Raw genomic sequence first — 57276 nt, 5'->3', positions numbered from 1 at the left:
GGCCCACAGTGTCAGCGTAATCAACCACACAACAACCGTCTCTCGTGCCGCCAGGGGGGCGGCGGCGGCCGCGACTGCCGACACGACACCCCAGACCACGAAGCCTGCAAGCATCCACTCCTCAGCGGCCAGCCGGCCGCGAACAAGAGTGCACGCTGCTCCCAGGGCCACCGCCAACATTGCGCCGATCACCATCCGTGGTGCCGGGAAGAAAGCTCCGCCGAGGATCGCCGCCACCGCCACCACCGCCGTGGCGATCAACGTCGGGAGCTCACGGGGCGACATCGTGCCTCTCTCCGTCGAGCTGCCTGACAAGAGTTTCGAAGTTCTCGGCATAGGTGCGACTTCTGGGCCTATCCGAGGAGGCAGTCCACGCTTCAGCGGCCGCCGTCGGCGCATCCTCGAGAGCAATCGCCAATCGGGAACAAAGAGCCGCGAGGGCGGCTGATCGGGGCCTCAACCAGCGATGTTCTTCGAGCTCTGACAGCGCTTCGTCGACGACAGCGGCTTCTCCCGTGTCCAGGGCCGCGTCGGCGATGAGCCCGATGGGATCGACTCTCCAGGGAGCGAGACGCAGAGCCTGACAAGCCGTTTCGTAACGCTCGCGCGGGGACTTCCGAATCGCAGCGAAATCTTGCACTGTGATTGATGTCACGTGGAAGACCACAACTGCAAGCATTGCGGCCACAACAGCTACGAAGACGGTCCTCCCCGCCGCCGGTGGGTTGTCCGAGTCCGCATTTCCACGGACGTAGGCAAGTCCCCAGCCCAAGAGGACAGCCCAGGCGAGTGCCACCCCCGACCCGTAGAGCGAGAAATCGATCAGATTGTGGGCAGGAATCACCGCCAGCGAAGCCGCCAACTCCGGTCGCTCTGCCCAAAGCTTTCGAAGCAGCCCGAACAGCGCAATTGCTAAAAACACTCCCGCCAGAAGGCCAGCCGGGCCAAGCTCGGCGAACCACTCAAGTAGTAAGGAGTGGGCGTGTCGGGGGCTGTTACCGACCTCGAAGGGCACCGCCTGTGCCGCCTGCGCAAACCCTCCGAGACCGACGCCGGCTGCCGGTGATCCGGACCATACCCAGGTCGCGGTTCGCCAGTTGTCGACCCGAAGCCGTACGGGCTCGAGCTCGAGGACATCACCCCGCGCGCCAATCACAATCGCCAGAACGACCGTTAACACGATCAAAAGCCAAATCAGCGCTCCCCGCTTCTTGCGGACAGCCAAGGCTGCACAGGCGAGGAGCGCGAGAGCGATTCCCACCGGAGACCGGGCCAACGCGAGCCCGACGACGCAGAGCAGAGAGCCGATCGCCCAGGGAATCGAAGATCGCCCTGGTTTCACCCTGTAGACGAGGATCGGCAAGGCGGTGGCAAGCAGTACCGCCAGGTGCGAGGGCAGGAGCTGCGAGGCAAACGCACGCCCGCTGGCAATCCTTTCGGCCGCTGCCACCTGAAGATTTCCAGGAAGGTATGCGAGATCCGACGTCGCCTGATCCATCCCCCAGGCCACCTGCCACGCGCCCCACAGTGACAGGGCCGAGATGGCCAGTGCGAGCAGCGCCGGCAACCGCTCAGGCGGGGGAATCCGCGAAGCCATCCAGGCGAGCGCAACAATTGCTGCGATGAGGGCAAGTTCGATCACCGCCGCCGCAGGATCCCAACCCAGCAACCCGGAACCGCCCAGAACGGCACCGGCAGCTGCGAAAATGACCCATGGGTTCGAGCTCTCAGGAGTCCGTCGCCACGCCCACACTGCCAGTCCAAGCGCGACAGCCGCGACCACGATCGCAGTCGATGAAAATGTCTCCGCTGGCCGCCAGACACACCATGCCGCGAGGCCCAGGAGTACGGCTTGAGCTAATGTGTCTGAATTCGAGGGCAGATCGGAGTTCATCCGATGGTGAATCCCTGGCCGAGAGGTGTATTTCGGCGACTGATCCGGATTTCAGGGCACATCGATATCGTCACCAGATAATCTTACCGCGCAAAACGAAGGGGGCACCGAAGTGCCCCCAGCTGAACTTGAAAGGCGGATCAAGATCAGTCGGTCTGGATACCCTCGGGATACTGGACGAAGCTGCCGTTCGAGTAAATGATGTCGCAGTCCATGTCCTGGGTGATGCCGGCGTTGTACGAGTCCAAGGCAGCGATCTGCTTGTCGCGGGCGGCCGATCCAAGGGTGTAGAAGCGCGACTCGGATGCGGCGTAGAAGACCGTCCTCCATCCGTCTTCCCTCGGAACCGTCTTGACGTAGGTCGGCTCGAGAAAGCCCTGGAATGTCGCATCGATGGCGGAGCCCCCTCCTGCGTTGTAGGTCGGGTAGAACGCCATATCCACAGCGTAGGCCTCGACCGCCGTCCCGATTGTACGGATGTCGGCCATCGACCTCTTTTGGCGGCCACGGTTGATGGCGTTCAAAAGGTTGGGGATCGCAATCGCAGCGATGATGCCGATGATTGCGACCACGATCAGAAGTTCGATCAGGGTGAAACCACGATTCTTGCGCATGATGCTATCTCCTTTCACGGGTGGACAATGCTGCAAGGGGTGTGCCAGGTTTTCGGGCTGTATTTCCAGGGCCATAGTGACGTTTTACGTCACTCGGTGCTCCGGAGGGTCCCGCGAGACGTCACTGATTGTCAATTTTTTCGACAACAGGCGTCGTTTCCCACTCCGGACCCGCCGAGTGCCAGCTGTGCTTCGGCGACCAGACACCCGGCCAGTCCTTTTCAGCGGTTACCCTCACCTCGAGCGCATCGCACCAGTAATCGTACGCCAGACCGCCCCGCGCGTGGACGGCCACGTCCACGAGGTAATCACCGGGTGCGAGCTGTAGCGATTCATAGGCGCAGCAAATCTCGCCATCACCTTCAAGCCGTCGCGGTTTGAATCCGGCGAGATCGGTGTTGTGTCCGCTGACCTGAGTTCCGTCCTTGCGGTGCCAGGCGATACCAAAGACGAAATCTCCCACCGGGTTCCGAACCGAGTATCGAATGCGCAGGCGGCACGGGCTGCCACCCGGCACAATTTTCGATACAGCCTCGCCCACCAGCAGCTCGACTCCAACCAGCTCGACGTCCCTGTTGCCCCAGCGCTTCTGGTCTTCGGCATTTTGCCTCGGTGACGCGTCAACCTGTATTTCGGCACCTCCCGCCGCATCGCTCCGATAGCGTGCAACGACGGCGTCAGCTGCACCGTGCGCAGCGACCTGCCCCCTTTTCAGATACACCGCTCGATCTGCAAAGCGGGTCACCAGGTCGAGATCGTGCGACACCAGCACCATCGTGATGCCCCGCTGTCGCATCCGAGCCAGGCGATCGAGGCAACGGCGGGTGAAGGCTTCGTCTCCGACCGCCAAGACCTCGTCGATCAGAAGCACGTCCGGATCCGCGGCGACCGCAACCGCAAAACCCAGCCTCACGTACATCCCGGACGAATAGATCTTCACCGGCTGATCGATGAATGGCCCGATGTCGGCGAAGTCGATGATTTCCTGCATTCGGTCTTCGATCTCGCGTCGTTCGAGGCCCAGCAACATACCGTTGATGACCACGTTCTCGCGGCCGGTGATCTCGGGATGAAAGCCGGCTCCGAGTTCGATCAACGCCGTCACTCGACCGTCAACCTCGACCGTCCCGGAGGTCGGTTTGAGGATGCCTCCGGTGAGCTTGAGCATGGTTGATTTCCCGGAACCATTTGGCCCGATCAAGGCAACCGTTTCGCCTGGTGCAATTTCGAGATTCACGTTGTCGAGTGCCACGTGCTCCTTGGCGTGCACGCTCCGCCCGGAACCACGGCGGAAGAGAAACCCCTTGATCGTTTCGTGTCTTGTACGAGGACCCTGCCATTTGAAAACCTTGCAGACCTCGGAAAAGCGGATCGCACCCCTCACACCGCCTCCACCACTGTTTCCCTGAATGCGCCGAAAATCCGTGTCCCGAGCCACCAGGAGACAATGCCAACAGAGTATGCGCTGAGCCAGACCTGCGGTGCGGACACCTCGCCAGAAAATACGGCGTCACGATATACGATCACCAGGCTGGCGATTGGGTTGAAACTCAGGATGCGATGGAGAGCAACCGGCACCTGGAGCCCATCGAGGCTGTAGATGATGGGTGACGAGAAGAACAGGAGGTTCAGTAGGTGACCCACCAGGTCACGCATGTCCCGAAAGTGGACCGACAAAACCGAGACCGCAAAAACCGCCCCACCGGTTGTCAGGATCCACGGAACGAGGGCCGCGACCACCAGCGGAAACGTCCACGGGAAGGGATGGAGGCCGAAAGCGGCGCTTGCAGCCATCGCCAGCAGGAGAATCGGCACCGCCAGCAGGTGGTGAACGAGATGCGCCAGCACCGTGACAGCCGGGAAAATTTCTGGCGGACACATCACTTTGGCCAGCAGCGGACCATTGTCGACCAGGGTCACCGAACCATCGAGGACGGCGCCCGAAAAGAACAACCACGGCAACAGGCCGCTGAAGAGGAAGAGTGGATAGGGGTCACCGCCAGGAAAGCGCGGACTGAAAATATAGGTGAAGACCACCGCATACACAGCCAGCAGGAGCAGCGGATTGAGCAATGACCAGAAGAACCCGAGCACCGAAGCACGGTAGCGTGCATCGAGTTCCCGCCGTACCAGCACTGCGATCAGCGCACGGTTGCGCCACAGCTGACGAATCACTGCCATCTCGGCCTTTGTGCGCCGCGACTAACCACCAGTCGACAGGAGATCCTGCACCTGGTTGACGATGCGGCGCCGTTCCGCTTCGAGGAAACGCTGATAGCTGAGCACCTGTCCGCCGTGGACAATGAACATCATAGGGTAATGTTTCACATCTCCGTAATCGTCGAAGAGGATCGGGCCCGTCACGCCCATGAACTCGGTCACGCCGAAGTTGAGCGCTTTCAAAATCTCCATCGTTTCCGGCGGGTTGGCGAGATTCATGACCTGGATCGTCAGACCCATCGCATCGTAACCGTGCGCCGCGAACACATCGGGAGCGCGTTGATACGAGTCCATGTATTTGTTGACGAAGCTCAGGACCGGCTCCTTCTCTGAGGTCCGATCGAACGGCGGCAGCGGAAACATCACGTTTTCTGCCGCGGTACCCGCCTCGCGGATTACCTGACCGCTGTAGAAGGCCGATGTGGTCACAATCCTGCCGTCAAAACCGAGAGCGTCGAGGAACTGAATCACCTCGAGGATTTCTTCCGCGTAGCCAACCACGTATGCCGCTTTCACGCCGCTCGTGTTGAGAATTTCTGTCGCGTTCTGTTTCCACCCCTCCTGGCCAAGTTCGATGTCGGCCACGACATTTCCCCCGAGCGCCTCCTGATACTGCTTGAGGAACTCCGGCTTGATGCCACGCACGTATTCGGTGTCACCCGTGAAGAGAACGACATCGTGCTTGCCCAGCCGTTCGTGCAGGAAATTCGCCGCCGTGTGCCCTTCAAGCTCGTCCGAAGGGTAGATCCTGAAGAAATACCGGGATTGCCGGGCAAGGCCCGGAGCCGATGCGGATGGCGACAGGCACACAACCTCGAGTCGGTCGGCTTCCGGAATCATCGCAGCGGCCTCGGCACTGGTTGCTCCGCCGATCACCATCTTCGCATCCTGCTCTTCGACCAACCTGCGAAATTCTGCGACCGCGCGGTCGGGATCGGACCCGGTGTCCGCCCACAGTACCTCGAACCCGGAGGGGAGCTCATTTCGCTCTCGCGAGCCTGCAAGTGCCAGCCGAATGCCACTTTCAATGGATTCGCCGTAAGAAGCCGCCGCGCCGGTGGTCGGCAACACCACACCCACGACAGGCGTGCCGCTGCAGCCGCTCAGTAGGCCGGCAAGACCGAAGACCACACCAAATACGGAGCCAAGGCGCCGGAGCATGAGCCACCTCCTATGATCCCGATCAGGTTAGCACAGTGGCAGCAACACCTTTTCGCACCGGCGAGTCATCCATCCGGCGAATATTCGTCATCCTCCTGATTGGAGGCCAGCGTGTCGAAGACGTGCCGGCGATGGATTCCCAGCCGCGATGCCACGGCCCGGATAGCGTCCCTTCTTTCCATCCCCTCAGCAACGGCCAGCTGATACTCGGATCTGACAACGTGGGGATCAACCTCGCCCATCACCGGTTCTTGCTCTTTGGGTGCCACGACGAGGACGTACTCGCCGCGCGGGTTCCGCGATTCGTTCCCTGCGGCAAGCTCGGAAAGTGTTCCCGATACGGCTCGCTCATGAATCTTGCTGAGCTCCGCCATCAAGGTCGCGGGCCGGTCACTGCCCAGCCCATGCGCAAGATCGGCGAGCTCTTTCCCGAGCCGGTGGGGCGAGAGGAGGATCACGATAGTCCAGGGCGTTTCGGCGAGCTCTGCAATGCGGCGACGTCGTGAACCGGCACGCGGAGGCAGGAAACCGCACAGGGTCGCCGGAAGCGGCGGCTGCCCCGCAGCTGCAAGCGCAGCGGTAAACACTGACGCGCCGGGCACACTGCACACCGGTAGGTCGTCGCCACGCGCTCCCCGGACGAGCAAAAAGCCAGGATCAGACAGCACAGGGGTTCCTGCGTCACTGATCAGCGCCATCGAAACGCCTGCTCGCAATTCCTCGAGAAGTGAGGGCACCTTCTGCTTTTCGTTGTGTTCGTGAAGACTGCGGAGGCGGCCACGCGCGTTGAGACCGAGGTGCGAAAGTAGACGTCGTGTCCGTCGTGTGTCTTCAGAGAGGATCAGGTCGACTTCTTCAAGCACATCCCTGGCTCGCGGCGAGAGATCACCGAGCGAGCCGATCGGAGTTGCGACGATCCAGAGGGTTCCCGATTCCGCGCACACGCCGCCAGTGTACTGCGTCCGACGCGCCTTTCAGCAGCCTGCAGGTACGCCGCGCGGCAGAACCACTCCGACGGCGAACTCATTGCGAGGCCACTTCGTGGCAATGGTCTCAGGCATTGGCCCAGCGGAACGCAACGAGGTGGTAGGTAATTCGGTCCCGGTGCACTACGATATCCGGGTGCGAAACGCTTTCACCGTTCTCATCCTCTTGGCTGCCAGTCATTTCGCAGCCATTGCTCAACCGGAATGGGAGACCGTGGAAGAGGTCATGGCGGTTGTCGACAGCACACCCATCCTCCTCAGCGACGTCGAGTTGGCTGGCCTGGTCCGTCTTGTCGATCCGGAACCGGGCGAGTCCGAAGGTTCTTTCGAAGCACACCTGCTCGACGCGCGTATCCGTCTCGAGATGCAATTCCGCGATGTTGAGGACGCCGGACTCCTGCTCCGTCTCGAGCTCGATTCGGACCATGCCCGGGAGGTGCTGATCGAGCGTGGCGGCGGCGAGGAGCATCTCCTGAATGAATTCGAAAAACATGGCCTTCAGCCCGCGGATCTCGATGAGTTAGTGCTCAGGGTTGCAGCGGTTGACGCCTATGTCCAGCAAAGGCTTCGGCCTCGAATCTCGGTAAATCTTGATGAAATCGAAGCCGCATACCAGCAGCTCCTCGTGGATGAAATCGCCGCCTTCGACGAAACGGTGCCGCCACTGGTTACAGTCCGCGACCAGCTCTACCAGCTGTTGGTCGAGCGAAAACTCAACGACGAGATCGAGCGGTGGTTGGCGCGAGCCGGCGAGCGCCAAGAGGTGCTTCGTTTCAGTCGGTGACGGCCGAGATTCTCTGGGATGCGGGCCGTTCGTCCATTCCGTACAGCTCGTCATAACTGTCCGCCGCAGCCAAGACACCAGCCGTGTAGGCCCGGGTCGTGGCGAAGGAAATGTTGAGCACGTACAAGGAGCGAGGGCAGTCAGGGCCACATTGATCCAACCATTCTTGAGCCTGTGCTTCTCCCGCATTGTAGGCCGCAATCGCCGGAGCCCAGCGTCCATCGAAGACCTCGATCAACCGGCTGAGCTCGTTGGCGCCAAGCTGAAGGTTGAGTCTTGGATCGAAAAGATCGTCACCAATCGGCGACGGCAATCCTGAAGCGGCAGCAACTCCTTCTGCTGTCGCCGGCATTAATTGAACCAGCCCACGCGCCCCGACTGCAGAGAGCGCTCGGGGATCCCACCGAGACTCCTCTCGCGCTACACCCGCGAGCAACGACCAAGCTACTCCTGCGCCGGCAGCGGTCTCGCGGACCATCCCGGGATCCGGCAGTGGATAGAGTGCGTGCCGAAGGTCCTCCGGAAGCACTCTCGATGGCACCGAGCTTCCCGCCTGCCGCCAAGCACCATCAGCCACTCGCGTCGACCATCTCGGGTACCCATTTGCCAGAAGGGAACTCGCCGTCCACACCGATGCAGCCGGGTTATCCTTGGGCCATCCGCCGGGGTCCCAGCGGGCGGCTTCGCTTTCCAGGCCGATGTTCCACAACTCTGCGGCAAGTCCCGATGGGAATTTCGGAGTCCCGGGCGACGCGGTCGAAGAAAAAACGGCGTCGACAAGCCCTCTGAGCAATCGAAGTTCATCCAGATCAGGCTCGAGCACCGCCCACCGCCCGAGCGCATTCCACATCGAACCCACCTCCGCCGATCGCACTTCCCGCTCGCGATTCTGACGCCAGATATCGATATTTTCTTCTGGCAGACCCGCCATGACGGTTCGCGCCTGCTCAGCCCAGAATTCCTCATATCCTGGAACACTCTCAAGCAGACGGATCGCCGCATCTACATCACCGTTCGATCCAGCCAATTCGGCTGCCAACACCGACGCCGGAGCTGACCACGAGCCGCGTCGAATTTTTTCCAACCGACGGTGAGCAGCGTTTTTGTCACCTCGGCGAAGGTCGTACATCGCGAGCATGAGCTCACCCCGGGCGCGATTGTTTCGAGATCTCAGCCTGGCAATCCCATGCTCTGCGAGATCCGGTTCCCCACGACGCAATCGCAGGCGGGCGAGGAAGAGGCGACGATCGTCGGTAGTCTTCAGCCGCACCGCCCGCACCGCAGACTCGACCGCCATGTCGAGGTCACCGTTCAGCTCATGACACCGTCCCATGTGAACAGCAATCTGAGCCCGTTTTTCGGACGAGCGCTCTAACTTCGACGCCTTGTCATACCACGCCAAGGCGTCCCCCCATAGGCCTTTGCGAAATGCACAGCGGCCGCGGAGAAACGCCGCATCATGACGTGGAACGGAGCCGTCCGTCACCATGCTGAGCTCTTCCAGCATGGGCGCCGCCCGGTCGAACAACGCGTGGCGGTACAGGGTCTGGGCAATGCGCCAACGTTCCTTCGAGCTCGGGTCTTTGACCCCGGAGAGAGCCTCGGCTGCTTCAAGGGCCACCAAATCCCTAGTGGACGCTGCAAGCAATCGTTCGAGTCGGTGCCGCCCCTGCTCGCCGTTCGACAGGGCGAGGGTCAACTCGAGGCGGCGGCGCAGGCTTCGTGGAAGCCGCCTGGCCGCGTTGTCAAGAGATTCTTTTTGGGCGGATTCGACGCCCGCTTCAATCGCCAATCTCGCGACCTCAGTGGCCGACTCGCGGACTTCCCACGGCAGGCCTCGTTCAAAAGCGGGCACCGCCAGAGAAACGGCGCGCTCAGGAGCAACCTCGCGCACGAGATTCGCCAACTGGACCTCTGCAAGCCGGCGGACCTCCTCATCAGCGGCGCCCACAGCGATTTCCAAAAAACGTATCTCGGCGCCCCGATCGTTGACCGACCGGGCCGCGGTCGCAGCGATAAGTGCCTCTGACGGGTTGAGCGGAAGTTGCTCTCCGCGACGTGAGGCGACTTCCAGGACCCGCTGCCAGTCACCTGACCTCGCCAGCTCGCCGAGGCTGGCGAACGCCGCGACTGGACACAGCAACAGAGCAACCAGCAGTCCAGCCACGGCCGCGGCTCGCCACCGATGCTGTCGGCGGCAGACCCCCAGCGCCTGTCCTGACGTTGGCACTCGTGCGCGGCCCATCACGCCTGTCCAACAAGAGCGGGCGAGATTCTCATCCCGCCCACCACCAATTGGCGAAGAGCACCATCAGAAAACTGCCAACGGCACCACCGACGAACGCATAGAACGTCGGCAGACACCTCCGTCCTTTCATCCACGCCATTCCAGCGAGCATGAAGAAAGGAAAGAGGGTCAGCGTCAATCGAGAAAAAGACCACAACGTTGAGCCAAGCGCCAACACCACCGCGCTTGCGGCATAGATCGTGTACGACGGTCTGAGTTTTCGCGCCATGACCGCCAACAATGCCAGGCATGTAAGCGCAACGATCAGCTCGAAGGTGGACCCGTGTGCGCCATGGACGACCGGACCGGCCTCCCACCAGCGAATGAATGCCCGCCACGGTCCGGACAATCCCCCCCGCCATTTCTCCTGACGATGGAGGAGGGCAAGGGGATCCCCAAAGATGGAGCGAGTGAAGAGCATGTATCCCACCATCGCCGCAGGCACGAGCAGTATCCACAGTCCGGATAGCAGGCGAGCGCTTTTCCCGGTGGTCTCGTCAGCTTCACCTCTCGCCTTCCACCACTCCCAAGCGAGCGGCATCACGAGAAGCACTCCGAATGGCCGCGTCAGAGCGGCCAGGCCTCCAAGCACGCCCGCCACACCGAACCGTCCAGTGCGAGCGCCGAGGAAGGCTCCGATCGACAACACCAAAAACAACGATTCTGCGTAAACCGCAGACAAAAAAAGACTCGACGGGTGCAGCAGTAACGCGGTGCATGCAACAAGGGCTGCCGATTCTCCTGCCTCGGTTCCGGTTTCGAGTCGAACGAGCCGGTCCAACAACAAGAGGCTGACGAACAGACACAGGTTGGAAATGATCACTCCCGCCGCGACGCCGTCGAATAGGGGAGACAGCACGCGAATGAGCATGGGATAGAGGGGGAGGAAGCCCGCCGCGGCGTCTTTCGAATAGGGAAGCCCAAGCTCGGCGAGCGTTTCGCCAACCGCGTAACCCTCGCTGGCGATTAGCAGATACCATTCCGAGTCCCACCGTGCCCAGATCTCGAGCGGGGCCGGAGCAGGTCGATGCCACACCAAATTTCCCGGCTGCGAGCCGACCGCGGACGGAAGAATAAATACCGACATCAGCCCAACCGCCAGAAGGGCCAGTCGGCTTACGAGAAAGAGACACACGAGCCGCACGGCGCGGTGGTTAGGGGAGCGAGAGAGATCCACGACAGAACCAGTATAATGACCGACCGCGGAATCACCGTGGTCAGGCAGGAGATCTCCGGCCCGTCGAAAAACACGACCGCAGGTGCCCGTCTTCGCCCGCCAGGCTCTCGGAGGTGAATATGAGCGATACGCACAACAAGGTTCTCATCATAGGCTCCGGACCGGCGGGGCTGACCGCCGCCATCTACGCAGCGCGAGCCGAACTCGAACCGCTGGTCATCGAAGGCATGCAGCCCGGCGGTCAGCTCACGATCACCACCGAGGTAGAGAACTTTCCGGGCTTCCCGGACGGCATCATGGGACCGGAACTCATGCAGGTGACCAAGGCGCAGGCTGAGCGCTTCGGAACGCGGTTCCTCTTCGATGAAGTTACGGCGGTCGAGATCGGAGAACATCCGTTCAGGGTGCAAACCACGAACAGCGGGGAGCTCACAACAGATGCTCTGATTATCGCCACCGGGGCGACGGCAAAGCTCCTCGGCCTCGCGTCGGAGACCGAGCTTATGGGATTCGGAGTGTCCGCCTGCGCGACGTGCGACGGATTCTTTTTCCGAGACAAGGAGTTGGTTGTCGTCGGCGGCGGCGATACTGCGATGGAGGAGGCCATCTATCTGACCAAGTTCGCCTCCAAAGTCACCGTGGTCCACCGCAGAGACGAGCTGCGCGCGTCGAAGATCATGCAACAGAGGGCGTTCGACAACCCCAAGATTCAATTCGAATGGAACTCGATAGTCATTGACATCCTGGGCACCAAAGAGGGCGGCGTCACCGGCGTACGGCTCCAGGACACCAACAATGGAGAAGAGCGTGAGTATCCAGCCGACGGCGTCTTCATCGCCATAGGCCACAAGCCCAACACGGATGTCTTTGCCGGCAAGCTCGACATGGACGACGTGGGTTACATCCAGACGGTGCCCGGCACGGCGCGAACATCGGCCGAAGGTGTGTGGGCCTGTGGCGACGCCCAGGACGCCATTTACCGCCAGGCCGTGACCGCCGCCGGCACCGGCTGCATGGCTGCCATCGAGGCTGAACGATGGCTTGCCGAGCAGGAAGCATATTGATTATCAACGATATTGCTAAATAGTGATGAGTTGCGCTATGATAATGAGCCCGTCGAGATGGCGGGCTCAAGGAGGCACAATGATTTCGTTTTCAGATAAGGCTGTGGAGAAAGTCCAGGAGTTCGCGCAGCAGATGCCCGAGGCCGAAGGCAAAGAGCTTCGGATCTTCATTCAGGGCGTTGGTTGCTCGGGCTTCTCCTACGGCTTCACTTTTGACGAGCAGCGGGACGGCGACTCGGTGATCGAGGACGGCGATCTCAAGGTGCTGATCGATCCGCAGTCCGCCCCGCATCTCACGGGATCCAAGGTCGACTTCATCGAAGATCAGCGTGGATCGGGATTCGTCGTCGATAACCCCAACGCCCCTGCACCGTCCAACGACTGCAGCTCGGGCGGGTGCTCGGGTTGCGGCTGAGCAAATGACAGAACTCGCGCCCCTGCTCGAGGTCGTGAGGCTCGGCCACCCGGTCCTGCGATCCGTTGCTGAGGACGTGCCCGAAGATCTGTTCGGCAGCGGTCGTCTTGCAGGGCTTGGCGAATCGATGATCCGCACGATGCTCGAGGAGGAAGGCGTCGGGCTCGCTGCACCGCAGATTGCTGAAGGTCTCCGGCTCTTCTCCTATTGGGTTCCTGAAGCCGACGATCACCCGATGGTCGAACCGAAGGTTCTCGTCAACCCGGAGATCCGGGCGATCGGCGAAAGCATCGAAGAGGGCTGGGAGGGCTGCCTTTCCATCCCGGGTCTTCGCGGCCTCGTGCCGAGGTTCAGCCGCGTCAAGGTGAAGGCTCGCGATCTTGCCGGCGAACCAGTTTCACTGACGGCCGACGGATTCCACGCCCGAGTCATTCAGCATGAATACGACCATCTCGACGGCGTCGTCTTCCTCGACCGCATGACCTCCACCCACTCACTCGCCTTCGAGGCGGAATGGGAGCGGTTCGTCGTGCAGGACGAGTGAAGATATCATCGTTCCCGAAGGGCCTGGTGCGTTTGGCTCTTCGGAAAGCAAATGACGGACGCCGCCACTGACTATCCGAGAACGCCAGATCTGATCATTCTTGCCGCGGCCCTCGCCGGCGCGGTGATGGGACTGTTCAACATCGCCAACACCAGCATTGGCTGGCACCTCGCCAGCGGCGACTGGATCCTGGCCAATCGGTCCTTCCTGTTCTCCGATCCGTTTTCCTTCACCTCCGGAGGCGCCGCCTGGATCGACCACGAATGGCTCTTCCAGGTCGGCGTATCGGTCGCATATTCGATCGCCGGACCCGCCGCCCTGGTCGGCGTGCGAGCTGCCGCCGTCGCTACGCTCGCCGTACTACTGCTGTTGATCAGCGTGCGAAGTGGCCTCTCACCTGCCGCAGCTCTGGTCCTCGCGATGGTGAGCGTTGCCGGCGCACACGGCCGATTCTTCGTGCGACCGGAGCTCGTGACTCTTCTGGTTGTGCCGGCCGCTGTATGGCTGTTTCTCCGCCGAGATCGGTTTTCTTCTCCCGGCTGGCTGGCCGGCCTTGCGGGGTTGATGGTTGTCGGCGCGAACTCCCATGGCGGAGCGCTCGCGGTGCCGCCGCTGTTCGCCGGCATTCTCGGCGCCGAGATCTTCCAGATGACACTCGCGCGTAAGTGGAATCGAAATGCCATCATCACCGGCATCGCTGGTTTGATCACCGCAGCGGGCGCGTTGCTGATCAATCCCTACGGTTGGCATCTTTTCGAAACGCCTGTCCGCCTGGCACATCTTGTCGATCGCGCGTCGATACCGAACCCGGAGTGGATTTCGCCGAGCCCGACGCAAGCGCCAGCCCTCTATGCGGCCATCGTCGTCGGTGTGGTCTTACTCGCGTTGCGCGAGCGGCGAGTGGCCTATTGGGCCCTTTTCGCGCTGGCCACCGTTCTGGCTCTGCGCCACATTCGGAACACCGGCCTGTTCTTCGCGCTCTTTCCTCTTGCGGTCGCCCCCTCCCTGGCCACCTGGCCCGTCCTCAACGGCGCGCGGCCAGAACATCCACGAGTGTTCCGTCGCGCGAACCTCCTTGCCGTGGCAGCGTCAGCGCTCCTCGCCGTTTCGCTGGCGATTTCGCCCTGGCCGGGCTTCGGATTCAACTGGGCTGACAACTACTACCCGGAGTCGGCATGCGACTTCCTCGACGCACAGCGCCTGCCGACAGAGCAGCTCTACAATGACGTTCGGTTCGGCGGATACCTGATCCATCGTTACGGGCCCGAGCGGCAGGTCTTTCAGGACGACCGCAACGAGATCCACGAACATCTTCTCGAGGAGATTTGGAACATCTTTCAGTCGAGCGACACCACCGCCTGGACTCACCTACTGGGGAGGTATGAGGCCAGCACTGCGCTGGTCCGTTACCACCCCCAGATACGGGTCACCGATCCTTCCGGCAACGACCTCGGCTCGCGCGGATTCTCAACGCTGTGGTTTCCGCAGAAGACCTGGGCCCTCGTGTACTGGGACGACGTGGCAATGGTGTTGGTCCGCCGGGACAGCGCGCCGCCCGACCTGATCGACCGTTTTGAGTACCGGATCTTCCGTCCCGACGATCTCTCGCACCTCGAACATCGCCTCCAGGCAGATCCCTCCCTCATACGTTCCGTGGCCGTGGAACTCGCTCGCGCTAAACAGGTCAGTCCTACGAGTTGGCGCGCGCAGGCAATCGACAAGATCATTCGACGGTGAAGCGATAGAGGTCCACTCCCGACGGCAACTCACCCGATGCGCTCGTGGCGGCAAACAGGACCTCTCGCAAATCGGGCCGCAGGGCGAACCCGCTGTCATTAAAATAGAGAACCGTCAGCTTTTCAGGCAAATGCTCGCCAGTGTTCAACTCTTCTCGGACAAGTCGTTCCTCGAATGGATCGCCGAGAAAGTCCGCCAGCGGCGGCAGGAACACCAGCTGCCACAGAGCATTTCTTCGGACGAAAAAGGTTTTGTCGATGCCCTGCACCCGGTCTGCGACAAACTCGACGCCGCGAAATGTGCTCCGGTCGACCAGCAGAAGCGGTATTTCGCGGGATATTCGATCTTCGGCCTGCAAAAAGCTCTGACAGAGTCGCCGGTGCAGCTCGCCGTACACCCGGTAATCAGTGATCTCGCGCTGCAATGCCACCGCTTCAACCACGACCACAGTGGTCCCCGCCAAGGCCATGGCCGCCGCTGCGAGACGCCAGCGCGATCCTTTTGTCCGCACAAGCACCTGATCGCAGATTGACGCCAACACCATCCAGAATCCGAGGAGCGGTATGTAATTGTGTCTCAGGACAGACACCTGGAAGGGGGCCACAATGGCCAGGGTCGCGCAGAGCCACACCAGCGCCCACAGCCCGAAACCGTCACGGATGCGGAGGAACCACACAGCACAACCGATGGCAAAGAGTATTGCCACCGCCAACAACCAGGGCTGCGCCGGAGCAAATCCGAGGCCGAAGAACGCGAAAACGGTCGAGGCGGTTTTGTAGAACGCCGGCAGAATTCGAAAATCCGCATAGTGGGCCGCCGTCGCGGAACCCGATGCTGCCGGTACTACGATAAAGGCTGCCACATAGACCAACCACGCAATCCACACCACTGCCAGCCGGCGCACGGTGGTGGTGATCGGCACGTGCCATACCAGCGGTGGATAGACGGTCGCGATGAAGGGAAAGACGATCCACGTTTCCTTGGCCCCGATGCCGATCAGCGCTACAACCGCAAACGCCACAAGAAGGTTGGTTGTCCGCCGCTCACACCACGAGTCGAGGAGCAGGATCGCTGCGAGGAAAAAGACCGGCAGAATCGTGTCAGGCCGCCCTGCTGCCCAAAGCACGCCCTCGCTGTGGAGCGGCGAAAGTGCAAAGGCAGCTGTCGCTGCTGCAGCCACGAGGGACTGCCGCAACTTCCTTTTCAACAACCAGAAGAGCAGCAGAGCGTTGAGGAAATGGATTGCGAGGTTGGTGATCATGTACCCGACTGCGTTTTGACCGAAGACCAGGTAGTCGATCAAGTACGACCATTTCACGAGCGGCCTGAAAAAGTGATTTTCGAGCCTGAAGCTTGACAGCGGATCCCGGAGAACGTCGTACGACGATTCGAGCCATTCGAAGTCGTCCCCAGATATGAAGACGTCAAGGGCCGGCGAGAAGGCGGCGCAGACAACCACCACCAGCAAAGCCGTCACCACAAGGCGCCAACGAGAAGATTCCCGAGCCAACTCACCGCCCGCCATCGACGTCAATACCGATCGCGAACGATGTAGTGGGGACGGTTCTTGACCTCTGTGTAGATACGAGCGATGTACTCGCCCAGCAAACCGATGAGAAAAAACTGGATCGACGCGGTGAAGATGACCACAGTCATGATGGACGACCACATGGGTACTGCCAGGTCCGTGAAGAGTTTGATGTAAAAGATCACCGCGATCCCGGCCATCCCGGTCAGCGCCAGGAGAACCGCAGCCGCGAATGCGAGTCGCAGAGGCAGGGCGGAAAAGCCGAAAAAGGCATCAAACGCGAGGCTCGCCAACCCCATCAGGCCCACCCGAGACTTTCCACCGGAACGTTCGCGGCGAGGAGAGTCGACGCCGTCCTGGCGAAATCCGACCCACGCCCTGAGGCCCGGGTAGTAACGGTTGTGTTCGGGCAAGCACCGAATCTCTTCCACAACCCGACGGTCAATCAGGCCGAAGTTTCCTGCGGAGTGAGGGATTTCGATCGGTGTGATGGATGAAAATATCCGGTAGTAGGTGTTGAACAAGAACCGCACGGGTGCAGGTTCCCTGCGGCTGGTCCGCGTCGCGTAAATGACCTCGGCACCGCCTTTCCATTTGTCGATCATCGCAGGAATCGACCTAGGATCGTCCTGCATATCCGTGTCCATGATGAGTACGGCATCCCCCGTCGTGTGCTCGATACCAGCCGTCACTGCCGCCTGGTGGCCGAAGTTTCGCGCGAGGTCAAGGATCAGAACTTCGGCGCGACCGAGGTACTCCTTCTTGATGTCACGCATCACCTCGAGGGAACCGTCGCTGCTGCCATCGTTGATGAAGACCACCTCGATATCGAAACCCAGCGGCTCCACCACCGCGACCAGCTCGCGAAAGAATCCTCGCAGCGTACCCGCCTCGTTGAAGACAGGCAGGACTATCGACATTTTCACGGCTCACCGTCCTTCAACCACACGCCACATAGGGTCGTCCCCAACGGTGCCGGCATGAATCCCTGCGCCAGGCCCTCCAGGCTGCCGATAGCCACTAGCACGCCGTTGACCAGATCCGGGACTTCGATGAAATCGCTGTAGGTTGGCGACCGTCGCCATCGCTGCATGAATCTCCTGAAAGCCCAAACCACAGGGTACATCCAGGAAAAACTATACTCCAACGCCTGCATTCTCCAGCCTTCAGCGAAGATCGACGCCAGGGCGGTTTTCGTGTACCGCCTATAGTGGCCATGCATTTCGTCCCAGTAGCTCCAAAGCCCAGGGCCTGCGGGAGCCATCACCACAGCTGCGCCCCCGTGCACCAGAGTTCTGCCGACCTCGTCGACCAGGGCACCTGGGTCGGCGAGGTGCTCCAGAATGTCGATCATGAGAACCGCGTCAAAGGCATCATCGACGAATGGAAGCGGAGAATGCGCATCGCCCTGAACTGGAAAGAGATCCCGGCAGTAGCTCAGAGCCCGCATTTCCAGATCGAAGCCAACCGCTACCTCGAGGTGCGAGATCTGGTCACGCAGATTCGCGCCGGTGCCGCATCCGATCTCAAGCACCCGTCCACCGGACGCTGTCCACAAACCCGTCAGGCGACGCAGGTTCCTGCGGCGAACTCGGTGCCACCAATAGAATTTCTCCTTGTGGGCAAGGTCGTCGATCAAGTGGGGCTCCATCAGCCCGCTCGCCCTCCGGGGAAAATCACGCTCGGCGTCCATCACAGCCCCGCAAAAAGAGCATCAAGAGACTTCACTGGTCTTTGATTCTCTTGTACGCCACCAAATCGCAGTTCTCGGAACCGATCCCGTACGGGTCTCCGAAGAGGTCAACTGGTGCCTGGCTCAGTGCTCCGGCCCGAATCAGGTCGTCCCACTCGCGAGGGCAAAAACCAAAACGTGATCTGAATTCACGAAGCAGTGGTTCGAGGGTATGTCGGTCCCTCGCCACGATTGCGTCATAGAGTTGGCCCATGCACATCACGCGGTCCCACTCATCCTCCGCATCGTCAAGCGCGCGGCGCCAGTAGTCGATGGAATCTTCCACGGTCCACGCGCTGTCCTCGTCACGCCACACCCCAACCATCCGTTTGATGCGAGCCGGGGCGTCAGGCATTCGCGCCGCGATGGCGGCGTAGTGCGTCGCAATTTTCCGATCCTTGAATCGAATGAAGAAATCCCATGCGGCAGCTTCGGCGAGTTGCCAGTTTTTCGGGAGGTTGCGAATACCCTTGTCGAAGATTCGTGCAACAGCCTTCTTGAGCTCTTCCTGATCACCACTGGTTTGAATCTGCATGATCAGCGCACCAATCCGGTAGGCATCGGCGTACAGGGGATCGAGGTCGGTGATCAGATTGAAGATCGTTTCCAGGTAGAGAAATCGCTCGTGGGGCTCAAAAAAGGAGTAGTACTGGATCGACCACAGGTAGAGAACATCAGCCGCCAGGCCGGGGTTGCCCAAGCTCAAGATTTTCAGTATCTCGGGAGATGGCAGGTACAGTAACTCGCGGCCGAGAGGATCCGGCCTCGGAATCGCTCCGAGCCGGACCTCGGACACGACCGCAACGCCAATCAACGTCGCAACGATGGCCAGCGTGCCGATGGTCCGCTTCACTTCAAATCCCTGGTCCGAAACCTGAGATTCGCCAGCACCAGAACCAGGGCGACGAACGCCATGGCGTAGACTACCGTCCAGCCAACGGCCGCCACGGGTATCTCCAGGTCGTGGACCACTTCGGTCCGAAAATTGAATCTTTCGAGGTTCGGCAGCAGATAGTAAACCACGGAAATCACGGCCTTGGTGAACGCCCCGGGGAGCTGGCGCGTGAGAAGCCAAAGATCGGCCGACAGGTGCCCGACCACGTACACGGCGAGCGTCATGAGCGATCCGAGAATCGGCCGCGTGAGAACCGCGAAGAGGGTTGCGAAGGCCGCCAGCACGAGCATCTCGAGCATCGTCATGATGCCCGCGAAGGCCAACATCAGGTCGAGCTCTCCGGTTACGATAAAAACCGTGATAATCAGCACGAATGTGATCAGCACGAGGTTGGCTCCAATGATCATCGCCAACCCGAGGTACTTACCGAGGAGGAACTGCCACCGCCGAACCGGCTTGGCCAGGATGTTGAACACCGTCCTGTTGTCGATCTCTCGGCTGACGAGGATCATGCTCATCATGACCGCAATCAGCATCGAAAAGAACTGCATTGAGGCAAGCCCGATGTCCTTGACGATCTTGCCCTCGTCGCCAACGGTGAGCATCCCGAAGAGCTTCGAACTCAGCACCATCACCACAGCGAATCCGACAAAGAGGTAGAGGATGCGATCGCGAATGGCTTCACGAAAGGTGTTGGCGGCGATCGCTCGAGTGGCTCTCATGACCCGGTTTCCTCGTAGTGCCGCATCAGCAGATCCTCGAGGCTCGCACGTACGGGGTTGAGGCTGACAACATGCGCCCCCAAACCGGCGAGTTCCCGATTCAGCCGGTCGAGGTTCTCGGTCGACACCCGCACCCATGAGGCACCACTGCCGACGTGCTGGCCTTCGAGAGGAGTCTTCAATTCCGACGGTGCGGCGCCGACGAACGTCGCCTCGTAGGTTGCGGCCACGCCGCTCACCAGTTCAGACACCGCTCCGATCGTGCGCACTACACCATCGACAATAATAGCCACCCGATCGCAGATCATTTCCACGTCGGGGATGATGTGTGATGAGAAAAAGACCGTCGTTCCAGCCGCCGCACGGGTGAGGATGATGTCACGCACGTCTCGACGACCAATCGGGTCGAGGCCGCTCAGGGGTTCGTCGAGAATCAACAGCTCCGGATCACCGAGTAACGCCTGGGCCAATGCCACCCTCTGCAGCATACCCTTCGAAAACGTCCCCATCTTCTGGTCGGCACGCCTCTCCATGCCGACCTCTACGAGCACGCGGGAGATCTTCTCTCCAAGGACAGACGGGTCGACGTAGAGTAACTCACCGCAGAACTGCAGAAACTCGCGACCGGTGAGATGGCGGTAGAAGTAGGGACTTTCAGTCATGAATCCGAGGCGTCGCTTGGCATCGAGAGAGGTGTGGGGCAATCCGCAGATCAAGATCTCTCCGGCGTCCGGATAGATGAGCTCGGTGATTGCTTTGATGGTCGTGGTCTTGCCCGCTCCGTTTGGACCGAGAAAACCGAAGATCTCTCCCTTTTCGACCTCGAAGCTGAGGCCCTTCAGAACCTCGATCGAGGCCTCGAAAAGGCCAGGATGAAATGTCTTCTGGAGGTTGTTGACACTGAGTTGGATTTCCGTCATGCGGACGCCCCCGAGTGTTCTCAGTATACCCGCTGAGTGTCGGACCGCGGCACAGTTCCCCCTCACGGCGTTTATCGGTGATGCCTCGTGTCATAATAGAAGACTGGAAAGGAGAGGGCGGTATGACCGAGTTCGCTCCAATGGACATTCTCGGTAAGAAATTCACCAAAAAATTGCACGGATATGCCGAGCTCGAGGTGCACGAGTACCTGACCGAGCTCGCGCGCGTCGTCGAAGGGCTGTTGCGGGAGCGTGGCGAACTGAAGCAACGGGTGCATCATATGGAACAGGAACTCTCCGCGTTCCGCGAAAGGGAGTCCGCTCTCAAGGAGGCCCTGGTCGCGGCCCAGCGCTCCGCTGAAACCACGATCGAGGTCGCCCGGGCCGAAGGCCAGCGAATCGTCGGTGAGGGCCACGGTCTGGCCGAACGATTGGTCGAAGAGGCCAACCAGCGCGCCCGCAATATCGAGACCATAATCTCGGATCTCCGAAACCGGCGGCGCGAGGTGCGGTCGGAGCTCAATCGAATCGTCGAGCTTCTTCAGGGCATCGTCCAGGACGACCAACGGCGCGAGCGCGAGGAGCCTACCGTTCCCCAGATCGCGACGTTTCAACGGCCGGCGGCGGATCTTACCGAGAACCCCGGATGAGCCTGCTGATCCGAGGCGCCCACCAGGTCGTCACCCCGACTGGAAGCGGCGCGCGACGCGGGCCAGAGCTCGCGATGTTGGATGTCTGGCCCGATGCGGTCATCCGCTGCGACGATCGCCGTATCGTATTCGTTGGTGAGGCATCCGAAGACCAGCGGCGATTTGGCGCTCCCGAGGAAACGCTGGACGTCGATGGCTGTTGCGTCCTTCCGGGTTTCGTTGATCCTCACACGCATCCGGTTTGGGCCGGGTCTCGGGAAGACGAGTTCGACCGCCGCCTCCACGGCGAAAGCTACATGGACATCTCTGCCTCTGGAGGGGGGATCAATTCAACGGTGCGAGCGACTCGAGCGACGAGCCTGGAAAGACTTTTGGCAGGAACGGTGGACCGTCTCGATCGCTTCCTGACGCATGGCACAACCACGATCGAGGCGAAGTCCGGATACGGGCTTGAACTGAACACCGAAGTGCGCATGCTCGAGGTGATCCGCGAAGCCGACCGTTTGCATCCGGTCGATCTCCACCCGACCTGCCTCGCAGCGCACGAGATTCCGCCCGAATATCGACACGATCCGGAAAGCTGGGTACAGCAGCTGATCGAAGATATCCACCCTCGGATCGCGCAGCTCGGCCTGGCCGAGGCGGTGGACGTCTTCTGTGAGACGGGAGTCTTCAGTCTTGACCAGACCCGACGCCTCCTGGCCGATGCCGAGGACTTCGGCTGGGGCATTCACCTCCACGCTGATGAGCTGACGCCGCTTGGCGGGACAGAGCTCGCGGTCGAGCTGAACGCCCTCTCGGCAGATCACCTGATGTGCGTTACCCCGGGGGGCGTGAACGCTCTGTCGAGCTCCGAGACCGTCGCTGTCCTCCTGCCTGGCACCTCCTTCTTTCTCCGCTCGGAATGGGCACCGGCCCGAGAGCTGGTGAACGCTGGCTGTGCGGTGGCGTTGGCAACCGACTGCAACCCCGGCTCCTCACCGACCGAGTCGATGCCGATGATCCTGGCTCTCGCGACTCTCGGCATGGGCCTCGGGGTGGCAGAAGCCGTCACTGCATCGACGCTCAACGCTGCTGCCGCCATCGGTCGGGCACATGAGATCGGCAGCATCGAGGTAGGCAAAAGGGCCGACCTTATCGTCCTTCGAGCACCCACCTATCACCACCTGGTCTACCACTTCGGCGTCAACCCAGTGCGACACGTCGTCAAGAACGGCCGCGTCGTTGTCAGGGATGGGGTACGGACCGCTGCGTCCGCCTGAATCGTTTATAGATCACGCCCAGCAGGAACAACCCGACGATGACGCCGATTCCGGCAGTCGGGTCGGCGTGCCAGCTGACATCGATCTCGCTCCTTCCGGCCGGAGTAGTCGTCGCCACGGCTGCTCCCCATCGCGTCGGCTCGGTTGATCGACCATTGACCGACGCGATCCAATGCCGATCGGCAAGGAGCCTGACGACGAGGGTCGCGGGGACGGGGGTATCGACAACCAGGCGCCTCTCGAGCGGGTTCCATTCCACGATCTCGACAGTGCCCCCAGACGGCACCAGCACCGCGCGGGCCGGGCCGACGAGGGCCATTGTCTCGGCCATGTCCTCCCACCACAACGGGCGGTGCTCCATGACGTCGATCAGGAGGGGATTGCCCGAAATACATTCCGCCACGCGTTCGCCGGCCTCGAGCGGGACGGTTCCGACGTCGAGCGCCGGATCCGGCACAATCTGAAGCGGCGGCATTCCGAAGAGTGGAATCAGCAGTGCCACCAGCGCCGCTATTCGGTTGCTCATTCTCTGGCTGGGAAGAGCCTCGACTATCGCTGGCGTCGCCAGCAACACTGCGGGGAACAACCACCTCCACGGGAACTGAATCCAGTCGAGTGGTGCCACGTATCGCCATACCGGACCTGAAATCCAGGTCGACAGGATGACCGCGATGACCGCCAGAGCTCCCCTTCTCGTCTTCCACGATCCACTCACCAGCAAAGCAGTGAGCAGGCCGACGGCCGCCCATCCCATCGCAATGTTGATGTCGGAAAGGTGGGGACCGGAAACGCCGATAAAATTGCGCAGCGGATTGTGCTCGCCCTCAGTCAGAGCTGACCGGAGCGGGAAATCTGACGCCATCCCAATGAGCGGGAACCAGTGCCAGAGAGTCAGGCCGGCAGCCACCACGAGGGCCGTTCCCAACTGCACGGCGGGTTGTTTCATGATGGCCGTCGGACGATTCCGCTCGCCAGTTTCTAGGCGATCGAGAGCATGGCCAATGACAATCGCGAACACGCTGATCATACCCACCAGCATGGTCGTCGGCGCGTGCATCAACCACAGGACCGAAAACAGAAGTCCCTCGCGCTCCCATCGCCAGCGCCCTTTGGCCGCCGTTTCGAGGACCACCCAGGCAATCGGGACCGCCAGCAGTTGGGCAACCGGAAAGCGGCCGAAGAACTCGGTCAGCATGACCGGCGAGAAGAGCACCAACACGGCCGTCATCAGTCTTGCCCGGCGACGGGACCCCGGTGCGACTGCCACCACCGCCATGGCAGCCAGGACAAGAGCTGCCCGCACACCGCGGCCGCCTGTGCCGAAAATCAAACCCAGTGCACCGCATATTGTCGGGCTCAACGGAGAGTACAGACCGATCCCCGGAGACCCGTACGCCGCGTTGAGATCCGGCAACCACACTGGCAGCGCTCCGGCGTGCAGGCAGCGCATGACCTGCCACGGCCACAACACGTGAACGTAAAGGTCCGTGCCGCGAGGGAAGTAAGGAATCGCGGCCGCAATTGTGACCAACGCCGCTCCGCCGACCAACAACGCTACTTTTTTCACCATGCACCCCCGAGTACAGGTCCTGGATGGGAGCACAGGTTGTGGCCTCGCCAGCGTTTCACCTCAACAACCTATCACGAGGATTGGAACCGGCCGATTCGAGCACATCGAGGGTTACGGACGCGACTTCCTCCACCAGAATCCTGCACGCGCTCCGACAGGACAGGGACGACGGTGTGATCACGTGATGGCCCGGACCTAGCGGAGCGGTACGACTGGGACTGCTGGGGCCGAAAATCGCAACCACCGGGGTCCCAAGACGTGCGGCAAGCTGCATCGGCCCCGAATCGTTGCCGACCAGTAAAGGCAGGCACGTGACTGTGGCCGCGAGGGCTGCGACATCCGCATTCTTTCCGACAATCGGCAGATCGCGACCTAATGAGCGACACAGTTCCTCTGCGATCATGTCCTCACCCGGACCGATCACGACAACCGGCTGGAATCCCTTCGCCAGCAATCGGTCGGCAAGCCGAGCGAAGCAGCGAACCGGCCAACGCTTCGTCTCACCGCGGGCCGACGATGGAGCGAGGCCGACAACGCTGGTCCCATCGCCGGCCGCGCGCAGCGCTTCCCTGCCTTCACCCAACAGATCGAGGGGCAAATCCGGGCACCACGACGGATCCGGGGCCTCGAGCCCGAGCGTGTCGAGAATGGCATCAGCGTCGTGGACCTGGTGCTGACTGCGATCTACCCGACAGGGAGCTGTCAGAAAAACCCGCGCCCCCTCACCCAGACTTCCGGCACACCACGGAGCCATCAGCCGAATGAAGATCTTGGCGCGAGCCGAGTTGCGGAGGGTCACAGCCGACTCGAATCTTCGTCCGTCGCGACGCAGGCGCAGAGCGGAAGAAATCGGCGAAGCCTTTCTCGGGCTCGATACGACACCGACATCCGAAAACACCGCCTTCAGGAAGCGCACCATGTTAGGCCGCGTGTGGAGGGTGGTCATTCCATCTCGATTGCCCTGTACCAGACGGTTGAGCGCGGGCAAGGTCATCATCTGATCGCCGACCCAGTTGGGCAGGTCTACAAGAAGACTCGTCGGCAGACGCCGGGAAGCTGTCATAGGCGAGAGACTAACCCGCGTGATTCATCAAGTCTCGCTGGGACGGCGGCAAGAAGGAGCGCCTCGAAGCGAGCAAACACCGCTGCGTATGATGCATCGCTGGTCGCAAAAGGGACCTCATGAATAATGCGGTTTAGGTGACGTCGACGCGGAGGCGACGGATGGTGCACGCACGACCGGTTTTCTCGTCGGCATCCACCAGCGCACCTCGAAGCTGAATATCTCGCTTTGCCGGCTGAAACGGGCGCGGCGTATTGTAGAGAAATCGTTCGAGTACCTTCTCCGGTCTCATCCCGATGACCGATTCGTAAGGCCCGGTCATGCCGACGTCAGTCTGAAATGCAGTGCCCTGCGGCAGGATGCGTTCGTCAGCCGTCGGCACGTGCGTATGGGTGCCGAGGACCGCGGTCACGCGTCCGTCGAGATACCAGCCCATCCCCTGTTTCTCGGAGGTCGCCTCTGCGTGCATGTCCACCACGATGACCTTGACCTCAGGGTGCTCCCTGGCAATCTCCTCGAGCACTTCGTCAGCACGATGGAACGGATTGTCGATCGGCGCCATCAGTGCCTGCCCCTGGAGATTGATGACCGCAACCGGAATTCCAGTGGCGGTTTCCTCGACGCACCAGCCACATCCCGGGTTGCCCTCCGGGTAGTTGGCCGGCCGCAATAGTGACGGGTGCGCGTCGAGCAGCGGCACGCCCTCCTTCTTGTCCCAGACGTGATTGCCGGTGGTCCAAACCTGAATCGGCAACGCATCGAGCTCCTCGAGCACCGAGGCCGTGATCCCGAATCCGCCTGCCAGGTTCTCGACATTGGCGATTACGAAATCGACGCGCTCCCGGTCGACGACCGATTCCAGCTCGGTGCTGACCGCTCGCCGACCCGCCGAACCCATGACATCACCAATGAAGAGGAGTCGGATCAACGAGCGTACTCCACCGCCCTGGTCTCGCGAATGACCGTGACCTTGATCTGTCCGGGGTAGGTGAGTTCCGCCTCGACCTTCTTCGCGAGATCACGCGCAAGCCAGATCGCGTCTTCGTCCGACACCGATCCCGACTCGACCACGATCCGCAGCTCGCGGCCCGCTTGGATGGCGTAAGCTTTCTCCACCCCCTTGAAGTCCGTTGCCATGCTCTCGAGTTTCTCGAGGCGTTTGATGTAGTTCTCGAGGATCTCACGCCTCGCACCCGGCCGCGCAGCCGACAGCGCATCAGCGGCGGTCACCAGCACGGCCTCGACCGAGTGCGGGTCGTAATCTCCGTGGTGGCACTCCATCGCGTGAATCACCTGTTCCGACTCACCGTGCTTGCGTAACAGCTCGCGGCCCAGCTCGAGGTGGGTTCCGTCCATCTCGCGATCCACCGCCTTGCCGATGTCATGCAGCAGACCGGCTCGCTTTGCGACCTGCGCATCAGCGCCGAGCTCGCCCGCCATGTGATGACTCAGCCAACCCACCTCCATCGAATGTTTGAGCGCGTTCTGACCGTACGAGGAACGGAATTGCAGGCGGCCAAGCAACTTCAAGAGCTCTGGATGGAGGTCGGGAATCCCGGCCTCGAGCGCCGCTGCCTCTCCATCGGCAAGCAGTTTCTCCTCCATCTCGCCCTGCACCTTGGCAACCAACTCTTCGATCCGCCCGGGATGGATCCGACCGTCCTGGATGAGGTTGGCCAATGCCTGTCGGGCAATTTCCCGCCGTACTGGCTCGAAGCACGACAGGATGACCGCACCCGGCGTGTCGTCGACGATCAGGTCGACGCCCGTGGCCTGCTCGAAGGCTCTGATATTGCGACCCTCGCGACCGATGATCCGGCCCTTCATCTCATCCGATGGGAGATCGACGACCGAGACCGTGCTTTCGACCACGTGCTCCGAGGCAATGCGCTGGATCGCCATGGAGATGACCCGTCTGGCCTTTTCCTTGGCTTTTTCCGTGGTCTCGTCTTCGATCCGTTTGACCAGGTTTGCCGCATCGATTCTGGCCTCATTCTCCATCGATCTCAGCAGCTCGGCCTTTGCCTGTTCCACGGTGAGCCCAGCGATTTGTTCGAGCCGGGTTCGTTGCTCGGAGATGGAGCTTTCGAGCTCTTGCTCGCGCTCCACGAGGCGTTCGTTCCTCTCCTGGATGTCGGCTTCCAACGTGACCACTGCTTGGTCGCGTTGAGCGAGATCCGCGTCACGTTCGACGAGCATTTTCTGATTTTCTTCGATTTCTGAAGCGCGCTCGGCAAGTTCGACCCTCAGATCACGGGTCTCGCGCTCGAATTCGGTACGCGCTGCAAGAAGTCGTTCACGCGCCAGTATCTCGGCGTCTTTTTGGATCCGCTGCCCTTCGATCTTGGCCCTGGCTGTTATACGGGTCGCCTCCTTCTCTGCATTGGCGATGAGACGACCCGCCGCGTTGCGCGAACGCCTCCACAACCCCCATTCAACAACTAGTGCGACCAGAGCGAGCAGCAGCAGACCTCCCGCTGCTACCGGAAGTAGTTCCACGATGCACCCCCATGTCAAGGAGCGATCAGTGCAACCAGCGTCAGGTTGGAGCGGACAAAGGTCTCACGAGGATGAAATGGAGGCCCCCGCTTCGGCCGTGTGAGCAACCCTATTTGAACCTGCGAAACCACAGGTGGGTGCCTGTCCCGCACCCGTCTCCCGCCGTGAGGCAGGCATCGGGGCGAAGGAACCCGGCAACCCTTCAAATAGGTGTTGGTTCAACGATAGTTTCACTCATCACCAACCGCGTAGGGACCTCCGAGTTCTTACTTCTCCTTCCCGGCTTCGCCGGGCTTCATGGCCTCTTCGATCTTGGTTACGAGACGTTTGGCCTGTTTCTCCAATCTCTTCTGCCGGGTGTCCTGATCCGATTCTTTTTCCTGAAACAGTTCGTCAGCGATATTCAAGGCGGTCAAGACCGCGATCTTGACCGTGTCTACACTCGAGCTGCGATCGGCAACCTCGCGCATCCGGTAATCGACGAAACGAGCGATCTCCTGGACCCTCGCCTCATCGCCATCCGCACGCAGACCGAGCCGTTGGCCGAATACTTCGACTGTGGCTCTGACGGTCGCCATCGGCTAGTTCCTCCCACGACGAGTATACAGCATCGCAAAATGGAAATCTCGCGCCTGACGAACCCTCAAACGAGCTGCCGATGTCCCGATCCAAACAGCTGAATCGGCCGTTAAGATACACTCGATTTCAGCCATGGAAAACCGAATAAGTACGTCCTCGTCGTTTTCCAGGAATCCGTCGCCAGTGGTGGCCGCAACGGGCGGAAAGCCGTCCTGATGAGTGGCAATGAAGCCATCTCTCGCGAAGGGCTCGGACGGCAGTCACGCCGGTGGTGGATAGGCCCGCCGCTTCTCTTCGTGCTCGGGCTCTATTTCCTTCCCCTCGCCGGATCGCCACCAGCGACGAACCCGAACGAGGTCGCACGCATCGAGCTAGCCGTCTCCCTGGCATTCTGGTCGCAGATCGACATCGCCAGAGCCGCCGGAGTTTACGGCCTTTCCGAGGACGTCTCTTTTCGCGACGGCGGAGTCTACTCCGACAAAGCACCAGGATTGTCTCTGATGGCCGCGCCTCTCGTTTGGATACTGGATCCGATCCTCCCACGCACAACCTCATCGGACCTCCCGGCGTTCTGGCCACTGCGCCACGCCTTGACCCTGCTCCTGGTCGCCCTGCCCGCGGCAGGTCTGGCGTTCCTCCTCGCCGGCGCGGTGCCCAATATCAATCAGACGCAGCGGACCGCCCTCGCGCTCATTACCGCCCTCGCAACTCCGATCTGGACTTACGGCGGCGTGTTCTTCGGCCACGCACCGGCTGCACTGCTGGTGACCCTGGCGTGGCTCGGTCTGCTCGGCTCTCCCGGGACCCGGCGAGACCTCACGACGAGCCGCGCTGTGCTCGGTGGCACGGCAGCGGGTTTCGCGATCACCACCGAGTATCCGACGATACTCATTGTTGCTGTGATCTTCACGACCTTGCTGGTCCGTCGGACCGCAGTTCCACTGCTGGTAAGCGCCGCTGCCGGAACGATCGTCGGCATGTCTCCGGCACTCGTGTATCACCACCTGGCATTCGGCGCACCCTGGATCACCGGCTACACCTTCAAGGCGCATCGAGATTTCCAGGCCATCCACGACACAGGTTTCCTCGGAATTTCTCTGCCAACGATCGAATCTCTGTGGGGCGTCTTGTTCAGCGCCAGCAGGGGCATGTTGTACTACTGTCCACTCCTCGTGTTCGTGCTCCCTGGTCTCCGGAGAATGGTGCATGACCGTGGATGGAGAGATGCCGGTCCGCTTTTGGGGGCCATATCTCTCTATGTCCTGTTCGCCGCTGGTTTCGTCGATTGGCAGGCCGGTTGGTGCGCGGCGGCCCGTCACCTCGTGCCGATCCTTCCGCTCGCTCTGGTTACCGCATTCATCGGCCTTCAGGAATTTTCAACGGGACGGTGGCGCATCGCATGTGTCGCGATACTCGTGTCGATCTCGGCGATTCATGCCGTGTTGTCGATTTCGCTGACTCCCTTTTTCGCGCCCGAGTTCACAGCACCGTTCGCTCAACTGGTGATGCCATCACTTCTCGACGGCGTCGGATTTGCGAACCTCTTCAGTACGGTGTCCGGCGTGGCATCGGTCGCCGTGGTGATCATGGTGGGGGCAATCACCACCGTCGCCGTCGTGCGGTCACTGTTACGGGTTGTTGAAGGGCAACGGCTGTGGTTCGCTGGCGTTTCGCTGGCGACGGTCTTGGCTCTCCTGTCGGTCTATTCATGGGGGGCATCGAAGCAGACGGTCGAGATCGAGATCATGCGTTCTCAGATGCTTCGGCGATTGGGTCACACCGAGACGGCGGAACGAATCGAAGCGTCACTCTCGCGGGCGACTGAGACGCCCGATAATTGACGCGACGCTCACCCTTCACTGGCGAGGGTGGCGTCAATGAGGGAGAGAACCTTGGTCAGGCGTTTGCCGAGATCGTCGCGCTGCTTCTCCAATTCCGCCACGCGCCCGGTGAGCTCTGAGTCCGATTGCAGTTTGGATTCCAGCTCGGCAACCTGAGCAGCCAGTTCAGCTTCAGATTTCTTCGCTGCCTGATAGGCTTTGACCAATTCCTCGATCCTCGACTCGAGCTCCTTGAGCACCGCATCCATTGCCATCGATCCTCCCTTTCAGCTCAGGCGAAGGCGACGCCGAGCTTTTCCGCGAGACCTTGCCGCAATTCCTCGTGCGCGGCGTTGACTTCTTCCTGGGTCAGCGACCTTTCGGAATGACGGTACACCAACCGCAAGGTCGTTCGCACGAGCCGGGGCTCGCCCTTGGGTTTGAATTGCGTCACATAGCTCATTTCTTCGACCCAGTCGCCGGCAAGCGAGCGCACCGCGCTCTCGAGTTCGGCAAAACCAAGTTCCTGAGCGTGTTCGACGGTCATATCCATGACTACCGAAGGGTGCCGAGGCAGGGCTTCGAATCGAGCCAGTGGCGGTTCAGTCGCGAGGCCAAGGTCGATCTCCGCCACCATCACGTCGTGGCGCACGTCCCACCGCTGAGCCAAATCGCGCGACAGCCCTCCGGCCAGCGCGATGACCGTGCCGTCGTCGGTCACCAGTTTGGCACCGGCGTCGGGATCGAGCCACGGATCACCGCCGTTCTTCCAGATGACAGATGGAAGCCCGACGCGGGCCAAGACATCCTCGACGATGCCCTTGAGACGAGAGAATGCATCCTCACGGTTCCCCATGTCACCGGACAGCACGACGCCGAGACGTTCACTCTCGCACGGCCCGCCTTCTTCGCCCAGGCCGAAGACCCGCCCCTGCTCGAACATCGCGATCGACTGCTCGCCCTGATTGAAATTGGTTCCGGCGGCGTCCAACAGACCCGGCAGCAGAGACCGTCGCATCGTGCCCTGTGTTTGGGCGAGGGGGTTTTGTAACGGCAGCGGAGCCCCGAGGCACAGCGGGTGGGTGGCCACCAGTTCGTCGACGTCGGGGTCGATGAAGCTCCAGGTCATGATCTCCACCAGGCCTGTTGCGACTGCCGCATCGCGTGTCCGATCGATGAGTTCCCAGTTGGGGTTCCGGCGCCCGGGGGTGGTCGGCAAAACCGGAAGCTCGGACGGAACGGCGTCATAGCCGACGTGCCGGATGACCTCCTCGTAGAGGTCGGTCACGCGATCGATGTCAACCCGATGCGGCGGCACGCTGACGCGGATGATGTCGCCGGCCAGCTCGGGAGAGAACTCGAGGCCCTGGAGTATCTGCACCGCCCGTTCGGCAGGTATTTCAAGCCCGGCGAATGCCGACAGGGAAGACACCGAGATCTCCATCCGGCGCGCCTCCCACGGCGCGGGATGGATGTCGATCCGCCCGCGACACACTTGGCCTCCCGCGAGCTCGGCGATCAACGCCGCAGCCCGATCGCAGGCTATTGCCGCCATCTCGGGGTCGGTTCCGCGCTCGAATCGATGCGAGGCTTCGGTGTGCATGCCGAGGCGGCGGGCCGTGCGGCGCACCGACAGGGCGTTGAAATGAGCGCTTTCGAGAAGTACGTCGACCGTATCGTCGTGGATCTCCGAATCCGCACCGCCCATGATCCCTGCGAGTGCAACCACGCCTTCACCGTCGGCGATCATGAGCATCGAGGGATCGAGCTCACGCCCTTCGCCGTCCAGCGTTGTGAGTTTCTCGCCGTCCTTCGCGGAACGGACGATGATCTGCCGGCCGCGGACGAGATCGAGGTCGAAGGCGTGCAGCGGTTGTCCCAGCTCGAGAAGAACGAAGTTCGTCGCGTCAACAACCGCGTTGATAGGTCGCACACCACAGTTGAGCAGGCGCCGCTGCATCCAGTCCGGCGAAGCGCCCACACTCACTCCACGAATGATCCTCGCCACATAGCGCGAGCAGAGCTCCGGATCGTCGATCTCGATCGTGACCAAATCGGACGCATCTTCATCATTCTCCGAGAGTTCGAACTCGATCGGTCGGAGTCGGCTGCCCGTTGCCACCGCCGCTTCGCGCGCAAGACCACGGTGATTCATCGTATCTGGACGATTCGTGGTGACCTCGACATCCCACTTCTCGGCACCGTCACCAGGTTCGCGTAGCTCCACCAGACATCCGCAGTCAGTCAGTCTCTCGGCCACCGTGTCGAGATCCGGCGCCCCGTCGAGGTGCTCTACAAGCCAATCAGAATCGAAGATCATGCGAACTGCCTCGTCAGGCGCTGGTCACCGGCGAAGAGCTGCCGGAGATCGGGAATGCCGTAGACCAGCATGGCGATACGGTCGAGACCGAAGCCGAAGGCAAAACCGGTATAGCGGCCGGAATCGACGCCCACCGCCTCGAAGACGCGTGGGTCGACCATGCCCGAACCGAGGATCTCTATCCAGCCGGAGCCCGAGCACACGCCGCAGCCCTTCCGGTCGCAAAAAATGCACGAGATGTCAACCTCGGCCGACGGCTCGGTGAATGGGAAGTACCCGGGACGGAGCCGAACCTCGACATCATCCGAGAAGAGCACGTGAAGAAAGGTCTCGAGCGTCGCCTTGAGGTGGCCGAAGGTGATGCCCTCATCCACCAGGAGACCTTCGATCTGGTGAAACATCGGCGAGTGTCGCAGGTCCGAATCGCGACGGTAGACCCGGCCGGGAGCGATCGTGCGAATCGGCGGCTGGCTTCGCTCCATTACCCGTGCTTGCACCGGAGACGTATGGGTGCGTAGCAGGTAGCCTTGCGGGAGATAGAACGTGTCCTGATCGTCGCGCGCCGGGTGGTCCGGCGGGATGTTGAGGGCCTCGAAGTTATGCCAGTCGTCCTCCACTTCCGGACCCGCTTCGACGTCGTAGCCCATGCGGAGAAAAATTTCCTCGATCCTTCGACGCACGATATGTACCGGGTGCTGGGCGCCGTGGCGCACGGGTTTGCCGGGGAGCGTGACGTCGACCCTTTGAACTCCTGCCGCCATCTCGGCTCGGTGGTCCGCGGTCGCAGCCTTATCGAGCGTCTCCTTGATCAAGTTCTTGAGCTCGTTCAGAGCCTTCCCGTACTCCCGCTTGTCCTCATTGGGCAAATCCCGCAGCGCTGCTGTCAGCTCGTTGAGGACACCGCTCTTCTTGCCGATGTAGGCGACGCGCACCTTCTCCACGGCGTCGGCTTCGCCACCCGCCTTTTCGAGGTCGGCGAGGAACGCGGAGCGCACCTCATCGAGTCGCGCGGTGCTCACCGAGGCCTCAGCTCTCGGCCTGCTTCGTGAGCTCGACGATCTGGGTAAAAGCCTTGGGGTCGCGCACCGCGAGGTCGGCGAGGACCTTGCGATCGAGGTCGCAGCCGACGTTCTTCAGGCCCGAGATGAGAGCCGAGTAGGTGGTGCCATTCTCGCGAGCGGCAGCATTGATTCGTGAGATCCACAGCGTGCGGAACTGACGCTTGCGTTGCTTGCGATCCCGGTATGCATACTGCAAAGATTTGTCGACCTGGATCTTGGCGGTACGGTGCAGCCGGGATTTGCCGCCCCAATAGCCTTCCGCCAGTTTGAGAATTTTCTTGCGTCGGTCCTTGCGATTGGTTGATCTTTTGACGCGCATGCCGCCTCCCTATTTCTGTGCCGCGAGCATTTTCTCGAGCACCTTTGCGTCGCCCGGGGCGACGATGGTGGACGAGCGCAGCTTGCGCTTCCGCTTGCGGGATTTCTTGGTCAGGATATGCGAGTGGTAGGCGTGGTGCCGCTTGAACTTGCCGCTTGCGGTTCGTTTGATCCGTTTTGCAGCGCCACGGTGGGTCTTCAACTTCGGCATAACGAGCTCCTTTTCTCCAAAAGCCTCAAAGCTCCAGTGATCGAGTCTTGACGGCGTTGGTGATGCGGTCCGCCACCTTGGCCAGGGGGTGGACGCCCTCGTCCCTTCGGTGCCGCAGGCGAAGGGAAACAGTTTCGTCATCAGCCTCGCGTTGCCCCACAACCAGGAGGTAGGGCACCTTCATGGTTTCTCCGTCGCGGATCTTGTAGCCGAGTTTCTCCGATCGCCGGTCGACCTCCGCACGCAGCCCCCGAGAAGTCAGCTCGGCAGACACCTTTTCGGCGTAGTCGTTGACCGCATCGGTGATCGGCAGCACCCGGGCCTGTTCCGGCGCGAGCCACGGAGGGAAGTCGCCACCGAAGTGCTCGAGCATCACGCCGTAGAACCTTTCCAGCGAACCCAGGATGGCGCGGTGGATCATGACCGGCCGCTGCTCTTCGCCGTTCGAGTCGACATACGTCAACTCGAACCGCTCGGGCATCTGGAAGTCGAGCTGAATCGTCGCCAGCTGCCAGGAGCGGCCAAGAGCGTCTCGGACATCGAAATCGATCTTCGGGCCGTAGAACGCTCCCTCTCCATCCTTGACTGTGAACTCGACGTCGGTGCGGCTCTCCAGACAGCTCGCAAGAACCGTCTCGGCGTGCTCCCACACCTTCGGGTCGCCCATCGCCTTCGCTGGTCGTGTCGACAGATAGACCGCCACATCTTCAAAAGCAAAAAGCTCATAAATCTCGAAGATGAAATCGAACAGCGAGGTGATCTCCGCTTCGATCTGATCCGGCGTGCAGAAGATATGGGCGTCGTCCTGTGAGAAGCTCCTCACCCGGGTCAGCCCGGTCACGACACCCGATCGCTCGTAGCGGTGGAGGCGGCCGAAATCCGCGATGCGGCGCGGAAGATCGCGGTAGGAGTGAGCCTTGCCACCGAAGAGGACACAGTGCGAGGGGCAGTTCATCGGCTTGATGCTCGAGCTGCGCTCCTCGACGTCGTCGAAGGCGTCGGCGAAAAACATGTCGTCGCGGTAGTTCTCGTAGTGGCCCGATTGCTTCCACAGCTCGACATCGAAGATCTGCGGGGTGATGACCTCTTCGTATCCGTAGGCCACGTACTTCTCCCGCATGAGCTCGATCAGAGCGTTGTAGACCAGCGCTCCGCGCGGGTGGAAGAACGGGCTCGCCGGAGCCACCTGGTGGAACGAGAAGAGATCGAGCTCGCGGCCCAGCCGCCGATGATCGCGGCGTTTGAGCTCCTCGAGGCGCGCGAAGTACGCATCGAGCTCCTTCTTGGTGGCGAACGCCGTACCATAGATGCGCTGCAGCATCTCGTTGCGCTCGTCACCCCTGAAATAGGCTCCCGAAGCTTCCAGCAACCGGACCGCGCCGATCTGCGACGTGCGCTGTACGTGCGGTCCGCGGCAGAGATCGAGGAATGGGCCGTGAGAGTACAGGGTGATGGTTTCGCCTTCCGGAATCGCGTCCAGGCGCACCAGCTTGATGTCCTCCCCACGTTCCGTCATCACCCGACGAACCTCGTCACGATCGGCCTCTCGCCGCTCGAATTCGAGATCGTCTGCGATGATCTGCGCCATTTCTTGCTCGATCTTTTCGAAATCCTCGGGCTTGAAGGCCCGCGGAAACCGAAAGTCGTACTGATATTTTTCGGAGTGGTCCTGCCGTCCGGCATCTATCGGAGTCCCTGGCCACAGGCGCTTGACCGCATCGGCCAGCACGTGCTCGGCAGAATGGCGGATCACGTCACCGGCTTCAGGGTCCTTCGGCGTAATGATGCGAAGGTCGGCGTCGGCGGTGAGTGGGGTCCGCAGATCGACCAGATCCCCATTGACGATACCCGCCACCGTGTCACGGGCAAGCCGGGGGCCGATGGCCTCGGCTACCTCGAGGACGGTGACACCGGCGGGGAACTCCCGCTCGCTTCCGTCCGGTAGGCTCACCCGAACTGTTTCGCTCATCTCGTTCTCCTGTCGATGCGCCAGTCGAGACTGGCTCGAACGCTCTTCAAAAACACAAAAACCCGACCACGGGGTCGGGCAACAAAAGTGGTAGGCGCGCGCGGACTCGAACCGCGGACTTCATCCGTGTGAGGGATGCGCTCTAACCAACTGAGCTACGCGCCTTCACGGATCCACAAATGGTAGGCGCGAGCGGACTCGAACCGCTGACCCCTACCGTGTCAAGGTAGTACTCTAACCAGCTGAGCTACGCGCCTATTTTCCTGAGATCAATGCTCGCCGCGTCGAACGGTCGAACATCCACTCAGGGACTACGGACGGGTGGTCCCGTGGACGCTTCCGACCCGCCTTCGTCGTGTTGACTAACAAAGAACAACCCCTCAAAAAGGGGGATGGGAGCATAGCAACGGGCCCACAAACTGTCAACTCTGTGGTGTGTTACCGTCGACGCCGATGCAACCTCGATGGATCGTCATCTTCTCTGCACAGGGAGCGCCCGAGGAAGATCAGGTGCGCTCGTTTCTCGCCGCCCATGGCATAAAAACGGCGACCCGCGGTGAGGCGTTGCGAAAGACTCACGGTCTGACCCTCGATGGGCTCGGTCAGGTGGAGATCCTGGTCGCCCCGGAGGACGCCGACGAGGCAAGACGGCTCCTCTCTGCTGTGGAACGCGGCGAGTTCACACTCGGCGACCGTCCGGAGAACTGACCGGGTCGGGCCTCTTGGTCGCCGACCTTACTGCGCACGACACCTCGCCGCCCTCGCCACGAGACCTCATGAATAATGCGGGCTAGCCGTCTTTTCGCAAGCCGAGCTCCTCGAGCTGCTTCGAGTCGACTCCCGAAGGTGCCCGGGTCATCAGGCAGGTGGCAGACGTCGTTTTTGGAAAGGCGATGACATCGCGAATCGATTCTCGACCTGCCATCAACATCACCAGTCGGTCCAGCCCGAGCGCGATGCCACCGTGCGGCGGTACTCCGTAACGAAACGCCTCGAGCAGAAAACCGAAGCGCGACCGTGCCTCATCGGCATCTATGCCGAGGGCTGCAAAGACCTTTGCCTGGAGCTCAGGGTCGTGGATCCTGATCGACCCCCCCCCGAGCTCGACGCCATCCATGACCACGTCATATGCACGGGCGTGCGCGGCTGCCGGATCGCTGTCGAGCAGCGCAGCATCCTCGATCCGCGGTGAGGTGAACGGGTGGTGCATGGCGTAGTACCGGTGGTCGTCCTGATCCCACTCGAGGAGAGGGAAATCTGTCACCCACAGGAAATCGTGGCGACCTTCCTGGATGAGACCGTTCTCGCGCGCGAGGTGGAGTCTGAGGGCACCGAGGGCGGCGAAGACCATCGCTTCAGCACCACCGATCGCGAGCAACAGATCGTCTTCTCCGGCACTGGCGCCCTCGAGAAACCGCAAGACGCCGTCGTCGCCGAGGGCCTTCTTGGCCGGCGAGGCGACTCCGTCCTGGGTGCGTTTGAACCACAGCACCCCGGCCGCGCCGTGCGGTCGAACCACCTCCGCCAGGTTGTCGAGTTGTTTGCGCGACAGCGCAGCACCACCCGAAAGCACGAGGCCCTTCACCCTGCCTTCAGCGGCTGCCTGCTCGAGGACCCTGAATCCGCAACCTTCGGCCAGCTCTCCCAGCTCCACCAGCTCCAGGCCAAAACGCGTGTCAGGTCGGTCTGTACCGAACCTTTCCAGGGCGTCGCGGTACGTCAGGCGGGGAAACGGTAGCTGTGGCTCGATGCCGACAATGGGAAAGATCCTCGCAAAAAGCCCCTCGATCAGCGAGTAGATGTCCTCCTCACAAACGAAGGACGCCTCGATATCAACCTGGGTGAACTCGGGCTGCCGGTCCGCGCGCAGGTCTTCGTCCCGGAAACACCGCGAAATCTGCATGTACCGTCCGCAGCCGGCAACCTGGAGGAGCTGTTTGAAGAGCTGTGGCGACTGGGGCAGCGCGTAGAACGATCCCTCGTGGATCCTCGATGGGACGAGAAAGTCGCGTGCACCCTCCGGGGTCGATCGCGTCAATATCGGGGTTTCCACGTCGATGAAACCCATTTCATCGAAGAAACCGCGGATCTCCGTCACCACTCGGTGCCGCAGCGTGAGGTTCGCCATCATCTCGGGGCGTCTCAGATCGAGATACCGGTGGGTGAGCCGCAGCTCCTCGGACGCATTGACCCTGTTCTCGACCACGAACGGCGGCGTCGCCGCCGTGTTGAGGACCTCGAGCCCCTCGACCTTGATCTCGATCTCGCCGCTCGCCAGCTCCGGATTGGCCTGCCCCTCGGCTCGTTCGCGGACGGTACCGGTGACTTTCACCACATCTTCGGGGGAGAGCCGCTCACCTTCCGCCACCAGCTCTTCTTCAAAGACGAGCTGGAGGAAACCACTCCGATCACGAAGGTCGACGAAGACCAATCCGCCGAGATCACGGCGGCGACGCACCCAACCGACGACTTCGATCCGTTCTCCGAGCTGGTCGCGGCCGAGGCTCGCGCACCATGGCCTGTCCCAAGCGCTGGTGGTCATGCTTCTCTCCGATTCAAATTTGGCTTTCCATGCATTCCCGGTTTAATCGTCGCTTTGGCGAGAGATCAGCCCCATCACGTACGCCGGCACCTCTTCCACGAGAACCGCCTCCTGCTCACCCCTATCGAGGTCGCGCACCACCGCGGTGCTGTTGGTCATTTCTTCCTCGCCCAGAATCACGGCGGCGCGGGCATCGATCTTGCCAGCCCATTTGAGGCCGGCCTTGAGTGAGCGGCCCGTCACTTCTGTGGAAACCGAGACTCCACGCTGAGCGAGATCCCGCGCCAGCGCTAACGCAGCGGAGGTCGCTGGGTCACCGACCGGCAGCACCGCCACACATGGCCTGTCGATGACCCTGGTTGTGAAAGACTCGGGCAGAACGTCGATCAGGCGGTCCTCACCTATGGCAAAACCGGTGGCAGGCACGTGCTTGCCACCAAGATCGGAGATCAAACGGTCGTACCTACCCCCGCCACAGATGACAGTGTCTTCTCCGAGCTGCGGAGAAACAACCTCGAAGACCGTGCGCAGATAGTAGTCGATGCCGCGCACCAATCTCGGCGCTCGCCGCACCGGGATGTCGAGTGCGAGGAGCCCCGCCTCGACCGCCTTGACGTGGGTCCTGGCTTCATCGCTCACGACCTCCGCGATCGGCGTCGTGTCAGACACCAGTTCGCGACATCGTTCCACCTTGCAGTCGAGGATACGAAGGGGGTTGGAATCCCATCGTCGCTGGCAATCCGCGCACAGCTCATCACGCCTCTGGCTGAGCTCCTTTTTGAATCCGTTGACAAACCGAACTCGATCTTCAGGGTCACCGAGGTTATTGAGGACAATGACCAGATCCGCAAAACCGAGAGCTGACAGGAAAGAGTGAAGAACAAGCAGGACCTCGACATCGGCCTGGGGCTCCGTGGACCCGAAGAGCTCGATGCCGATCTGGGCGAACTGGCGGTAGCGGCCGCGCTGCATCTTCTCGTACCTGAACATCGGGCCGAAATAGCTCAGGCGAAGTGGAAGCGGCCTTTGCCCGAGGCCATTCTCGATATACGCACGTGCCACGCCGGCGGTGCCCTCCGGGCGCAGCGTCAACGAACGACCCTTGCGGTCATCGAAGGTATACATTTCCTTGCTGACGATGTCCGTATCCTCTCCGACCGAGCGCACGAATAGCTCGGTCGGCTCCATCACCGGCAACCGAATTTCGTCGTAACCGAACCCGCCGAAAACACGATGAGCCACCCGTTCGACTTCCACCCAAAGCCTCGATTCCGGTGGCAGAATGTCCCGGGTTCCCTTGACTTTACGAATCATCGATCACTCTCCAGAGCCTGAAACGGCCTCGTTGGATCTGTCACACACTCGACCCGCGATCGGGGAAGCGCACGCTACCACATGCCTTCCTAGGGCGGCAACATCCAAGTCGAAAATGAGCCGCACAAGCGCCCGTAAATCAGCAGCTTGTGGATTCATCAAAAATGTGTCCCAACTCCAACGGCCTCAAAATGAAAGACATCCAAGAAAGTTATTGAAAAGAAATGACTTAACAGTCGCCTGCCCGCTCGTCACCGCTCTCGTCAAATCACTGCGTTTACACTGCCTTAACCTGATTTCCACAGCCTTTTCCACAGCCGTTTTCGTCGCCCTTGCTGAACCGAAGACCCCGCTCTCCAAGAGGTTAGCCCGCATCATTCATGAGGTCTAGTTGCGAGGCTTCGCCGCATTAGGGACTTCATGAATGATGCGGGCTAGCAGCTGTCCGGATACGGTTCGTCCCAGACACATTTCCCACGCCGCAGTATCTCTGGCTCGCTCCACCTGAGATCGATCAGAGTACTGACCTCCCCGCCCGCAGTAGCGCCGGCATCGAGGGTGATATCCGGCGCATCGACTAACGACGCGAGCGCCCCGTCGACAGTCGTGAACGGTGGGGTCCCATGGCGATTTGCAGAAGTTCCTGTGAGCGGGCCCACCCCGTAGAGCAGCGCACGGAGCTCGGCGTATGCCGGAATCCGAACTGCGAGGCTATCACCTCGAGCAGCCGGAATATCGCCGATCGCAGGCAGAACCACGGTCAGTGCCGCGGGCCAGAACCTCCCGAGCTTGACTCGGAAATGGTCCGGAACCACGACCAGAGATTCCACCTGCTGCCAATCGGCACACAGAACCGGGAGACCGAGCTCCGAAGGACGGTCTTTCATCGAATATATCCGTCTCACGGCGCCACTATCCATCGGATCAACGCCGAGGCCATAAAAGCTCTCCGTCGGCAGTAGAAGGACACCACCGTCTTTGACAACGTCCCAGCAGGTCTGAACCGCGTCGGCCACGTCCTCCGGCTCGACAAAAGGCAGGCGAACCATCATTCCTCGAGAAGCGTTCGGGCGTGGGCGAGGGCCGAATCGGTGAGCCCCTCACCGGCCAACATACGCGCAACCTCCGACGCCCGTTGTTCATCTTCGAGAGGGGAAACGTGGGTCGTCGCTCGGTCCTCCGACACAATCTTCTCGACCCTGAAGTGACCCCGAGCCTTGGCTGCGACCTGCGGCAAATGGGTCACCACCAGCACTTGGTCCTCCACCGAGAGATCTGAGAGAAGATCGGCCAGGGCGGCTGCTGTCGCCCCACCCAAACCGGAATCCACCTCGTCAAAGAGTTGCGTCAGCCCGACCACCGATCGTCGTTGGCGGAGCACTGTTCGGATCGCGAGATGCACTCGGGACAACTCCCCCCCGGAGGCAATCCGCGCCATCGGCCGTGGCTCTTCCCCGGGATTCGCAGCAATCAGAAGCACACACTCGTTGACGCCATCCGCATCGAACGCCACCCGCTCCCCATCCCTCGACAACGGGCTCGACGAATCGATCCGCGGCCGCCAGCGAAACTCGAGCCGGGTTCCATCCATTGCGAGCCGGGCGAGCACTTCTTCGACCGCAGCCGTCAGTTCGATCCCGGTGGCGAGCCGCGCTGTGTCGAGCTCTCTCGCACTCGCGTCGAAATTCCGCAGTGCGGCGTTGGCAGCGTCCTCCGCAGCGTCGAGCCGCTCTTCGACAGATAGCAGCTCCGAGCGTTCCTGAACCAGAACGTTGCGATGGGCGAGAACATCCGATAGGGTCCCGCCGTACTTGAGCATCAACTGATCGAGCGCGTGAAGCCTCGATTCGGCGACATCCAGCTCGCCCGGGTTTATATCGATGACGTCTCCCAGTGACTGGATCTCGCGAACCAATTCCTCGACGTTGATTCGCGCCTCGACCAGGTGGCCTACGCCGGTTTCGAAGGACACGCCGCACTCGGCCATGTCCTCGACCGCGCGTTCGGCTCGGGCGAGCTCATCGACGACCGCCGATTCTCCGTCACTCAACCGTGCGAGTAGCGAAGACCTCAGATCGGCGAGACGCGCCGCGTGCCGAAGCACGAGACGTCGTCGCCTGAGCTCCTCATCCTCGCCATCCTCCGGGTTGACGGCGTCGATTTCCTGAAGTTGAAAGCTGATGGTGTCGAGACGATCACGTCGCGATTTTTGCTGTTCCCGAAGCCGATCGAGCTCTGCCGACGCTTCTCGCCACGTCGCGTACAGCGTCCTCGTGCGTTGCAGCAGCTCGTGGTGAGCACCGTAGTCGTCGACCAGGCGGCGCTGCACGTCGCTATCAGCAAGACCATGTTGTTCGTGCTGGCCATGGATCGCGAGCAGATAGGGTGCTACTCGCTGGAGGGCGCCGGCGGTGACCGTGACGTCGTTGATCCACGCACGACCACGCCCTTCGCCAGTGAGCTCGCGACGAAGGACTATTGTTTGAGACGGGCGTACGCCAAGATCATCCAGAACCGCATCAAGGGGTGTACCTCGCGGCACCACAAAAACGCCCTCCACCCTGAGCCGCGAATCACCGGAGCGCACCATATCTGATTGAGCTCTCCCTCCGGCGAGGAGTTTGAGCGATTCAACGAGGAGCGACTTCCCCGCACCGGTCTCTCCAGTCAACACCGAGAAACCTTCACCGAACTCGAGTTCGATGTCGGAGATGATGCCGAGACCGCGGACGGACAGACGTTCGAGCATTGGCGATCATCGTATCCAAGACCACGGGTGAGGTCTACCATCGCCGTCTCCTGGGCGCAGGCGGGTTACAATCGTGTCCACCCTGGAGGTCAGCATGAGCCATCCACCCACTCCCACAATCCGTCAACTGGACTCGGTCGAAGCTGTCACGGTGCCGCGCTGTCGAGGCGCATCATTGAAAATACTCGTGGGTTCAGAAAGCGGTGCAGCCAACTTCATCACCCGCCAATTCACCCTCCAACCCAACGGGCGCATTCCCAGCCACCGTCACGATCAGATCGAGCACTCGCAGATGGTGCTCGAGGGCACAATGGTGATCGGTCTCGACGAGCGAGAAATCGAGGTTGGGCCCGGCGACAGCATTTTCATCCCGCCGGGTGTCGCTCACTGGTACGAGAATCGCGGCCCGGAGGCGGTTCGATTCCTGTGCGTTGTGCCGAATACGGAGGACTACCAGACGGAGTGGCTGGAGGCCGCCGCGGAGTGAATTCGGAATTCGGAATTCGGAATTCGGATTTACCGCCCACTCCTCCCAGAAAATCCGCGGAGCGGGGGCCGTGCACGGTCGGGTTGACCGGCGGTCTTGCGACCGGAAAATCGACCGTCGCAAGGATTCTCGAAAGTCAAGGAGTACCTGTTTTCGACGCTGACGAAGCCGTTCACGACCTATACGAGCCGGGCCGTGCCGGTTCGAAAGCCGTTGCGGATCTCTTCGGTGCCGCCGTCCTCGATGCCGAGGGCGGAGTCTCCAGGTCTGTTCTCTCTGAACGGGTACTCGGAAACGAAACAGCGCGTCTTCGCCTCGAGGAGGCGATCCACCCATTGGTGCGCGGCGCGGTTGGCGAGTGGCTCGAATCAGTCGAGGATCGTCCATTCGCAGTGGTCGAAGCGGCGCTTCTCGCGGAGACCGGATATTACAGTGAATACGACATCCTGATGGTCGTCTGGTGTGATCCGCACCAACAACTCGAACGCGCCACGGCCAGAGGAGTGCCGACGAACCGCGCCCGTGGTCTGATCAACGCCCAGCTTCCCCTCTCCGAGAAGAAGGAGTTGGCGGACGTGCTGGTAGACAACCGGGGCAATCTGGAGGAGCTGGCGGCAGAAGTCTATCGCGCATGGTCAGAGGTCCATCGACTGTGCGCCAACCGCCGGGCCACCTGAACGGGGTCCGATTAAAATCCCCGGCGGAGCTTCGCAGCGGTGACCGTGTTGGCCGTCAGCATGGCGATGGTCAATGGTCCTACGCCGCCGGGAACTGGTGTGATTCGACTCGCCTTCGGTGCGACGCGGGTGAAATCAACGTCACCGGCCAGCACCGAGCCCCGTTTCTCGAATGCTGCCATTTTCTTCGCGTTACCCGGAAAGAGCCGTTCGACAGTGTCGCGGTCGGTCACCCGATGCATCCCGACGTCGATCACCACCGCACCATCCGAAACGTGATCGGGGCCAATCAGCGATCGCACTCCAACTGCTGCAACGAGGATTTCGGCATCCCTGGTGACATTCGCGAGGTCGCGGGTGCGCGAATGACATATCGTCACGGTGGCGTTGGCGTGAAGCAGGAGCGTGGCCATCGGCTTGCCGACGATGTCCGAGCGACCGACGACGACCGCACGCCGTCCTTCGATGGCCACTCCCTCGCGCCGGAGCATCTCCATGACGCCAGCCGGAGTACACGGAACCAGGCGTGGCGAGCCCTGTTGCAGCAGACCGACGTTCTCAGGGTGGAATCCGTCGACGTCCTTGGACGGGTCGACCCTGCTCAGAATCGCCGCTGTATCGAGGCCTGCAGGGAGGGGAAGCTGGATTAAGATTCCATCAACCTCCGAATCGCCGTTGAGGCGATCGACCAGTTCTTGCAGATCCGCCTGCACAGTGTCTTCAGGTAGTCCGTGCGTATGGGAAATCATTCCCAGGGCCGACAGGGTCCTGGCTTTCGATCCCACGTAAACTTTGGATGCGGAATCCTCGCCGACAAGGATGACGTCGAGGCGGGGGGTGATGCCGTGATCGGCGAGGTCGGCAACCGATTGACTGACGTCCTCCCGAATTTCGGCCGCGATCCGCGACCCGTCGAGTGTGTTCCCTGCGTCTGCCATCAACCCACCTCCTGCATTCCTACCGCTTCCCCTGGTATAACGAAGCGACACCCCCGGTCAACCTTTGAACCGCCACTTCGCCGAGGCCGGCAGCTTCGAGTGACCGGCACAGGTCCCTGCCTTTGGGAAATGTGCTCACCGAAGCGGGAAGATAGGAATAGGCTTCGGCATCGCCCGAGAGGATGCGACCGACCCGCGGTGGAACGTTCCGTATCCACCACCCGAGGAGCGGTGCCAACCGCCCCGTCGGACGCGAGAACTCGAGCACCAGCATTATGCCCCCCGGTCGGAGCACACGAGCCATCTCCGATAATCCGGCATCGAGGTTGGCGAAGTTCCTGATACCGAAAGCCACGGTCACAGCATCCACACAGGCATCTGCAAACGGGAGGCGAAGAGCATCGGCCGCACAGAGTGGCACAACGCGTCCCGATGTGGCGATTTTGCTCTTCGCGATCGTGAGCATCGGGAGGCAGAAATCTGCTCCGATCACGCCGTCTCCGTCAATTGCCAGGGCAAGGTCTCCGGTACCCGTACACACGTCAAGTATCCGCTCGGGTCGAGCAGTCGCCAGCCGCCGGGCCACGAGTTTCCGCCAGCTCACGTCTCGGCCGAGTGAGAGCACGCGGTTGAGAAGGTCGTATCGATGGGCGATCCGACCGAACATCCGGCTGATCTCGGGACCCTGTTTACTGAGCAGTTCCTGCCGCACGGCGCGAAGGTTAGCACGCCAGTTGTGGCCCGAGATGGGCGACCGTTTCGGGTCCACGGATTCAGCTTGACCGGCAGACCATCAGAAGTCACCGAGGGCGTCGCGGAGCGCCACGAAGGCTTTGCGGCGGTGCGAGATCAGGTTCTTGTCGTCCTCGCTCATTTCGCCGTACGTGAGGCCCCCCCCGCCGGACGGAATAAACGTGGTGTCCCAGCCGAAGCCACCTTCACCACGCGGGACGGTCGCGATCGATCCGTCGACAGCACCTTCTCCGAACACCATTTCGGTGCCGTTGTTCGCGCATACCAGGCAACGAGCAGTTGCAGCGGGTTCTTCAAAACAAGCCACTATCCGGCAGATGCCTGCCGGGCCGATGCTCACGAGCAGCCATCTCACCAACGGCCCTGGGAATCCCCTGAGCCCCGCAAGCTCCAATGCGGTGTCCTCGACCAGCACTGGTTTTTTCAGCAGCTCCCACGCCGCCTTCGCCTTGCCCCGCACGACCTGTTGGAGGTCCAGTGTCTGAAGTTCGGGCAGATCGAGCCGACAATGCTGGAGCCGTCGCCCGAGAACGGCTTCCGCCTCGCGAAGCTTCCCCTGGTTCGAGGTGACAAATACGAGATCGTCAAAACCCATCAAACCGTCACCTCCGTCGAATCGATGTCCTCTACCGCGACACGGAAGATGTTGATCCTCCGACTCAGACCTTTGAGCTGGACGGACCCCAGAGGTTCGGTAGGAAACAGGTCGGCAACCGCCTCGCGGGTCGCCTCCCCGAGGACGATACTCCCGGGTTTGGCAACATGCTCCTCGAGCCTGGCGGTCACGTTCACAGTGTTGCCGAGGACCGTGTAGTCGACTCGTTGCGCCGATCCAATGTCTCCCACCACTACCGGGCCCGAATTGACCGCGATGCGGACGTCGATGCGGTCCTCCCCCGCTGCCATGCGCTCGGCGTTCCACCCTTCGAGATTCGTCAGAAGTTCTATTGCCGAGCGAACGGCTCTTTCGGCGTGATTCTGTTGCGGCAGCGGCGCTCCGAAAAAGGCCATCACCGCGTCACCGATGAACTTGTCGAGGGTACCGCCATATTTGAAGATGACGTCGGCGGCAAGCGAAAAGAACTGATTGAGAAAGGCGGCCACGGCTGTCGGCGCCAAGTTCTCACACCGGGTGGTGAAGCCGACGATGTCGGCAAATAGAATCGAAGTTTCTCGCGCCATCACCGATGCCCCGCCGTCTCCAGGACCAGCAAGCACGGCCTCGATAACCGCCGGCGAGTGGTAACGCTCGAGACGATCTCGGGCCTGCCGTTCCCTGCGGATTCGCTCGTTCAGTTGCGCACGTTCGATGGCAACCGCAGCATAGTTGGAAAGCGCCGTGAGGAGATCGAGATCCGAAGTCGAAAAGGACCCGACGCGAAGCGGCGAATCGACATAGATCACGCCGATGACCCGCTCGCGATGCCACAATGGCGCACACATCGCCGAACGAATCTGGTGGATCTTGACACTGCGCCCAGCTTCAAAACGTTGGTCGGCTTGGGCGTCATGGGTAAGGATGGCGACCTGCTGCTGCGATACCGTGTCGAGGATTGTCCGAGAGATGGGGACCTCGGCGCGTTCGTTGATCTCTGCATCGCGCACACGGTTGCGCTCGAGGCACGGATTGCCGTCCGCATCAAACAGAACAATGAAACCGCGATCAACCTGCAGCTGCTCGAAGACCAGGTCCATAACCTTGTCGAGCACGGGATCGAGATCCTCGACTTGGATGAGAACCTTGGCGACCTGGGCCAGGATCTCGAAAACTCGTTCCCGGGCTCCGATCTCCGTCGACACCCTCTGTGGCTGTCCCTCGAGACCAAAATCCTGATTGAACTCCGACAAGGGTCGCATGTAGGTTTCCGACGACAGAGCATCGGTGACGGCGGCAGCCGTTTTGACACTGATGTCAAAGTTCCCGACGCCGAGCACGTCGCCGACTAAAAACGGTCCGGACGGGACGCTGTCTCCGTTGATCGTGATTCCGTTGGTGGAATCGAGATCGATCAGATGGAACACACGGCCCTTGATCTCGATGCGGGCATGATGCCTGGAAACGGAGGAATCCCTGAGCACAATGTCATTGTCGCTCGCACGGCCAAGAGTCAACCGGTCCCGGACCGGAGTTCGATAGGACACGCCTTCGATTTCGTACACCAGCTCCATCATTTTCGGGCATTGTACAGACGTCGCTGCAAAGCGGCCGGATTCACCGCCGGGACGACGGGCGACCCTTCTTCCCGCTTCGATACCACGAAACAAGCCGGTCACGTCGCGCCCTGTTTGCCTGGGAGTTCGCGTTCAAGGCGGAGAGTTCGTATTTCGGCCCGCCACATGCGTAGAGACGCCGAGCCGCCGTCGCCCACCATTTCGGGACCTCTCCCCGGAGAATACCGAGCCAGACCGTACACGCCTCCGCCGACAGCGGGTCATCGACCTCCGCTCCGAGCGATCGGAGGTTCCTTCGAAGCACTGCCTCGCCGTCGACTCTGCAGCCCTTATTCTGCCAGTTCTCAACTGCAGTCCGAAAATATTCGATTCCGATTTCATACCGCTCCACGCCCCAGGTGGGTTTGGCGCCGGTGGGAACGGAAATGAACCTGCTCAGGCTCAGGCCATCAATGATTTCCAGCATCCCGATCTGGTTTGAGGTATCCGAAGACAGCTCGAAGGCAGTCACCAGAAGGTCGAGATCACCTATGTCGGCCAATCGGTCGACCGCATTCATACAGTCCGTCGGTGGACGTTTGAGCCTGATCCCTTCGTACCCGGGTAGCGCCAAGCCTTCGTGCGCGAGCAAAGACTGCAGCCAAACCTCGACCAAAGAATGCCTCTCGAGGATACGCTGCATCCCGCGTATCTCGCTTCCGATCGCTTCCGCCACTCGATCATCGATGGTGATGTCAACCGACACCCGGCGATCGGCGATCAGATTTCGATACCCGTAGATGGCCGCCTGCCGCAGGAGCTGCGAGTCCGACGACAGTGCCTCCCGATAGGCAGGCATCAGCACCGGATCGTGAAAAGCGGCGCCCCCTACGAGCAGAGCCACTCGCTCCTTCTCGGACAGCTCGGTATCTCGCCACATTCTCAATAGCTCGAAAGGACCGGGCCACGATGCGAGCACGCTGCGCTGGAATCGCTCATACACCCTGGTTTCGAAATATCCGCCAGGAAAATGCTGCACGGCGTCCGTCGGCAAAGCTGCCCCGCTGAGAGTGGCCATCAGGACCAATGCGCCTACCGTCATCAACCGCGCCTCCTTTCCGTGCGAGGATAGCTGCAATGTCTCGCCGAATGAAGCTCGAAGTCGCCTATCTTGGACGAGCGTTCCACGGATGGCAAAAACAGTCCGGCCAGAGGACGGTGCAAGGCGACCTCGAACGCGCTCTCGGCGAACTCTTCCACGGACACGAGATTCCGGTCGTAGCCGCCGGGCGGACCGACGCAGGTGTCCACGCCGCAGGTCAGGTGGTTCACCTCGATCCACCTGGGCCAATTCCACCGGACGCGCTGGTCGCCGGCCTCAACGCGCGGCTTTGTCGCGAGATCCGCATCCGCTCGTGTCGGCGGGTGAGCGACTCTTTCCATGCTAGAAAAAGCGCACTCGGCAAACTCTATTCGTACCGGGCGCGGTGGCATCAACCGACGCTGCCGTGGCGCCATCCAAGGGCGGCGGCTGTACAACCGATCGTCGACCGGCATGCGTTCGAAAATGCCCTGGGCCTCCTCGCAGGGCGCCACGATTGGGCATCATTTACGGTCACCGACGCGGCGTCGGAATCGACCATCCGTTCCCTGTTCCGGGTCGATATTCATGACCGTCGCGACGGTGTCGATCTCGATTTCGTCGGTGAGGGCTTTCTGCGATACCAGGTACGGCGGATGGTTGGAGCCCTCCTTGAGGTCGGCTGGGGGCATCGGAGCCTGGCCGAGTTTCGAGGCCTCATCGAGCACCCCGAACCTGGGGCCGCTATCCGCACCGCGCCATCCCACGGCCTGTGTCTCGAACACGTTTATTATCGTAGCTGTGCGGCCGTTTCGAGGGGACAATCCAAGAGCCCCCGTTGAGACCATATGGTAGACTCCAAAACCCTGGTGTTCATTGTGATGAAGCCGCTTGAAGAGATTGCCGAAACCGGCACCCCAGAACGCGAGATCCTGGAGCGAATCGACCCCAATCGCATGCCCCGCCATGTCGCGATCATCATGGACGGCAACGGGCGTTGGGCCCAGGCTCGTTCTCTGCCCCGCGTCGAAGGACACCGGGCCGGCATCACGTCGGTGCGGGAAACCGTAGAGACCGCGGCGCGCCTCGGGCTCGAGGTCATCACGCTCTACGCATTTTCGACCGAGAACTGGAAGCGACCACGACACGAAGTTTTGACCCTGATGCGTCTCCTCAAGGAGTACGTCAACCGGGAGCTCGACAACTTGCGTGCGAATAATCTCCGATTCCGGCCCATCGGTCGGATTGATCAACTCGACCCGTCCGTTCAACGGGAACTGCAGCGTGCTGTCGACGGCACCGCGGACTGCACGGGGACGCTGGTCCAGATTGCACTCAATTACTCCGGGCGCCAGGAGCTGACCGATGTTGTGCGAGCTGGCGTGTCAGCTGCCGCATCCGGTGCCCTGTCTGCGGAAGACGTCGATGATGAATGGATCAACTCTCAACTCGCCACCAGCGGATGTCCGGACCCCGACCTTCTGATTCGCACCTCAGGCGAACAACGCATCTCGAATTTCCTCCTCTGGCAGCTTGCATACGCGGAGATTTACTTCTGCCCGGTTCTGTGGCCGGATTTCAGAAAGGGGGACCTGCTCTCCGCGGTGCTTGAATATCAACAAAGGGAGCGAAGATTCGGCGGTCTCGTCCCGGACGGCGGCGTCTTCACCCCGGCTTCAGAGCCCGAGGAATCTTCGTGAGGGGGACCTTTGCGGGCTCTCCCCAACGCCTCGATGGAGGACGGTGACCGATGCGAGCAAAACGCGAGCTCGTTGCAGTGGCGGCGATTCCGATTCTGGTCGCCACGATCTTCCTGCTGCCTCCTTGGGGTTTTCTGACAATTCTCGCGGCGGCGACGGTTCTCGCTTGTGATGAGTATCTGAAGCTGGGGCGAGCGGCTGGCCTGATCATCGGCAGGTGGCTTGTCCTGGTTTTACTGGTTGTCGTTCTGGTTGCGTCCTGGCTCGGCGGCCCGGATGGCCTCGCCGCATCAACCGTGGCAACATTGCTGATCCTCTCGACCGCTCGGTTGATCCATCCGGAAACACCTCGTGGAAGCCTCGCCGGAATCGCCGTCGAGTCATTCGCGGTCCTCTACCTGGGTGCAACGGCAGCATGTTTGGGGTGGTTGAGGCTATGGCCGGTGGAGCCCAGCGGGGCCAAGCTCCTCTTGTTCTTCCTAGTGACCATCTGGGTGGGTGACTCCGGCGCCTACTACATCGGAAAGAATTTCGGTCGTCACAAAATGTCACCGCGGATCAGTCCGAACAAGACGTTCGAGGGCCTCGCCGGCAGCATTGTCACCACCTACATCGCGGCAGGCGCCGCGGCCTTTGTTCTCGGCCTTGGATTGGGTGCTGGCCATATCGCCGCCCTGGCAACCATCCTCGCGATTACAGCTCCGCTGGGCGACCTCGTCGAGTCACTGTTCAAGCGTGACAGCGGGATCAAGGACTCATCGAATTTGCTGCCAGGCCACGGCGGTTTTCTCGACCGCACCGACAGCCTATTGTTCTCGGCGCCGTGGGTCCTCGGATACCTCCTATTGACCGGCATCATTCCATGAAAAAAATCGCTGTCCTCGGGTCCACGGGATCCGTCGGGACCGCCACCTTGGCAGTGGTGGAGGCCAGTCCCGACCGCTTCGCTGTGGTCGCACTTGCCGCCGGTCGAAACCTCGATCTGCTGCGTCGCCAGATCGAGATTCATCGGCCAGAGGTGGTTTCCGTCGCCAGTCAGGATGACGCCCGAGCCCTCGGACGGGAGTTCGCCGATACCCGCTGTGTCGCTGGACGTGACGGGATTCTCGAAGTCGCGTGCTGCGAGTCGAGCGAAATGTTGGTCTCAGCAGTCGTCGGTTCGGTCGGGCTCATGCCAACCGTCGCGGCGATCCGTCAGGGCAAGGACATCGCGCTTGCCAACAAGGAATCCATGGTGGCGGCCGGCGAGCTCATCAAATCCGAGAGCACGCGCGCGGATGTCAACCTCTTACCGGTCGATTCGGAGCACGTCGCCATCCACCAGGCTCTCGGTTCAACCAGCACGGCGTCAGTGAACCGCCTCGTTCTGACCGCTTCAGGTGGCCCGTTTCGGACCTGGTCATCAGAAGAAATGGCACGGGCAACGATTTCGGACACCTTGGCTCATCCGACCTGGCAGATGGGTCGGAAGATCTCCGTCGACTCCGCAACCATGATGAACAAGGGGCTCGAAATCATCGAGGCGCACCATTTCTTCGGAACTTCGGAAGATCGAATCGACGTAATAATCCACCCTGAAAGCGTCGCCCATTCGATGGTGGAGTTCGCTGATGGTTCGATTCTCGCTCAGCTGTCACCGCGCGACATGCGATTTCCAATCCTCTATGCCCTCTCCTGGCCGGAACGGGGACCGAAAGGTATGCCCGGGCTCGACCTCGCCGAGATCTCTCCCCTGACATTCGAGAAACTGGACCCGAAGAAATTCCCTGCGCCCGGACTTGCACGATCCGCCCTGCGTGCGGGCGGCGAGATGCCTGCCGTGCTCAACGCCGCCAACGAGGCAGCCGTGGCGTCGTTTCTGAATGGACATTGCCCGTTCCCCGCCATCATAGAAACCGTGGAAGCAACCCTCGATCGTTGGGTCCCTCGCAATCACCCGTTGACACATCTCGAACAGGCGATTGCCACCGACGCCGAAGCCAAAAACCTCGCCAGAGAGGAACTTCGGAAATATCAACCAGCCGCGATTGGTTCGGAGAATCGATGCTGACGCTTGCCGCATTCGTTTTCGTCATCGGAGTATTGATTACAATCCACGAGGCCGGCCATTTCGCGATGGCCCGGCTTCTTGGAGCGCCGGTCGAAGTTTTTTCGATCGGTTTCGGAAAACGTCTTTGGGGCTTCGAACGGGGAGGCACGGATTATCGGATCTCCCTGGTCCCCTTGGGCGGTTACGTCAGGATTATTGGGCTCGGCCCGGACGAGTCCGACGTCGTCGGCGACGGCGCGACCGAGACCGAACTCCTTCCGCGCTGGCAACGTACGCTCATCCTGCTCGCCGGTCCACTGACCAACATTATCGCGGCGGTGGCGTTCGTTGCCCTCGCTTTCATGATCGGAGTCGAGGTCAGCGCCTACCTCGACGAGCCACCAGTCGTCGGCTGGCTCGACCCGGGCTCAGGCGCTGAAATCGCCGGCATACATGAAGGTGATCGGGTGACTGCGGTTGCGGGAGAGCCAACCGAAACCTGGCGCGAACTCGAGGTTGCATTGCTCACCTCCGGCGGCGGGGTGGTCGGCCTGACGATCGAGCGTGACGGCGTTGTTTCCACGGTCCCCGTCACCCTCGGCGTCGATCATCTGTACGGCTTTGGTGTGTCTGGCATCAAGCCATTCCTCGAACCGATCATCCAGATTCGCCCGGGAGCGCCCGCCGCCAGTGCGGGGGTCCTCACCGGGGATCGAATCGTTGCGGTCAACGGAAACCCGATCACCCAATACTACGAGTTGCCGATTCTGATCGAGCCCCATGCCGGGGAGGAGATAAGGCTCGAAATCGTTCGAGGGGATCAACGCAAGAGCATCGAACTGACGACGATGAATGAGGCCGGCAAGGGCAAGATCGGCGTTGTGCCGCTCTTTCCTACGGTGGTCGAAACTCTCGGGTTTTTCCCGGCAATCCGAGCCGGATTCGTCGAGTGTCATCGCATGACGATTCAGACCTTCCAAGTCATCGGGCGGTTGCTGACCCGGAAAGCCTCGATTCGGCAGGTTTCGGGACCGGTCGGGATCGCCCAGATCTCGGGAGAGGCCGCCCGCAGTGGCATTGAAGCCCTGATCATGTTGATGGGCATCATTTCGCTCCAACTGGGGATCTTTAATCTCCTGCCGATCCCGATACTCGACGGAGGCCATCTGACAGTGATCGCGGTCGAGGCTTTGCTGGGAAGAGATCTCCCCCTCAAAGTCAAGGAGCGCATCCTCGAGGTCGGATTCTACCTGCTGATCCTTTTGATGGTTGTGGTGCTTTTCAACGACATCATCCGCATTGTTCCCGAAAACGTGCGCCAATTCATTTTCCGCGGGTGAGGTGCTAAGGTTTGCGCCGATGGCGAAACGTCTTCTGGCAGTCTTGATCTTTTTGGCCTGTGCTGGAATGGTCTTCTGGTTCGCCCTCGTCCACACCGTGCATCAAGGGACGCTCGCGGTCCCGGACCTTGGCGAACAGAGTCTAGAAGAGGCTCGTAGGCGGGTTCATGACCTCGGCCTCGAACTCGAGGTCGACGAGCCCGGTGTGTTTTCCACCGTTGTCAACCCTGGTTTGATCGCACATCAGGAGCCGCCGCCGGGATTTCACGTCAAATCGGGTTCATCGGTGACCGTTCGGGTCAGTCTTGGTGGCAAGACGATTGAAGTCCCGGATGTGCGAAGCTCTTCGCTCAACGCGGCGCAGAGGGAGGTTGAACGAGCCGGTCTGGCACTTGGCACACGAGCGCGTGTCGAAGAGGAAGGCTCTGCCGACAGTGTGATCGCAACCGGACCGCCGGTCGGACAATATGTTGCCCCCGTCACCCGGGTCGACCTCTTGGTCAACACCGTTCCGCACCGACAGTTGTGGGTCATGCCGTCGCTCATTCTTCAACCCCTGGACCAAGTTGAGCGTTTTTGCAGGCTCAACCGGTGGCGGATGGGCCGAGCCCGTGAAGTTGATTACCCGGGTTTCGAACCCGGGATCGTGCTCCGCCAACATCCTCCCGCTGGATCGCCGGTCGAGCCATCTGAGATCATAACGGTGTGGGTGAGCAAATGAACCTGCGTATAGCACCCTCCCTCTTGGCGGCTGATTTTTCACGCCTCGCAGACGAGATCACTGACATCGAGCGGGGCGGTGCGGATATGTTGCATCTGGACATTATGGATGGACATTTCGTGCCCAACCTCACGTTTGGACCGTTGGTGGTTCGCTCGCTCGCGTCTCGAACGAGCATCCCACTCGACGCGCATTTGATGGTCGACGATCCCGACGCTCTCATCTCTGATCTCATAGCTGCTCCGGTCGCGCGAATATCGGTTCATGTGGAGGCCTGCCGCCACCTCCAGCGCACCCTGCAGAGCATCCGCGATGCCGGTTTGAAATCAGGCATCGCCATAAACCCCGCCACCTCCCTCAGGCTGATCGAAGATGCCCTCCCGTGGACTGACTTCGTTCTCGTGATGTCCGTCAATCCGGGTTTTGGTGGTCAGGATTTCATTCCCGAGACTCTCGAGAAGATCCGCAGGCTTCGGCCGATGGCCGCGGAGCGTACTCTGGATATCTCGGTGGACGGAGGCGTCTGTCTCGACAATGTGGCCGCACTCGCCGCCGCCGGCGCCACTACGCTCGTTGCTGGCTCGGCTGTTTTCGGGTCGGCCGATCGGGCCGCAGCCATCACCGATCTGCGCCGTGCAGCAAACACCGGAGGTGTCGGATGATTTCCGCACAGCGGATTGCCCTTTTGCTGTTGCCCGCGGCCGTCCTCGCGATTGGCTGCGCGAGCAGCCGCAACAAAGAGGATGAGCTCCTGGATCAGCTTGCGAACCTCGACAAGGAAACCATCTTCGAGCAAGCTGAAACCCTGTACTCCGAAAAGAAATATCAGGAGGCCCGTGAGCTCTTCGCCTTCGTTTACGACAGCTTCCCGAACGACCCCCTCGGACACAAGGCCGCCCTTCGGGTTGCAGATACGTATTCAGTCAAGAAGGATGTGACGAATCTCACAGAAGCCCGGCTTCGGTATCGCGATTTCGCCAACCGATATCCGAACGATCCGGACCGTGATTATGCGCTTCTGATGGTGGGCCACACGTACTCGGCACGAAAGCTCCGGCCGGATCGAGATTTGAGCGATATCCACGAAGCGTTGGCCGCATATGAGCAGCTGATCAACCTCTACCCAAACTCGGAATATATGTCTGATGCCGAGTCTAGGATCAATAATCTCAAGGAATTACTCGCCGAACACGAGTACATCGTCGGGCAATTTTATTTCAAGAATAGGCGGCTCGTCGGCGCGCTGTGGCGATTCCAATATATTCAAGAAAACTATCCGAATTTCTCAAAGATCGAAACGGTGAACGCCAAGATTAGCGAATTAGAATCGCTCATTGAACAACGAGATGCCGAATGGAAAAAGCGTCTCGAAGAGTTGAAAAAAAGTACCGAGGATTGACGGATCGGGCGCCCATAGGTTAACCTCAAATAGTGCTATCTTCAGCGGGGAGAGGGCTTATGAGCGCAAAAATCCAGATCGCCATCATCGCCATTTTTCTGCCTCTGGTGGCGGTGGCGCAGTCGGTGGCTCCGCCTCCACAGCCGTTGCATTATGTGGACGACCACTGGACACCTTACGACCCACCGACCGATTTCCCCGAAGGCGCGATGGTGCACCGGATCGTGAGGGGCGACACCCTATGGGATCTCGCCGCTCACTACCTGGGTGACCCTTTCCTGTGGCCCCAGATCTGGGAGAGAAACCCGTACATCAAGGACTCCCACTGGATCTACCCGGGTGATCCTCTGGTCATCGACCTCGCGGTACAGGAGGCATCGGAGATCGGCGAGGATGTACCGTTCGAGGAAGCCGTCACCGATGACTCTCTCGAGGGCTATGGAGACGAGGCTATGCCTCACGCGCTCGGAAGCTCATCCGACGTTTACTGTTTTGCCGAGTTGGTCCAGGACGAAAGCAAATTCGAGTTCAAAATCGCATCGTCGGAACGCATCCAGTTCCAAGACCAATATTCGGAAGGCGAAATCGTCTATATCGACGGAGGTGTCAACCAGGGGGTCAACGCTGGCGACCGGTTCTTCATTCTCCATCGAATCCGAAAACTCAACCACCCGGTATCGAACTCCAATCTCGGCATCGTCTACAGCCAGGTAGGACAGCTCAAAATCCTCTGCGCGCAGGAGGACACGTCGATCGCTGAAATCACCTATGCCTGTGATCCGATCAACATCGGTGACGTGCTCGAGCCGTTTGCACCGGTGCCGGTGCCGCTGGTGATCGATCCTGATCCAACCGATCGATGTGATGAGCCGAACGGAAAGCCGACTGGTTACATCACGTACAACAGGGACGACCAGATCGATCTCGGCACCCACTGGCTCGTCTTCCTCGACCTGGGCGCTGCCGAAGGCATCTACCCGGGGACCTTCGCCACCGTCTTCCGCGACAATCCGGTCGAGGGCATGCCCCGCCTCGTGATGGGCGAAGTTGGCGTGCTGACGGTGGAAGAAGACTACTCAACCGCCATCATCACCCGCGCATGGGCGCCCCTCGTGGTGGGCGACCGCGTCGAGGTCAAGTAACAGGGCACAGGAAATTACATCAAAGGGCCCCGGATCCGGGGCCCTTTTGTTAATCTTCACCAATGCTCCCCGACTGGGTCTTCTCTGACGACGACCGGCGGTTCATGGTCGAGGCTCTGGCCGAGGCTACGGCCGCGGCGGACCGGGGAGAGGTCCCCGTCGGAGCGGTTGTCACACGCGCTGGTGAGGTCATTGCTCGCGCTGGCAATCGGCGGGTCGAAAACAACGATCCCGCGGGCCACGCCGAGATC

56 protein-coding genes, 2 tRNA genes, 1 other RNA gene and 1 pseudogene (2 of these 60 running past the window's edge) are annotated in these 57276 nt (G+C 61.0%); 21 read left to right on the top strand and 39 right to left on the bottom strand.

Features of this window, described 5'->3' with window-relative positions; translation table 11 throughout:
• From LJE93_01725 to rsmI, 8 genes and pseudogenes are all read right to left on the bottom strand, one after another.
• Positions 1-285 carry the 5' portion of a tetratricopeptide repeat protein gene (locus LJE93_01725; protein MCG6947618.1) on the bottom strand. The gene continues 1509 nt to the left of window position 1, outside the view, so only the first 285 of its 1794 coding nucleotides appear in the window; its start codon is at positions 283-285; its stop codon lies beyond the left edge, outside the window.
• Positions 272-1894, bottom strand: a complete 1623-nt coding sequence (locus tag LJE93_01720) for a hypothetical protein (protein ID MCG6947617.1) — start codon at positions 1892-1894, stop codon at positions 272-274. Before LJE93_01720 ends, LJE93_01725 begins: the two co-directional genes overlap by 14 nt.
• A 146-nt stretch (positions 1895-2040) precedes the next feature.
• Positions 2041-2418 carry a type II secretion system protein GspG gene (locus LJE93_01715; protein ID MCG6947616.1) on the bottom strand — a complete coding sequence of 126 codons (378 nt, stop codon included), beginning with the start codon at positions 2416-2418 and terminating at the stop codon, positions 2041-2043.
• A gap of 6 nt (positions 2419-2424) precedes the next feature.
• Positions 2425-2508, bottom strand: a pseudogene (locus LJE93_01710) (type II secretion system GspH family protein).
• A 121-nt stretch (positions 2509-2629) separates the two neighbouring features.
• Entirely contained in the window at positions 2630-3892 is a 1263-nt protein-coding gene (locus LJE93_01705) for an ABC transporter ATP-binding protein (GenBank protein MCG6947615.1), read from the bottom strand.
• Positions 3889-4689, bottom strand: a complete 801-nt coding sequence (locus LJE93_01700; GenBank protein ID MCG6947614.1) for an ABC transporter permease — start codon at positions 4687-4689, stop codon at positions 3889-3891. Before LJE93_01700 ends, LJE93_01705 begins: the two co-directional genes overlap by 4 nt.
• A 21-nt stretch (positions 4690-4710) precedes the next feature.
• Positions 4711-5889, bottom strand: coding sequence for a penicillin-binding protein activator (locus tag LJE93_01695; protein ID MCG6947613.1), 1179 nt, complete (start codon positions 5887-5889; stop codon positions 4711-4713).
• A gap of 65 nt (positions 5890-5954) precedes the next feature.
• Positions 5955-6833, bottom strand: coding sequence for a 16S rRNA (cytidine(1402)-2'-O)-methyltransferase (gene rsmI / locus LJE93_01690; protein MCG6947612.1), 879 nt, complete (start codon positions 6831-6833; stop codon positions 5955-5957).
• Positions 6834-7011: 178 nt separating this feature from the next.
• On the opposite strand from rsmI, the gene LJE93_01685 reads away from it, so the two are divergent.
• Entirely contained in the window at positions 7012-7659 is a 648-nt protein-coding gene (locus LJE93_01685) for a hypothetical protein (GenBank protein ID MCG6947611.1), read from the top strand.
• On the opposite strand, the gene LJE93_01680 is transcribed toward LJE93_01685, so the two are convergent.
• Entirely contained in the window at positions 7649-9826 is a 2178-nt protein-coding gene (locus LJE93_01680; GenBank protein ID MCG6947610.1) for a lytic transglycosylase domain-containing protein, read from the bottom strand. The two genes, LJE93_01685 and LJE93_01680, sit on opposite strands and share 11 nt — an antisense overlap.
• Positions 9827-9935: 109 nt before the next feature.
• Positions 9936-11123: a hypothetical protein gene (locus LJE93_01675; protein MCG6947609.1), complete on the bottom strand. Its 1188-nt coding sequence runs from the start codon at positions 11121-11123 to the stop codon at positions 9936-9938.
• A gap of 119 nt (positions 11124-11242) precedes the next feature.
• Here LJE93_01675 and trxB point away from each other — a divergent pair, with 119 nt between their 5' ends.
• From trxB to LJE93_01655, 4 genes are all read left to right on the top strand, one after another.
• Entirely contained in the window at positions 11243-12187 is a 945-nt protein-coding gene (trxB, locus tag LJE93_01670; protein MCG6947608.1) for a thioredoxin-disulfide reductase, read from the top strand.
• 79 nt (positions 12188-12266) lie between these two features.
• A complete protein-coding gene (locus LJE93_01665; protein ID MCG6947607.1) occupies positions 12267-12602 on the top strand; it encodes an iron-sulfur cluster assembly accessory protein in 336 nt (111 codons plus the stop codon).
• A gap of 4 nt (positions 12603-12606) precedes the next feature.
• Positions 12607-13146 (top strand): peptide deformylase, encoded by a 540-nt coding sequence (gene def / locus LJE93_01660; GenBank protein MCG6947606.1) that lies wholly within the window; start codon positions 12607-12609, stop codon positions 13144-13146.
• Between the two features lie 51 nt (positions 13147-13197).
• The gene (locus LJE93_01655; GenBank protein ID MCG6947605.1) at positions 13198-14883 is read left to right on the top strand and encodes a hypothetical protein; all 1686 of its coding nucleotides are present in this window, start codon (positions 13198-13200) and stop codon (positions 14881-14883) included.
• On the opposite strand, the gene LJE93_01650 is transcribed toward LJE93_01655, so the two are convergent.
• From LJE93_01650 to LJE93_01625, 6 genes are all read right to left on the bottom strand, one after another.
• Positions 14870-16393 (bottom strand): hypothetical protein, encoded by a 1524-nt coding sequence (locus LJE93_01650; GenBank protein ID MCG6947604.1) that lies wholly within the window; start codon positions 16391-16393, stop codon positions 14870-14872. The genes LJE93_01655 and LJE93_01650 overlap by 14 nt on opposite strands.
• Before the next feature lie 20 nt (positions 16394-16413).
• Positions 16414-17331 carry a glycosyltransferase family 2 protein gene (locus LJE93_01645; protein ID MCG6947603.1) on the bottom strand — a complete coding sequence of 306 codons (918 nt, stop codon included), beginning with the start codon at positions 17329-17331 and terminating at the stop codon, positions 16414-16416.
• A gap of 2 nt (positions 17332-17333) precedes the next feature.
• A complete protein-coding gene (locus tag LJE93_01640; GenBank protein MCG6947602.1) occupies positions 17334-18062 on the bottom strand; it encodes a class I SAM-dependent methyltransferase in 729 nt (242 codons plus the stop codon).
• Positions 18063-18135: 73 nt separating this feature from the next.
• A complete protein-coding gene (locus LJE93_01635) occupies positions 18136-18996 on the bottom strand; it encodes a hypothetical protein (protein ID MCG6947601.1) in 861 nt (286 codons plus the stop codon).
• Complete coding sequence (locus LJE93_01630) at positions 18993-19760, bottom strand: ABC transporter permease (protein ID MCG6947600.1); 768 nt, start codon at positions 19758-19760, stop codon at positions 18993-18995. Before LJE93_01630 ends, LJE93_01635 begins: the two co-directional genes overlap by 4 nt.
• Positions 19757-20680 carry an ABC transporter ATP-binding protein gene (locus LJE93_01625; protein ID MCG6947599.1) on the bottom strand — a complete coding sequence of 308 codons (924 nt, stop codon included), beginning with the start codon at positions 20678-20680 and terminating at the stop codon, positions 19757-19759. The genes LJE93_01630 and LJE93_01625 overlap by 4 nt, the downstream gene beginning before the upstream one ends.
• A gap of 122 nt (positions 20681-20802) precedes the next feature.
• On the opposite strand from LJE93_01625, the gene LJE93_01620 reads away from it, so the two are divergent.
• Positions 20803-21330, top strand: coding sequence for a DivIVA domain-containing protein (locus LJE93_01620; GenBank protein ID MCG6947598.1), 528 nt, complete (start codon positions 20803-20805; stop codon positions 21328-21330).
• Complete coding sequence (hutI, locus tag LJE93_01615) at positions 21327-22592, top strand: imidazolonepropionase (GenBank protein MCG6947597.1); 1266 nt, start codon at positions 21327-21329, stop codon at positions 22590-22592. The genes LJE93_01620 and hutI overlap by 4 nt, the downstream gene beginning before the upstream one ends.
• Here the strand turns inward: hutI and LJE93_01610 are convergent.
• The 6 genes from LJE93_01610 to LJE93_01585 all read right to left on the bottom strand — a co-directional run bounded on the left by LJE93_01610 (position 22558) and on the right by LJE93_01585 (position 28302).
• Positions 22558-24162 (bottom strand): hypothetical protein, encoded by a 1605-nt coding sequence (locus LJE93_01610; protein MCG6947596.1) that lies wholly within the window; start codon positions 24160-24162, stop codon positions 22558-22560. The two genes, hutI and LJE93_01610, sit on opposite strands and share 35 nt — an antisense overlap.
• A gap of 55 nt (positions 24163-24217) precedes the next feature.
• A complete protein-coding gene (locus LJE93_01605) occupies positions 24218-25225 on the bottom strand; it encodes a hypothetical protein (protein ID MCG6947595.1) in 1008 nt (335 codons plus the stop codon).
• Positions 25226-25358: 133 nt separating this feature from the next.
• On the bottom strand, positions 25359-26150 hold the full coding sequence (locus LJE93_01600) for a TIGR00282 family metallophosphoesterase (protein ID MCG6947594.1): 792 nt from the start codon (positions 26148-26150) through the stop codon (positions 25359-25361).
• The gene (gene rny / locus LJE93_01595) at positions 26150-27724 is read right to left on the bottom strand and encodes a ribonuclease Y (GenBank protein MCG6947593.1); all 1575 of its coding nucleotides are present in this window, start codon (positions 27722-27724) and stop codon (positions 26150-26152) included. The genes LJE93_01600 and rny overlap by 1 nt, the downstream gene beginning before the upstream one ends.
• Positions 27725-27803: 79 nt before the next feature.
• Positions 27804-27982: non-coding RNA, 6S RNA (gene ssrS, locus LJE93_01590), on the bottom strand.
• Positions 27983-27990: 8 nt separating this feature from the next.
• A complete protein-coding gene (locus LJE93_01585; protein ID MCG6947592.1) occupies positions 27991-28302 on the bottom strand; it encodes a cell division protein ZapA in 312 nt (103 codons plus the stop codon).
• Between the two features lie 216 nt (positions 28303-28518).
• Here LJE93_01585 and LJE93_01580 point away from each other — a divergent pair, with 216 nt between their 5' ends.
• Complete coding sequence (locus LJE93_01580; GenBank protein ID MCG6947591.1) at positions 28519-30144, top strand: hypothetical protein; 1626 nt, start codon at positions 28519-28521, stop codon at positions 30142-30144.
• Positions 30145-30152: 8 nt separating this feature from the next.
• On the opposite strand, the gene LJE93_01575 is transcribed toward LJE93_01580, so the two are convergent.
• From LJE93_01575 to LJE93_01540, 8 genes are all read right to left on the bottom strand, one after another.
• The gene (locus LJE93_01575; protein ID MCG6947590.1) at positions 30153-30398 is read right to left on the bottom strand and encodes a hypothetical protein; all 246 of its coding nucleotides are present in this window, start codon (positions 30396-30398) and stop codon (positions 30153-30155) included.
• A gap of 17 nt (positions 30399-30415) precedes the next feature.
• Positions 30416-32443, bottom strand: coding sequence for a phenylalanine--tRNA ligase subunit beta (gene pheT / locus LJE93_01570; protein MCG6947589.1), 2028 nt, complete (start codon positions 32441-32443; stop codon positions 30416-30418).
• On the bottom strand, positions 32440-33462 hold the full coding sequence (gene pheS / locus LJE93_01565) for a phenylalanine--tRNA ligase subunit alpha (GenBank protein MCG6947588.1): 1023 nt from the start codon (positions 33460-33462) through the stop codon (positions 32440-32442). The genes pheT and pheS overlap by 4 nt, the downstream gene beginning before the upstream one ends.
• Positions 33463-33469: 7 nt before the next feature.
• Positions 33470-33823: a 50S ribosomal protein L20 gene (gene rplT, locus LJE93_01560; protein MCG6947587.1), complete on the bottom strand. Its 354-nt coding sequence runs from the start codon at positions 33821-33823 to the stop codon at positions 33470-33472.
• A 9-nt stretch (positions 33824-33832) separates the two neighbouring features.
• Positions 33833-34033 (bottom strand): 50S ribosomal protein L35, encoded by a 201-nt coding sequence (gene rpmI, locus LJE93_01555; GenBank protein MCG6947586.1) that lies wholly within the window; start codon positions 34031-34033, stop codon positions 33833-33835.
• A 25-nt stretch (positions 34034-34058) separates the two neighbouring features.
• Positions 34059-36002, bottom strand: coding sequence for a threonine--tRNA ligase (thrS, locus tag LJE93_01550; protein MCG6947585.1), 1944 nt, complete (start codon positions 36000-36002; stop codon positions 34059-34061).
• An 88-nt stretch (positions 36003-36090) separates the two neighbouring features.
• Positions 36091-36167, bottom strand: a tRNA-Val gene (locus LJE93_01545).
• 15 nt (positions 36168-36182) lie between these two features.
• Positions 36183-36259 (bottom strand) — tRNA-Val (locus LJE93_01540).
• A gap of 196 nt (positions 36260-36455) precedes the next feature.
• Here LJE93_01540 and LJE93_01535 point away from each other — a divergent pair.
• On the top strand, positions 36456-36710 hold the full coding sequence (locus LJE93_01535) for a hypothetical protein (protein ID MCG6947584.1): 255 nt from the start codon (positions 36456-36458) through the stop codon (positions 36708-36710).
• Between the two features lie 82 nt (positions 36711-36792).
• On the opposite strand, the gene aspS is transcribed toward LJE93_01535, so the two are convergent.
• The 4 genes from aspS to recN form a co-directional block, all read right to left on the bottom strand.
• On the bottom strand, positions 36793-38544 hold the full coding sequence (aspS, locus tag LJE93_01530; protein ID MCG6947583.1) for an aspartate--tRNA ligase: 1752 nt from the start codon (positions 38542-38544) through the stop codon (positions 36793-36795).
• 42 nt (positions 38545-38586) lie between these two features.
• Complete coding sequence (gene hisS / locus LJE93_01525; protein ID MCG6947582.1) at positions 38587-39858, bottom strand: histidine--tRNA ligase; 1272 nt, start codon at positions 39856-39858, stop codon at positions 38587-38589.
• A gap of 434 nt (positions 39859-40292) precedes the next feature.
• On the bottom strand, positions 40293-40910 hold the full coding sequence (locus tag LJE93_01520) for a threonylcarbamoyl-AMP synthase (GenBank protein MCG6947581.1): 618 nt from the start codon (positions 40908-40910) through the stop codon (positions 40293-40295).
• Positions 40907-42607: a DNA repair protein RecN gene (recN, locus tag LJE93_01515; GenBank protein ID MCG6947580.1), complete on the bottom strand. Its 1701-nt coding sequence runs from the start codon at positions 42605-42607 to the stop codon at positions 40907-40909. The genes LJE93_01520 and recN overlap by 4 nt, the downstream gene beginning before the upstream one ends.
• Before the next feature lie 94 nt (positions 42608-42701).
• On the opposite strand from recN, the gene LJE93_01510 reads away from it, so the two are divergent.
• Entirely contained in the window at positions 42702-43094 is a 393-nt protein-coding gene (locus LJE93_01510; GenBank protein MCG6947579.1) for a cupin domain-containing protein, read from the top strand.
• A complete protein-coding gene (gene coaE / locus LJE93_01505) occupies positions 43091-43771 on the top strand; it encodes a dephospho-CoA kinase (GenBank protein ID MCG6947578.1) in 681 nt (226 codons plus the stop codon). Before LJE93_01510 ends, coaE begins: the two co-directional genes overlap by 4 nt.
• Before the next feature lie 11 nt (positions 43772-43782).
• On the opposite strand, the gene LJE93_01500 is transcribed toward coaE, so the two are convergent.
• The 5 genes from LJE93_01500 to LJE93_01480 form a co-directional block, all read right to left on the bottom strand.
• The gene (locus LJE93_01500) at positions 43783-44709 is read right to left on the bottom strand and encodes a bifunctional 5,10-methylenetetrahydrofolate dehydrogenase/5,10-methenyltetrahydrofolate cyclohydrolase (protein MCG6947577.1); all 927 of its coding nucleotides are present in this window, start codon (positions 44707-44709) and stop codon (positions 43783-43785) included.
• 19 nt (positions 44710-44728) lie between these two features.
• Positions 44729-45421 carry a ubiquinone/menaquinone biosynthesis methyltransferase gene (locus tag LJE93_01495; protein ID MCG6947576.1) on the bottom strand — a complete coding sequence of 231 codons (693 nt, stop codon included), beginning with the start codon at positions 45419-45421 and terminating at the stop codon, positions 44729-44731.
• An 81-nt stretch (positions 45422-45502) separates the two neighbouring features.
• Positions 45503-46057 carry a non-canonical purine NTP pyrophosphatase gene (locus LJE93_01490; protein MCG6947575.1) on the bottom strand — a complete coding sequence of 185 codons (555 nt, stop codon included), beginning with the start codon at positions 46055-46057 and terminating at the stop codon, positions 45503-45505.
• Positions 46057-47634, bottom strand: a complete 1578-nt coding sequence (locus LJE93_01485; protein ID MCG6947574.1) for a GAF domain-containing protein — start codon at positions 47632-47634, stop codon at positions 46057-46059. Before LJE93_01485 ends, LJE93_01490 begins: the two co-directional genes overlap by 1 nt.
• A 40-nt stretch (positions 47635-47674) precedes the next feature.
• Positions 47675-48715 (bottom strand): hypothetical protein, encoded by a 1041-nt coding sequence (locus LJE93_01480; protein MCG6947573.1) that lies wholly within the window; start codon positions 48713-48715, stop codon positions 47675-47677.
• A gap of 35 nt (positions 48716-48750) precedes the next feature.
• On the opposite strand from LJE93_01480, the gene truA reads away from it, so the two are divergent.
• The 10 genes from truA to LJE93_01430 all read left to right on the top strand — a co-directional run.
• Positions 48751-49536: a tRNA pseudouridine(38-40) synthase TruA gene (gene truA, locus LJE93_01475; GenBank protein MCG6947572.1), complete on the top strand. Its 786-nt coding sequence runs from the start codon at positions 48751-48753 to the stop codon at positions 49534-49536.
• Between the two features lie 6 nt (positions 49537-49542).
• Positions 49543-50394, top strand: coding sequence for an isoprenyl transferase (locus LJE93_01470; GenBank protein ID MCG6947571.1), 852 nt, complete (start codon positions 49543-49545; stop codon positions 50392-50394).
• Positions 50395-50444: 50 nt separating this feature from the next.
• The gene (locus LJE93_01465) at positions 50445-51260 is read left to right on the top strand and encodes a phosphatidate cytidylyltransferase (GenBank protein ID MCG6947570.1); all 816 of its coding nucleotides are present in this window, start codon (positions 50445-50447) and stop codon (positions 51258-51260) included.
• A complete protein-coding gene (dxr, locus tag LJE93_01460; GenBank protein MCG6947569.1) occupies positions 51257-52444 on the top strand; it encodes a 1-deoxy-D-xylulose-5-phosphate reductoisomerase in 1188 nt (395 codons plus the stop codon). Before LJE93_01465 ends, dxr begins: the two co-directional genes overlap by 4 nt.
• Positions 52438-53763, top strand: a complete 1326-nt coding sequence (gene rseP, locus LJE93_01455) for an RIP metalloprotease RseP (protein MCG6947568.1) — start codon at positions 52438-52440, stop codon at positions 53761-53763. The genes dxr and rseP overlap by 7 nt, the downstream gene beginning before the upstream one ends.
• 19 nt (positions 53764-53782) lie before the next feature.
• Complete coding sequence (locus tag LJE93_01450; GenBank protein ID MCG6947567.1) at positions 53783-54484, top strand: PASTA domain-containing protein; 702 nt, start codon at positions 53783-53785, stop codon at positions 54482-54484.
• On the top strand, positions 54481-55146 hold the full coding sequence (rpe, locus tag LJE93_01445) for a ribulose-phosphate 3-epimerase (protein ID MCG6947566.1): 666 nt from the start codon (positions 54481-54483) through the stop codon (positions 55144-55146). The genes LJE93_01450 and rpe overlap by 4 nt, the downstream gene beginning before the upstream one ends.
• Positions 55143-55883: an outer membrane protein assembly factor BamD gene (bamD, locus tag LJE93_01440; GenBank protein MCG6947565.1), complete on the top strand. Its 741-nt coding sequence runs from the start codon at positions 55143-55145 to the stop codon at positions 55881-55883. Before rpe ends, bamD begins: the two co-directional genes overlap by 4 nt.
• Before the next feature lie 59 nt (positions 55884-55942).
• On the top strand, positions 55943-57025 hold the full coding sequence (locus LJE93_01435; GenBank protein MCG6947564.1) for a LysM peptidoglycan-binding domain-containing protein: 1083 nt from the start codon (positions 55943-55945) through the stop codon (positions 57023-57025).
• 62 nt (positions 57026-57087) lie between these two features.
• Positions 57088-57276, top strand: partial view of a nucleoside deaminase gene (locus LJE93_01430; GenBank protein MCG6947563.1) — the 5' portion only. The gene runs 291 nt beyond the window's last position; only the first 189 of its 480 coding nucleotides appear in the window; its start codon is at positions 57088-57090; its stop codon lies off the right edge, out of view.

The organism is Acidobacteriota bacterium, assembly GCA_022340665.1.
Lineage (GTDB): Bacteria > Acidobacteriota > Thermoanaerobaculia > Thermoanaerobaculales > Sulfomarinibacteraceae > Sulfomarinibacter.
This window is presented reverse-complemented; position numbering and strand designations above follow the sequence as displayed.

What these genes read in the sequence shown, in the direction of transcription:
- LJE93_01720 (MCG6947617.1), bottom strand. Translation starts at nt 1,894, where the DNA reads ATGAACTCCGATCTGCCCTCGAATTCAGACACATTAGCTCAAGCCGTA.
- LJE93_01700 (MCG6947614.1), bottom strand. Translation starts at nt 4,689, where the DNA reads ATGGCAGTGATTCGTCAGCTGTGGCGCAACCGTGCGCTGATCGCAGTG.
- LJE93_01695 (MCG6947613.1), bottom strand. Translation starts at nt 5,889, where the DNA reads ATGCTCCGGCGCCTTGGCTCCGTATTTGGTGTGGTCTTCGGTCTTGCC.
- trxB (MCG6947608.1), top strand. Translation starts at nt 11,243, where the DNA reads ATGAGCGATACGCACAACAAGGTTCTCATCATAGGCTCCGGACCGGCG.
- LJE93_01665 (MCG6947607.1), top strand. Translation starts at nt 12,267, where the DNA reads ATGATTTCGTTTTCAGATAAGGCTGTGGAGAAAGTCCAGGAGTTCGCG.
- def (MCG6947606.1), top strand. Translation starts at nt 12,607, where the DNA reads ATGACAGAACTCGCGCCCCTGCTCGAGGTCGTGAGGCTCGGCCACCCG.
- LJE93_01655 (MCG6947605.1), top strand. Translation starts at nt 13,198, where the DNA reads ATGACGGACGCCGCCACTGACTATCCGAGAACGCCAGATCTGATCATT.
- LJE93_01645 (MCG6947603.1), bottom strand. Translation starts at nt 17,331, where the DNA reads ATGTCGATAGTCCTGCCTGTCTTCAACGAGGCGGGTACGCTGCGAGGA.
- LJE93_01640 (MCG6947602.1), bottom strand. Translation starts at nt 18,062, where the DNA reads ATGGAGCCCCACTTGATCGACGACCTTGCCCACAAGGAGAAATTCTAT.
- LJE93_01630 (MCG6947600.1), bottom strand. Translation starts at nt 19,760, where the DNA reads ATGAGAGCCACTCGAGCGATCGCCGCCAACACCTTTCGTGAAGCCATT.
- LJE93_01625 (MCG6947599.1), bottom strand. Translation starts at nt 20,680, where the DNA reads ATGACGGAAATCCAACTCAGTGTCAACAACCTCCAGAAGACATTTCAT.
- LJE93_01620 (MCG6947598.1), top strand. Translation starts at nt 20,803, where the DNA reads ATGACCGAGTTCGCTCCAATGGACATTCTCGGTAAGAAATTCACCAAA.
- hutI (MCG6947597.1), top strand. Translation starts at nt 21,327, where the DNA reads ATGAGCCTGCTGATCCGAGGCGCCCACCAGGTCGTCACCCCGACTGGA.
- LJE93_01610 (MCG6947596.1), bottom strand. Translation starts at nt 24,162, where the DNA reads ATGGTGAAAAAAGTAGCGTTGTTGGTCGGCGGAGCGGCGTTGGTCACA.
- LJE93_01605 (MCG6947595.1), bottom strand. Translation starts at nt 25,225, where the DNA reads ATGACAGCTTCCCGGCGTCTGCCGACGAGTCTTCTTGTAGACCTGCCC.
- LJE93_01585 (MCG6947592.1), bottom strand. Translation starts at nt 28,302, where the DNA reads ATGGCGACCGTCAGAGCCACAGTCGAAGTATTCGGCCAACGGCTCGGT.
- LJE93_01580 (MCG6947591.1), top strand. Translation starts at nt 28,519, where the DNA reads ATGAGTGGCAATGAAGCCATCTCTCGCGAAGGGCTCGGACGGCAGTCA.
- LJE93_01575 (MCG6947590.1), bottom strand. Translation starts at nt 30,398, where the DNA reads ATGGCAATGGATGCGGTGCTCAAGGAGCTCGAGTCGAGGATCGAGGAA.
- pheT (MCG6947589.1), bottom strand. Translation starts at nt 32,443, where the DNA reads ATGATCTTCGATTCTGATTGGCTTGTAGAGCACCTCGACGGGGCGCCG.
- rplT (MCG6947587.1), bottom strand. Translation starts at nt 33,823, where the DNA reads ATGCGCGTCAAAAGATCAACCAATCGCAAGGACCGACGCAAGAAAATT.
- rpmI (MCG6947586.1), bottom strand. Translation starts at nt 34,033, where the DNA reads ATGCCGAAGTTGAAGACCCACCGTGGCGCTGCAAAACGGATCAAACGA.
- thrS (MCG6947585.1), bottom strand. Translation starts at nt 36,002, where the DNA reads ATGAGCGAAACAGTTCGGGTGAGCCTACCGGACGGAAGCGAGCGGGAG.
- LJE93_01535 (MCG6947584.1), top strand. Translation starts at nt 36,456, where the DNA reads ATGCAACCTCGATGGATCGTCATCTTCTCTGCACAGGGAGCGCCCGAG.
- aspS (MCG6947583.1), bottom strand. Translation starts at nt 38,544, where the DNA reads ATGACCACCAGCGCTTGGGACAGGCCATGGTGCGCGAGCCTCGGCCGC.
- hisS (MCG6947582.1), bottom strand. Translation starts at nt 39,858, where the DNA reads ATGATTCGTAAAGTCAAGGGAACCCGGGACATTCTGCCACCGGAATCG.
- LJE93_01520 (MCG6947581.1), bottom strand. Translation starts at nt 40,910, where the DNA reads ATGATGGTTCGCCTGCCTTTTGTCGAGCCGGAGGACGTGGCCGACGCG.
- recN (MCG6947580.1), bottom strand. Translation starts at nt 42,607, where the DNA reads ATGCTCGAACGTCTGTCCGTCCGCGGTCTCGGCATCATCTCCGACATC.
- LJE93_01510 (MCG6947579.1), top strand. Translation starts at nt 42,702, where the DNA reads ATGAGCCATCCACCCACTCCCACAATCCGTCAACTGGACTCGGTCGAA.
- LJE93_01500 (MCG6947577.1), bottom strand. Translation starts at nt 44,709, where the DNA reads ATGGCAGACGCAGGGAACACACTCGACGGGTCGCGGATCGCGGCCGAA.
- LJE93_01490 (MCG6947575.1), bottom strand. Translation starts at nt 46,057, where the DNA reads ATGGGTTTTGACGATCTCGTATTTGTCACCTCGAACCAGGGGAAGCTT.
- LJE93_01485 (MCG6947574.1), bottom strand. Translation starts at nt 47,634, where the DNA reads ATGATGGAGCTGGTGTACGAAATCGAAGGCGTGTCCTATCGAACTCCG.
- LJE93_01480 (MCG6947573.1), bottom strand. Translation starts at nt 48,715, where the DNA reads ATGACGGTAGGCGCATTGGTCCTGATGGCCACTCTCAGCGGGGCAGCT.
- truA (MCG6947572.1), top strand. Translation starts at nt 48,751, where the DNA reads ATGTCTCGCCGAATGAAGCTCGAAGTCGCCTATCTTGGACGAGCGTTC.
- LJE93_01470 (MCG6947571.1), top strand. Translation starts at nt 49,543, where the DNA reads ATGGTAGACTCCAAAACCCTGGTGTTCATTGTGATGAAGCCGCTTGAA.
- LJE93_01465 (MCG6947570.1), top strand. Translation starts at nt 50,445, where the DNA reads ATGCGAGCAAAACGCGAGCTCGTTGCAGTGGCGGCGATTCCGATTCTG.
- dxr (MCG6947569.1), top strand. Translation starts at nt 51,257, where the DNA reads ATGAAAAAAATCGCTGTCCTCGGGTCCACGGGATCCGTCGGGACCGCC.
- rseP (MCG6947568.1), top strand. Translation starts at nt 52,438, where the DNA reads ATGCTGACGCTTGCCGCATTCGTTTTCGTCATCGGAGTATTGATTACA.
- LJE93_01450 (MCG6947567.1), top strand. Translation starts at nt 53,783, where the DNA reads ATGGCGAAACGTCTTCTGGCAGTCTTGATCTTTTTGGCCTGTGCTGGA.
- rpe (MCG6947566.1), top strand. Translation starts at nt 54,481, where the DNA reads ATGAACCTGCGTATAGCACCCTCCCTCTTGGCGGCTGATTTTTCACGC.
- bamD (MCG6947565.1), top strand. Translation starts at nt 55,143, where the DNA reads ATGATTTCCGCACAGCGGATTGCCCTTTTGCTGTTGCCCGCGGCCGTC.
- LJE93_01435 (MCG6947564.1), top strand. Translation starts at nt 55,943, where the DNA reads ATGAGCGCAAAAATCCAGATCGCCATCATCGCCATTTTTCTGCCTCTG.